This is a genomic window from Streptomyces sp. NPDC046985, assembly GCF_040644415.1.
Lineage (GTDB): Bacteria > Actinomycetota > Actinomycetes > Streptomycetales > Streptomycetaceae > Streptomyces.
On sequence record NZ_JBEYWK010000010.1, the window covers coordinates 57419 to 115089 of the forward strand.

A 57671-nucleotide genomic window follows, 5' to 3' on the forward strand; every position below is an offset into this window, starting at 1 on the left:
TTCCCAGGTCAACGCGGCGAGTCGGACGCCGGTCCGGTAGTCGCCCGCTGCGGCGGGGGCGGCCCCAGGGCACTGGGGCGACGGGCGTGAGTGAGGCGTCGCACACGGATCGGACCGCGCGGGGGCGCTCGCGCCGGCGTCCGTGAGGGGGAGCGGCGCGCTTGGGGAGTGGTGGCGCCCTTCGGGAGGGCGGCCCCTCGGAGAAGCGCGGCGCCCTTGGGAAGGGGCGGTCCCTTGGGGCCGAGCGGGGTCCTCGGGGAAAGCGCGGCCCCCTTGGGAGGAGCGGCGCCCTCGGGGACGAGCGGCGCCCTCGGGAGGAGCGGCGCGCCCTCACCTCATCAGCGGCAGCAGTCCTTCGAGATCGGCCCGTTCGCCGCTCGCGCGGACCCGGGCGCCGTCCACCGCGTCCCGCCACGTCGTGCGCCCGGTGGCCAGCCGGAGCCAGGTCAGCGGGTCGGTCTCGACGACGTTGGGCGGGGTGCCGCGGGTGTGCCGGGGGCCCTGGACGCACTGCACGACGGCGTACGGCGGGACGCGCACCTCGGTGGACCCGCCGGGCGCCTCGGCGGCCAGCGCGTCGGCCAGCAGCCGGGTGGCCGCGGCGAGGGCCTGGCGGTCGACGGGGACGTCCAGGCCGGGCACGGCGGCGTTCAGGTCGTCGGTGTGGACGACGAGTTCGACGGTGCGGGTGACGAGGTAGTCCGCGAGCGGCAGGGCCCCGGCGCCGGTGGCGAGCAGCCGTGAGCCGGGATGCTCCGCCAGCAGGGCCCGCAGCCGCTCCTCGGCGGCGGCCAGGGCCGCGCCGGGGTCGGGGTGCTCGGCGGCGAGCCGGCGCGCGGCGTCGTCGACGGCCTCGGCGTGGCCGACGGTGCTGGACGGCCAGTCGAGCAGAACCGCGTCCTGCCGGGCCGGCGCCGGCGCCCGCACCGCCCGGTCGACCGCCGAGACGGCCGTCGCGACGTGCGCGACCAGGTCCCGTACGGTCCACGCGCCGAGCCGGGTCGGCGCCGCGAGCTGCTCGGGCGTCAGCTCGGCGACCGCCCGCCGCAGGTGGGCGGCCTGGTCGAGCACCGCGGCACGGATCTTCGCCGGGTCGTAGGTCCGGGTGCGCTTCTTGGCCGGGGGCATGGCGGTGAGCCTAACCGGAGGGCCCCGCACGCCAGACGCGTGCGGGGCCCTCGGTGATCTGGCGCCTTCGGTGTTCTAGGCGCCCTCAGTGCTCTGGGCTCTGGCGGGCGTCCGCTCAGGCGAGCAGCGCCTCGATCGTGCCCTCGTGGGCCTCGCGCAGCTCCGCCAGGCTCAGCGCGAACGCGCCCTGCACCTCGACCGCGTCGCCGTCCACGACGCCGATGCGGGCGGCGGGCAGCCCGCGCGCACCGCACATGTCGGTGAAGCGCAGCTCCTCCGAGCGCGGCACGGCGACGACCGCGCGGCCCGCCGACTCCGAGAGCAGGAAGGTGAACGCGTCCAGACCGTCCGGCACGACCAGGCGGGCGCCCTTGCCGCCCAGCAGGGCGGACTCCACGACGGCCTGGATCAGACCGCCGTCGGACAGGTCGTGCGCGGAGTCGACCATGCCGTCGCGGGAGGCGGAGATCAGCACCTCGGCGAGCAGCCGCTCGCGCTCCAGGTCGACCTTCGGCGGCAGTCCGCCCAGGTGGTCGTGGACCACCTGCGACCAGGCCGAGCCGCCGAACTCCTCGCGGGTGTCGCCCAGCAGGTACAGGAGCTGGCCCTCCTCCTGGAAGGCCGCCGGGGTGCGCCGGGCCACGTCGTCGATCACGCCGAGGACGGCGACCACCGGCGTCGGGTGGATGGCGTCCTGACCGGTCTGGTTGTAGAGCGAGACGTTGCCGCCGGTCACCGGGGTGCCCAATTGCTGACAGCCGTCGGCCAGACCGCGCACCGCCTCGGCGAACTGCCACATCACGGCCGGGTCCTCGGGCGAGCCGAAGTTCAGGCAGTCGGAGACCGCGAGCGGCTTCGCGCCCGTGGTGGCGACGTTGCGGTACGCCTCCGCCAGGGCGAGCTGCGCGCCCGTGTACGGGTCGAGCTTGGCGTAGCGGCCGTTGCCGTCCGTGGCGAGGGCGACGCCGAGGCCGCTCTCCTCGTCGACGCGGATCATGCCGGAGTCCTCGGGCATGGCCAGCACGGTGTTGCCCTGCACGAAATGGTCGTACTGCTGGGTGATCCACTTCTTGGACGCCTGGTTCGGGGACGCCACCAGCTTCAGGATCTGTGCCTTCAGCTCCTCGGCCGACTGCGGCCGGGGCAGCTTGCCCGCGTCGTCGGCCTGGAGGGCGTCCTGCCACTCGGGCCGGGCGTAGGGGCGCTCGTAGACCGGGCCCTCGTGCGCGACGGTGCGCGGGTCGACGTCGACGATCTTGCCGCCGTGCCAGTAGATCTCCAGGCGGTCGCCGTCGGTCACCTCGCCGATGACGGTGGCGATGACGTCCCACTTGGCGCAGATCTCCAGGAAGCGGTCGACCTTCCCCGGCTCGACGACCGCGCACATGCGCTCCTGCGACTCGCTCATGAGGATCTCCTCGGGCGAGAGCGTGGAGTCGCGCAGCGGGACGTCGTCGAGGGTGACGCGCATGCCGCCGGAGCCGTTGGATGCCAGCTCGCTCGTGGCGCAGGACAGACCGGCGGCGCCGAGATCCTGGATGCCGACGACGAGCTTCTCGGCGAACGCCTCCAGGGTGCACTCGATGAGCAGCTTCTCCTGGAAGGGGTCGCCGACCTGGACGGCCGGGCGCTTGGACGGCTTGGCGTCGTCGAAGGTCTCGGAGGCCAGGATGGAGGCCCCGCCGATGCCGTCGCCGCCGGTCCGGGCGCCGTACAGGACGACCTTGTTGCCCTCGCCCGACGCCTTGGCCAGGTGGATGTCCTCGTGCCGCATCACACCGACGCAGCCGGCGTTGACCAGCGGGTTGCCCTGGTAGCAGGGGTCGAAGACGACCTCGCCGCCGATGTTGGGCAGGCCCAGGCAGTTGCCGTAGCCGCCGATGCCCGCGACCACGCCCGGCAGCACGCGCTTGGTGTCGGGGTGGTCGGCGGCGCCGAAGCGCAGCGGGTCGACCACCGCGACCGGGCGGGCGCCCATCGCGATGATGTCGCGCACGATGCCGCCGACGCCGGTGGCCGCGCCCTGGTAGGGCTCGACGTAGGAGGGGTGGTTGTGCGACTCCACCTTGAAGGTGACGGCGTAGCCCTGGCCGACGTCCACGACGCCGGCGTTCTCGCCGATGCCGACGAGCAGGGCGTCGCTCTCGGGGGCCTTCTCGCCGAACTGGCGCAGGTGCACCTTGGAGGACTTGTACGAGCAGTGCTCGGACCACATCACCGAGTACATGGCCAGCTCGGCGCCGGTGGGGCGGCGGCCCAGGATCTCCACGACCCGCTCGTACTCGTCCTTCTTCAGTCCGAGTTCGGCCCAGGGCAGCTCGACGTCGGGGGTCGCGGCCGCGTGCTCGACCGTGTCCAGAGGCGTCCGGCTCATGCGTTGACCAGCTTCTTGAGGATCGAGGTGAAGAAGGGGAGGCCGTCGGTGCGGCCGGTGCCGACCAGCGGCTCGACGGCGTGCTCGGGGTGCGGCATCAGGCCGACCACGTTGCCGGCCGCGTTGGTGACGCCGGCGATGTCCCGCAGCGAGCCGTTCGGGTTGACGTCGAGGTAGCGGAAGGCGACCCGGCCCTCGGCCTCCAGCATGTCGAGCGTGCGCTCGTCGGCGACGTACCGCCCGTCCATGTTCTTCAGCGGGATGTGGATCTCCTGGCCGGCCGCGTAGTCGGCGGTCCAGGCGGTCTCCGCGTTCTCCACCCGCAGCTTCTGGTCGCGGCAGATGAAGTGGCGGTGGTCGTTGCCGAGCATGGCGCCCGGGAGCAGGTGCGCCTCGGTGAGGACCTGGAAGCCGTTGCAGATGCCGAGGACCGGGAGGCCGGCCTTCGCCTGCTCGACGACGGTCTCCATCAGCGGCGAGAAGCGGGAGATGGCGCCGGCCCGCAGGTAGTCCCCGTAGGAGAAGCCGCCGGGCAGCACGACGGCGTCGGTCTGCCGGAGGTCCTTGTCCTTGTGCCACAGGGCGACCGGCTCGGCGCCCGCGAGGCGGATCGCCCGCTGGGTGTCGCGGTCGTCGAGGCTTCCGGGGAATGTGACGACGCCAATACGAGCGGTCACTTCGCGGCCTCCGCCGCCTTCTCCACCGTGACGGTGAAGTCCTCGATCACGGTGTTGGCGAGGAAGGATTCGGCAAGATCGTGAATGCGGGCGAGGGCCGCCTCGTCGACGGGGCCGTCCACTTCCAGTTCGAATCGCTTTCCCTGACGTACGTCGGAGATCCCGTCGAAACCCAGGCGCGGCAGTGCGCGCTGCACCGCCTGGCCCTGGGGGTCGAGGATCTCCGGCTTGAGCATGACGTCGACTACGACGCGTGCCACTGGCACTCCCGGTGTGTGGTGCTGAGCAGGTTCCTTCAGCGTACCCGTACGAAATTTCTACGCGAGTAGACTGGGAGGAATCTACGTGACGGCCGTCACTGTGCGAGAGGACGCGGAGGTCACGGGAAAAGATCTGGAAAAGTCCGGCGCTCCGCACTGGACACGCCTTTATGCGACGGGACACGCGGAGAATTCCAGGCGGGGCTTCACTTGGCAATGCCTGGCACTGTACAAATGAATTGGCAACAGCCGATACTTTTCCGGATTACAGACGGACAGCCGGCGTCTGCGAACCTCTCCGCACGTCTTCCGGGTGACCGCTGGACGGTCTTCCGGAGCAGGTGGTCGCGGGACGCCGCACGAAGGGACCGATATTCGTGGCGCAGCGTGTCGTGGTCACTCTCTCTGACGACATCGACGGCTCGGAAGCGGCGGAGACGATCGCCTTCGGACTCGACGGCAAGTTCTACGAGATCGACCTGAACCGAGCCCATGCCAAGAAACTGCGCAAGGCGCTCGAACCGTACGTGGAGGCGGGCCGCAAGCGCTCGCGGTCGGGCAAGGCGTACCGCCAGACGGAGGTCGCCCCCGATCCCGCGGCCGTCCGGGCCTGGGCGCAGGCCAACAAGATGGACGTGCCGGCCCGCGGACGCATCCCCAAGAAGGTCTACGAGGCGTTCAGCGCGTCCCGGTGAGGCGCGCGGGGGCGGCGGGGGCCGGGCGCGGTCCGGCGGGAAGCGGACGCGGTCCGGCGGGAGCCGGGCGGCGGTCGCCGGGAGCGAGGCCCCGGCGGGCGGACGACGACCCGCGCGGGCGCGCCTCGGGTCCCGCAGTACTCCGGCAGCCTCGGCATCCTCGCCGACGACCCGCGCGGGCGCGCCTCGGGAGGCCGAACGGCGCGGCCCCCGAGGGCGGCCCAGGGTCCGTCAGCGGGCCCTGGACGTACCCGACTTGCGTTACCCCCCCGCTGATCAGCTAATGTCTGGAGCACGCCGAGGGGCCAAGCCGGAAAGCCGAAGCCCACGGAGTCCATGCGGGTGTAGTTCAGTAGTAGAACATCCCCCTTCCAGGGGGAAGACGCAGTGTGCGATCCCTGTCACCCGCTCCGCGCCGCCTGTCCCGACCACTGCTGTGGATCAGGTAGGCTGGTGCTCGCGCCGATCGGTGGAAGCCGGTCGGAGGCAATGCGGACGTAGCTCAGTTGGTAGAGCGCAACCTTGCCAAGGTTGAGGTCGCGAGTTCGAGCCTCGTCGTCCGCTCAGAAAGAAGACCCCGGTCCCTTGGGCCGGGGTCTTCGTCGTTGTGCGGTCGCGCCGTCTGACATTTGTCATGGCGACCGATGACATCGCGTACTGCCGCCGGCGTCCGGCCGCCGCGACGCTGGCCTTATGAACACAGACGAACACGAGCGCGTGATCGAGGTCACCGACCTCCGGCGCGTCTACGGGGGCGGGTTCGAGGCCGTAGGCGGCATCACGTTTCACGTGAAACGTGGCGAGATCTTCGCGCTGCTGGGCGCCAACGGCACCGGTAAGACCTCGACGGTCGAACTCCTTGAGGGTCTGGCCGCCCCGGACGGGGGTCGGGTGCGGGTCCTGGGCCACGACCCGTACAGAGAGCGCGCCGCCGTGCGGCCCCATACGGGGGTGATGTTGCAGGAGGGCGGCTTCCCGTCCGAGCTGACCGCCGCCGAGACCACGCGGATGTGGGCGGGGTGTGTGAGCGGAGCACGTCCGCCCCGCGAGGCGCTGGCGCTGGTCGGCCTCGAACAGCGCGCGGACGTGCGGGTGAAGCAGCTTTCGGGCGGGGAACGGCGCCGGCTGGATCTGGCGCTCGCCTTGCTCGGCGACCCCGAGGTGCTGTTCCTGGACGAGCCGACGACCGGGCTTGATGCCGAAGGCCGCCGGGCGACCTGGAAGTTGGTCCGGGCACTGCGGGACGCCGGGACGACCGTGCTGCTCACCACGCACTACCTGGAGGAGGCCGAGAGCCTTGCCGACCGGCTGGCGATCCTGCACGCCGGACGCATCGCGGCCGCCGGGACCCCGGCGGAGGTGACGGCCGCGCAGCCGTCCCAGATCTCCTTCACGCTGCCCGAGGGCTGCCCCCTCGGCGACCTGCCGTCGCTCTCCGCACTGCGCGCGTGCGACCACGACGTCGACGGGCGCCTCGTCCGGCTGCGTACACAGCAGTTGCAGCACACCGCCACGGAACTGCTGCTGTGGGCACGGCGGAGCGGAGTCGAACTGCTCGGCCTGGACGCCCGGTCCGCCTCGCTGGAGGAGGCGTTCCTCGGCGTCGTCGGAGCGGCCGGGAGGGCCGAAGGGGGCGGGATGGCCCACGGGGCTGGGATGGCCAGGGAGGCCGGGATGTCCGAAGGGGGCGGGATGGCCAGGGAGGCCGGGATGACCCAAGGAGCTGGGATGGCCAGGGAGGCCGGGATGTCCGAAGGGGGCGGGACGGCCCAGCAGTTCAGGGTGGCCCAGGAGCCCGGAGCGGTCCGCGAAGCCGGAACGGCCCGAGGCAAGGAGGCCGTCGCATGAGCGCCGCGCACACCGTTCCTCCGGCCCGGACGAGCGGGCCGCCGACCACTCCGGCGAGCCGGATGGCCGCGCTCGCCCGGGCGGAGCTGACCCTGTTCGTGCGGAGCAGGAGCACGCTGGTCTCCGCCCTGTTCGTGCCGCTTGCCCTGCCTTTGAGCGTGCGGTCGACCGTCGAGCAGATGCACCTGAAGGACACCGGACTCACCGTCGGCCTGGTCATCCTTCCCGCCGCCCTCGGGTTCGCCCTGCTGTTCGCCGTCTACTCCCCGCTCGTCGGCGTGTTCGTCGCCCGCCGCGAGCAACTCGTCCTCAAACGGCTGCGCACCGGTGAGGCGCGCGACGCCGAGATCCTCACCGGGGCGGCACTGCCCGCCCTGGTCACGGGACTGGCGCAGTCGGCGATCCTCGCGGTCGGCTGCATGGCCCTGCTGCACCTGCCCGCCCCGCACGCGCCGCTGCTCGCCTTCCTCGGCCTGCTGCTGGGGCTGGTGCTGTGCGCGGCCCTGGCGGCGATCACCGCGCGCTTCACCCGGACCGCCGAGAGCGCCCAGTTCAGCTCGCTCCCGCTGGCGCTGGTCTCCGTGCTGGGCTCGGGGATCACGGTGCCGCTGGAGCTGCTGCCGCACAGGCTGGCCCACTGGTGCGAACTGCTGCCGCTCACTCCGGTGATCACACTGGTGCGCGGCGGCTGGTCCGGCGAGCTGAGCACCGCCGAGGCCTTTCGCGCGCTGGCCGTCGCCCTGGTCTGGACGGCCGGGGCGGTGTTCGCTGGGGCCCGGTGGTTCCGGTGGGAGCCGAGGCGCTGACGCCGCCTGCGGCGGGCAGAGTCGGAGGGTGAGGGCGTCGGGGCCGGGGAGAGCCAGAGCGCTGAGGGCGTCGGGGTCGGGCAGAGCCGGAACCGGGCAGCGTCGGAAGTAGAGGGACCTGGGAGGTCGGGGCCGGGATTCGGCAGGGGTCGGAACCCGGCAGGGGCCGCGATCCGGCACGAATCGGAAGCGGACAGACCGGGAACGGCCGGGACGGGATCGGACAGGCCCGGATGGGCCACAATCGGCCGGAACCGGGAACGCCAGGGGCCGGGAACGCCGGGGGCCGGAAACGCCGGGGGCCGGAACGGACAGAACCGGAAAACGGCCAGAACCGGGAAACGGCCTGGCCGGGAGCGGATGGAACGGACAGGGGAGGGTCAGCACGGTGTTCCGCCGGATTCGAGGGTGGCAGCGGCGCGAGTGGCGCGAGCGCAGCAAGGCCCAGCGGGTCGAGCTACAGAGTGTGATCACCTTGTGCGCCACGGTCTGGGTGTTCTCGCTGACCTGGCTGGCGCTGCCCCTGATCGACGGGGTGCGCCGCCAGCCGCTGCCCCTGCTCGTGGGCGGGCTGCTGCTCGCCGTGGGCGTGGCGCAGTGCGTGGTCGCCAACCGGCTCGCCCGGCCCGCGCTCGACCACTACCTGGGCCGCGGCCCGCTGCCCGCACGAGCGCTGCGCATGTCCTACGCTCTGCTGGCCGCCGCACTCGTCCTGCCCCTGGTGCTGACCGCCGTCCGAGGGGTCTCCCTGCCGACGGCGCAACTGGCGATCGGCGCCGGACTGCTGCCGTTCGGCCTGCTGTACGGACTGGTGGTGCCGGTGTCCGTGTTCCTGCGCCGCTCCGCCTTGCTGACGGCGGCGCTGCTGGCGGCGACCGGACTCGCCAGCGGCAGCGGCCTGGGCTTGTTCTCGACGGGACTGCTGGCCCTCTGCGCCGCCGGACTGTCCCTGCTGGCCGCGCGCTGCGGCGCTTGGACCCTGGCCGTGCTGTGGGAGGCCGAGCGGGCGCGCGGGATGGAGGCCCGGCTCGCGGTCGCCGAGGAACGGCTGCGGTTCGGGCGCGATCTGCACGACGTGATGGGCCGCAACCTCGCGGTGATCGCGCTGAAGGCCGAACTGGCGGTCCAGCTCGGGCGGCGCGGGCAGCCCCAGGCGGTGGAGCAGATGATCGAGGTGCAGCGGCTGGCGCAGGAGTCGCAGCGCGAAGTGCGCGCGGTGGTCCGCGGCTACCGGGAGGCCGACCTCAGCGCCGAACTCGCGGGAGCGCAGGGGGTGCTGAAGGCCGCGGGCATCGACTGCGCGATCACCGGCGACGCGGACGGCCTGCCCGCCCCGGTGCAGTCGGCGCTCGGCTGGGTGGTCCGCGAGGCCGCGACGAACGTCCTGCGGCACGGCGACGCCCGCCGGTGCGCGGTGTCCCTGCGGGTGGCCGACGGCCGGGCCGTCCTGACCGTCGAGAACGACGGGGCGCCCGCGTCCGCCGCCGACCGCCCCGGCTCCGGACTCGCCGGCCTGCGCGAACGCCTCTCCCAGCTCGACGGCACGCTCAGCGCCGGACCCGACGGCCCCGGCCGCTTCCGGCTGACCGCGCGCGTGCCGCTGCCTCCCGGCGCGTCCGGGGCGGTGAGCGAGGACGACGCGCCTCGCGCGGACGGGTCGGCCGGGACAGCGGACGGCCTGCCACGGGAGAACGGGGCGCCGTCCTCCCGCGAGCGACAGTCGCAAGCCGACGCCGGGGGCACGCGCGGCAGGGGAAAGGCGGCGCTGTGACGGGGAGACGTGCGGCAGCAGAGGGCTGGCCCGTAACGACCGGCGGCGATGCAGAGGCGACGCCGTGACGACCTGCGGCACCGGAAATGCGGCGCCGTGACGACCAGCGGCACCGGAAATGCGGCGCCGTGACGACCAGCGGCACCCGAAAGAGAGCGCCGTGACGAGGACAGGCCATGACGACGACCAAGGGCATCGAGAAGGGGGCGCCATGACGACGACCGAGCCGGTACGGCTGCTGCTGGCCGACGACGAGCACCTCATCCGCGGCGCCCTCGCGGCGCTGCTGGCGCTGGAGGACGACCTGCTGGTCGTCGCGGAGGCGGCGAGCGGGCCGGAGGCTCTCGCCATGGCACGGGCGCACGCGCCCGACGTCGCGGTGCTGGATCTCCAGATGCCGGGCGCGGACGGTGTGGAGGTCGCCACATCGCTGCGGGCGGAACTGCCCGGCTGCCGGGTGCTGATCGTGACGGGTCACGGGCGGCCCGGACATCTCAAGCGAGCGCTGGCGGCCGGGGTGCGCGGCTTCGTCGCGAAGACCGTCAGCGCCCGGCGACTGGCCGAGATCATCCGCACCGTGCATGCCGGAAACCGCTACGTCGACCCCGAGTTGGCCGCCGACGCGATCTCCGCCGGAGACTCCCCGCTGACCGTGCGCGAGGCCGAGGTGCTGGAGCTGGCCGCCGACGGCGCGCCGGTGACGGAGATCGCCCAGCGGGCCGCGCTCTCCCCGGGAACCGTCCGGAACTACCTGTCGTCGGCCGCCACGAAACTCGGCGCGGAGAATCGCCATGCGGCAGTGCGGCTCGCACGCGAGCGAGGTTGGGTATAGTTGCTCTCGCGCCACAGCGCAGTGCGGACGTAGCTCAGTTGGTAGAGCGCAACCTTGCCAAGGTTGAGGTCGCGAGTTCGAGCCTCGTCGTCCGCTCCGTTCGAAAGCCCCGGTCCCGCGGACCGGGGCTTTCTTCGTGCGCTCGGCCGGCTCAGCTCCAGCTCATGCCCGTCAGCCGCTCGTACGCCTCCACGTACTTCGCGCGGGTCGCCTCCACCACCTGGCCGGGCAGCGGCGGCGGGGGCTGCTCGCTCGCACGGTCCCAGCCGGACTCGGCGGAGGTCAGCCAGTTGCGGACGAACTGCTTGTCGAACGACGGCTGCGCGCGGCCCGGCTGCCACTCGTCGGACGGCCAGAAGCGGGAGGAGTCCGGGGTGAGCACCTCGTCGCCGAGCACCAGTTCCTCCCCGTCGAAGCCGAACTCGAACTTGGTGTCGGCCAGGATGATCCCCCGCTCCCGCGCGATGTCCCGGGCCCGGGAGTACACCGCGATGGTGGTCTGGCGCAGTTGGGCCGCGGTCTCCGCGCCGACCTGGCGGGCGACCTCCTCGTAGGAGACGTTCTCGTCGTGCTCGCCGACCTCGGCCTTGGCGGCCGGGGTGAAGATCGGTCCGGGCAGCTCGGAGCCGTCGATCAGGCCCTCGGGCAGGGTGAGGCCGCACACCGTGCGGGTCTCGTCGTACTCGGCCAGGCCCGAGCCGGTCAGGTAGCCGCGGGCCACGCACTCGACGGGGACCATGCGCAGCGACTTGCAGACCAGGGTGCGGCCCGCCCAGTCGTCGGGGGCGCCCTCGGGGACGTCGGCGCTGATCACATGGTGCGGGATCAGGTCGGCGAGCCGGTCGAACCACCACAGGGAGAGCTGCGTGAGGACGCGGCCCTTGTCGGGGATCTCGGTGGGCAGCACCCAGTCGTAGGCGGACAAGCGGTCGCTGGCGACCATCACGAGGTCGCCCGCCTCGTTGCGGTACAGCTCGCGCACCTTGCCGGTGTGCAGATGCACCAGGCCCGGGACCTGAATCGGTTCGGGCTTTTCGACGAATCCGGACACGGTTCCTCCCCGTGGTTCTGTCCAATGGGTCGATTCTCCCGTATCGGACGGGCGACGGGGACGGCGGGTGCAGGGACGGGGGACGGAGGGACTGGCGCGTCCCGATAGGCGAGAGGGGGCGGGTGGTGGGCGAGAGGAGGCGAGCGGTGGTTGAGAAGGAGGTAAGGCCGGCGCCGGCGGTCAGACGCGCTTGCTTATGTGGTCCAGCAGGTTCGCGGTGGCTCGCTGGATGCGGGGGTCCATGTGCCCGGGGCGGTCCAGGGCCGGGGACCAGGCGAAGGTGCCCGAGGCGAACACCAGCGCCCCGGACGGCGCCCGGTACAGGGACGTCTCCTGATGGCGCGGGACGCCCTCGGCGTCGTCGTACGGGGAGTGCGCCAGCAGGATGCGGCCCTCGTGGTCGGGCAGCGGGGTGCGCGGGAAGTACCGGTCGGCCTCGCCCGCGACCAGGCCCTCGATCTCCTCGCCCTCCCGCGCCCCGGTCGCCTCCCACAGCCAGTGCGAGGCGTTGCGCACGATCAGCGGGTGCGGCTCGGGGACGCGGCCGGCGTACTGGATCCCGACCACCTGCTGCTCGGGGCGGTCGGCCTCCCGCCACAGCGCCGGGCGCCCCGGCCCCTTGCGTTTGCGGCAGGTCAGCAGGCGGTCCGGCACCCCGGACGGCGAGGGGCCCAGCTCGACCTGCCAGTACATGGTGTTGGCGGAGAGGAACACCAGCGACGTGCCGTGGTCGCGGGCACGCTCCACGGCGCGGCGCATCGGGACCGACCAGTACTCGTCGTGCCCGGGGAAGACCAGGCCGCGGTAGCGGGTGGGATCGACCCGTCCGGCGTGCAGGTCGCGGGCGTCGGCGTAGGCGACGTCGTAGCCGTAGCGCTCGGCCCAGCGGATGAAGTCGTAGGCGTGGCCGACGTGCAGGGGCAGGCCCGCGCCCGCGTAGGGGCGGTCGAAGGAGACCGTGGTCGCCGCGTCGGCCTCGCCGAGCAGCCGCCCCTCCTCGTCCCAGGCGTGGTAGAGACTCGCGCCGGTGCGGCCGTCCTCCGGGTAGAGGTTGTAGGCCTGCCAGGTGACGTCGGGCAGCAGCAGGAGCAGGTCCGCCGGCCGGTCGTCGCGCACGGTGAACGGGATGTGGGAGCGGTAGCCGTCCGCCGTGGTCAGCACCGCGACATACGCGCCGACGCTCCAGTACGAGGGGACCTGGAGCCGCCAGGACATCCACCAGTGGTGGCAGGAGACGGTGCGGTCCGCGGTGAGCGGCCGGGGCTGGACCATGCCGGACAGCCGGGGGCTGGTGGTGATCTTCGCGGCGCCGTCGCCGTCGTAGTGGCCGATGCGGTAGACGTCGACGCTGAACTGCTGGGGCGGATCGACGGTGATGTGGAAGTCGATCGCCTCGCCGGGCGCGACGGCGCCGCGGGAGGCGAAGCCCTTGATCTGGCGGCGCACGTCGTCGGCCGCGCGGGGGCCGCCCCCGCTGGACCGGGGCGCGGGCACCCGGGTCGCCGTCGCGGTCCCCCGCGCCGTGCCCCCGGCGCCGGACGTCGTCCCGGCGGCGGACTCCGGGGGCGGGTCGACGTACCAGGGCACTACGTGTCCGGTGTCGTCGAAGTACGTCTCGCCGCCGCGCAGCCACGGCACGGGGCCCAGGCCGAAGGGGTCCGTCACGGCGTGCGCGAGTGCTCCCGACTCCCAGCGGCGGATCCGCTCCGGTGCCATGGCCGCTCCCCTCCCTCGTCCCCCCGTGGTCCGGCGTGTGCCTCGGTCTCGCGTGAGGCACTTGGCGCCCGTGGTGCCTTTGGCGCCTGTGGTCTCCCTGGCGCCCGAGATCCCGTGCGGCCCGTGTTGCTCGCCGGGTTCTCCCCCGTGGTCGGGCGGACGGTCCGTACGGTCTCGCGGCGGGTCGGGCCTGTCGTATGTCGCGCGCGTTTGCCAGAAGCGCTGTCGGTTCCAGCACACCACATGACTCGCGCATGTTGTCACTGCTCGTTGCGAAATGACCGAAAGTGGAAGTGGGGAGTCCGGTAGGTCTCGGGCGGGCCGGGCGTCTGCCGAGGTCAGACCAGGCGTATGGGCTTTTCGGGGCGTATGCCCGCGTCCACCAACCACGTGCGCAGCGGGACGGCGTCGCCGTCCTCGACCAGGGCCCGGACCCTGGGACCGAGGTCGGCGGCTCTCTCGCCGTCGAGCAGGAGGGAGGGACCGTCGAGCCAGTCCAGGCCCGGCGCGGCGCCGGCGGTGTCCACCGCCGCACAGCAGACCATCGCGGTGACGTGGTCGGCCAGGAGGTCTCGTCCGGTGCGTGGCGGCTGGAGGGGGAAGAGGGGCAGCGGGCCCTCATCCCAGGGCAGGGCGTCGGGTATGCGGCCGTCGGCCACCGTCGCCGTGCGGGTCGGCGGCGCGGCGGCCTGCTCCCGGGCCAGCTCCGCGCTCAGCCCCGCGGCGAGCGCGGCACTGCGCTCGTTGCCCAGGTCTGCGTCGTCCTCGGGGGCGGAGGCTGTGGCGGTGGTGGGGGCGTCGGGGGCGGTGGCGTCGGTGGGGAGGGCGGCTGCTGCCTTGGTCCCGGTGGCGGGGGCGTCGGTGGCGGAGGCGTCGGTGGCGGCTGCGTGGACGGCGGCCGTATCGGTGCCGGTCGGGGCGGCGGTGGCGGTGGCGGTTACATCGGTGTCGGCCGCGTCGGTGACGGAATCGGTGGCTCTGTGGCAGGTGTCCGCGGGGTCGGCAGTCGTGGGGTCGGCGGTCGTGGGCCCGGGGTCCGGGGTGGCGATGGTCGCGGGTTCAGCGGAGCCGTGGTGTGGGTCGGCGGTCGCGTGCCCGGGGTTCTCGCTCCTGCCCGGCTCTGCGCGGCGGCCTTCTTCGCCGCGGTGCTTGTCGGCGGTCCTGATCCCGGCAGAGGCGCCGTCACCGTGGTCACCGTCGTCACCGACAGCGGCGCCCGCGGTGGCCCCCCTGGGCGCCGACGGGATCGCGAGGTGGTCCAGGACGCGGGCCAGGGTGGGACCGTGCGGGTCGGGCGTCCGGGCGCCCGGGGAGCGGCGGACGCCGAGGGTGTCCAGGACGCGGTGGAGGCGGGCGGCCTCGGCACGCCACTTACGGTCGACGACCTCCTCCGGGTACTCCTGCCAGCCCACCGGGGACCAGTCGGGACCGCGCCCGGCGGGGCCGCCGTGGAACAGCCGCGCGGCCAGCAGCGAGGCGGCTTCGTCGACCGCGCCGGGCTCCTCAAGGAGGTCGCAGGCGGGGCGTTCGCCAAGCCGGGAGGCGAACCCCTCCGCCAGACGGTCACGGCGGGACAGCTCGGTCAGGGCGGCGACCACGCCCGCGTCCAGCCGCGAGGGCCAGCGGCCCATGCGCCACGCGGGCAGCGCCACCCGGGTCAGCAAGCGGTCCCAGCCCGCGTACGCGAGCCCCACCTGCTCCTGGGCGACGATTCGCAGGCCGTAGTCCACCGCCTGGGCGCGATCGGCCGCCGCGGCCGCCACGCCTCGCTCCATCTCGGCCGCGTCCTCCCGGCAGCCGCGCAGCAGCAGCCGCGCCACCCAGCCGACGCCCGCGCACACCGCGTGCGACAGCGGACAGCGGCCCGGCGTCGCCGCGACGGCCACCGCCGCGTCGAGCCCGCGGACGAAACGGCGGGCCGCGGCTATGTCCGGGTGCGCCGAGGGACCCGTCCCGGCGACCACCGGGGCGAGGACGGCGCGCAGCTCCCCGACGCGCATCCACCACAGGAACGGGGAGCCGATGACGAGGACCGGCGCCGTCGGCGCGCGGCGCGTGCGGGACGCGGACACGCCGCGCACCCCTTCCGCCTCCGCGCCCTCCCCGCGCCGGTCCGGCGCCGGCGGGCCGTGGGCCCGATGGGTGCGGTCCTCCAGCCAGCTATCGCAGTCCGGGGTGAGCGCTATGGCGGACGGGGCAGGGACGTCGAGGCGGTCGGCGAGGTCGCGCACCAGCCGGTACAGGTCCGGGGCGGACTTCTCGGAGACGGGGACCGTCGGGCTCATCGCGGGACGGGACCGGGCGACGACCGCTCCGACGAGCGCCGCGCACAGCAAGACGACGACTGCCGCGGCGCCCACCGCCCAGCGGGCCGCGTCCCAGCCGCTGCCCACCAGTTGCCCGCTGGAGGCGCCGGCGAGCAGCACCACGGCGACGGCGGCGGGCAGCAGGGCGACGGCCAGCGCCCGGCTGCGCACGCGCAGCACGGCGAGGGCTCGGGAGCGCGCGGACTGCGCGCCGATCTGCACACCGGTTCCGGTCACGGCCGGACGTCACCCCCTCACGACTGTCCTGACTGCCCTGGGTTGCTCACTCCCCCACTGTGGCACCCGCCACTGACATCGCAATGCCGGTGGGCCAAGTGCCGGACCGCATGCGCCGCACCCTAGTTGCGGCCCGGTCCCCCGTCAGCCGGATGGAGCATCGCTCACTCGATGGAATGGCTTTGGTCAGAGGTGCGTGACAGAAAGCGAGGATCAGGCCCCGGATCGCCTACACGGGCACACGCCCGCAGCGGGCCGGCCACGCGGCCCGGTCACCCGCCGGCGGCGGCCTTCGCGGCGATGTCCGTCCGGTGCTGGGAACCGTCGAGACGGATGCGTCCGACGGCGGCGTAGGCGCGCTCACGGGCCTCGGTCAGGTCCGTGCCGCTCGCGGTGACCGACAGCACCCGTCCGCCCGCGCTCACGACGGCGTCGCCGTCGCGCCGGGTGCCCGCGTGCAGCACGTACGCGTGCGGCGCGTCCTCGGCGGCCACCTCGTCCAGGCCGCCGATCGGGTCACCGGTACGCGGGGCGCCGGGGTAGTCGTGCGAGGCGACGACCACCGTGACGGCCGCGTCGTCGCTCCAGCGCAGCGGCTCCACGTGGGCGAGGGCCCCGGTGGCAGCCGCCGTCAGCACACCCGCGAGAGGCGTCTGGAGGCGGGCCAGGACCACCTGGGTCTCCGGGTCGCCGAAACGGGCGTTGAACTCGATCACCCGGATGCCGCGACCGGTGAGCGCGAGACCGGCGTAGAGCAGACCGGAGAACGGAGTGCCCCGACGGCGCATCTCGTCGACCGTGGGCTGGAGAACGGTCCGCAGCACCTCGTCCACCAGGTCGGGCTCGGCCCACGGCAGCGGCGAGTACGCGCCCATGCCGCCGGTGTTCGGGCCCTCGTCGCCGTCCAGCGCGCGCTTGAAGTCCTGGGCGGGCTGGAGCGGCACGACCGTCTCGCCGTCGGTGACGGCGAAGAGGGAGACCTCGGGGCCGTCGAGGTACTCCTCGACGACCACGCGCTCGCAGGCCGCCGCGTGCGCGCGGGCGGCCTCGACGTCGCCGGTGACGACGACGCCCTTGCCCGCGGCGAGGCCGTCGTCCTTGACGACGTACGGGGCGCCGAAGGCGGCGAGCGCCTCGGCGACCTCCTCCGGGGTCGTGCACACGTAGGAACGGGCCGTGGGGACTCCGGCGGCCGCCATCACGTCCTTCGCGAACGCCTTGGAGCCCTCCAGCCGCGCCGCCTCGCCGGAGGGGCCGAAGACCGGGATGCCCGCCTCGCGCACGGCGTCGGCGACTCCGGCGACCAGCGGCGCCTCCGGGCCGACCACCACGAGGTCCGCGCCCAGCTTGGCGGCCAGCGCGGAGACGGCCGCGCCGTCGAGCGCGTCGACCTGGTGCAGCTCGGCGACCTCGGCGATGCCGGCGTTGCCGGGCGCGCAGTGCAGCGCGGTGACGTCGGGGTCGAGGGACAGGGAACGGCACAGGGCGTGCTCGCGGGCGCCGCCGCCGATGACGAGGACCTTCACGGGGTCAGCCTAACGGCAGAAGGGAGCCGCGGTTTGTGCGGGTTGCCCAGGGGGCGGGACGCGGGGGCTCGTAGGTTCCTCTGAGGAAGGGTTGTGCGGTGGGGAGTGTGCTGGGGGCTTGTGTCGGGGAGGCCGAGCGGAGGCGGCTGCTTTAGGCGGCGGCCCTGCGGCGACCCTGCGGGAACGGCCTCATTCGGGGCGGCCGCATGTGAGTGGCCTCCCCTTAGAGGGGGCGACGTTTCCGCTAGAGGGGGTGACGTTTCCGCCGTGGACGTCTCCGGGACGACGGCTCCTCCGGGGCGACGACTGCACCGCGGCGGGGCGGACCGTAAGCCCCAGCGGAGCCGACGCTGACATGGCGCCGTCGGCGCCACAGGCGGGCGCGGCGGGCACGGTGGGCGCGGTGGGCGCCGGGCCTGGGACCGGCACGACGGCTGCGGCGAGCCTCGAACCGACGCAGAACCCGATCACGCAGCCGCCTCCTCGCCCCCCTCTTACGCGTCTCACTCGTCTACTCGGTCGTGTACTCCTCCACCACTGTGGCGCCCAGCTCCCGCACGATGAGTTCGTGGCCGGAGAGGGCTGACTCGACGAGGTCCGGGTCGTCGTCCTCGGGAATGTCGTCCTCGGGCGCGACGGGCGGCGGCTCGGGGGCGCTGAGGCGAGGCGGTGCGAAGGACGTCCCGGACGGAGCGGCCGGTCCGCCCGCGGCGGCCGACGCAGAAGGTCTTCCGCTCGACGACGAACCGGGCGCCGGCGGAGGCGCGACGGGCGGCTGAGCGGTCGTCGCGGGGCGAGGGGCAGCGGGTGCGCCACCGTATCCGCTGCTGCCGCCGCCGTACGCATTGCCGCCGCCACCGCTGTTTGCGCCGTACCCGCCGGAGGCGGAAGGCGCTGAGCCGCCGTCCGTCGAGGTGACGATCGCCTCGATCTTCCACTGCACATGGAACCGCTCGGCCAGCGCTTGGCGCAGCACTTCCTCGCTGCCGTTGTTCAGGAAGCTCTCGCGGGGGCCCGCGCCGGCGAAGCCGAGTTGCAAGGTGGTCCCGTCGAAGCCAACGACCTGGGCGTACTGGTCGAGCGTGATCCAGGTGACCTTGCGGCGGCTCTTGACCGCGTCGAGGATGTCCGGCCAGAGCTGCCGCGGATCGAGCCCTGCGGCGACCTGCCCGGACGCGGCGGGCGCCGGACTCGGCGCGGGACGGGGAGCAGCACCGGCACCGGAGGCGGGACTGGAGCTGGGACGGGGGCTGGACGTCTCGGGCGCGGCGGCAGAACGGCCCGCTCCCGGCGCGGCGGCGGTCGGCCATCCACCGGGACGCCGCCCACCGCCCGCGGGCGCCGCCGTGGGCCACGCGCCAGATCCGGAACCGGACCCGGACGCGGGGGACGCGGCGGCGGAAGGCGCGGCGGGGGCCGAAGCGCTGGACGCGGCCGCTTCTTCCTGGCGCCGGTCACCGGGGGCGGGGGCGCCTGCGGGACCGGACGGCGCCCCGCTGACCGCGCCGGGCTCGCCACCCGGCCCCGTAGGCGAGCCGCCCGAAACCGCGGGCGCCGCGTGAGCGGCAGGGGCCACGGGAGCCGCAGGGGCCCCACCGCTGAATCCCGCGCCTCCGTCACCGGCCCCACCGACGCCACCGGCCCCCCGCACGGCCGCACGGGCCGCCGCGGCGCCGCCGCCCGGCGGCGCCGCCGGAGGGGACCCTCCACCCGCAGCCACACCACCACTAAAGCCACCGGGACCGGTACCGGTACCGGCTGCCCCGTGCGCCTCGGGCCCAGGCACGTATCCCATGGAGGGCGCTCCCGCCCCAGCGGACGCGCCCGCGCCCGCGGACAAGCTCACGCCGCGCTCGATGCGGTCGAGGCGGGCCATCACGGCCCGCTCGTCGCCGTAGGCGGCGGGCAGCAGCACGCGGGCGCAGATCAGCTCGAGCTGGAGCCGGGGCGAGGTGGCGCCGCGCATCTCGGTCAGGCCCTCGTTGACGAGGTCGGCGGCGCGGCTCAGCTCGGCGGCGCCGAAGGAGCGGGCCTGGTCCTGCATGCGCTCGACGACGTCGGCCGGGGCGTCCAGGAGCCCCTTCTCGGCCGCGTCGGGAACGGCGGCCAGAATCACCAGATCGCGCAGCCGCTCCAGCAGGTCGACCACGAACCGGCGGGGGTCGTTGCCGCCCTCGATCACCCGGTCGACGACCTCGAAGGCGCCGGCGCCGTCCCCGGAGGCGAACGCCTCGACGACGGAGTCGAGCAGCGAGCCGTCGGTGTACCCGAGGAGCGAGGTGGCCATGGCATAGGTCACGCCCTCCTCCCCGGCCCCGGCGAGGAGCTGGTCCATGACGGACATGGAGTCGCGCACGGATCCGGCGCCGGCGCGCACGACGAGCGGGAGGACGCCCTCGTGGACGGGGATCGCCTCCTTGCCGCACACCTCGCCGAGGTACTCCCTGAGCGTGCTGGGCGGCACCAGCCGGAAGGGGTAGTGATGGGTGCGCGACCGGATGGTCCCGATGACCTTCTCGGGCTCGGTGGTCGCGAAGATGAACTTCAGGTGCTCCGGCGGCTCCTCGACCACCTTGAGCAGGGCGTTGAAGCCGGCCGACGTGACCATGTGTGCCTCGTCGATGATGTAGATCTTGTACCGGCTGCGGGCGGGCCCGAAGAACGCCTTCTCGCGCAGGTCACGGGCGTCGTCCACGCCACCGTGCGATGCGGCGTCGATCTCGATGACGTCGATCGATCCCGGTCCGTTCCGCGCGAGGTCGCGGCACGAGTCGCACTCGCCGCAGGGGGTCGGCGTAGGGCCTTCCTCGCAGTTCAGGCAGCGGGCGAGGATGCGCGCGCTGGTCGTCTTGCCACAGCCGCGCGGACCGCTGAACAGGTACGCGTGAGTGACCCGGTTGTTGCGCAGCGCCTGCTGCAACGGGTCGGTGACATGCTCCTGCCCGATGACCTCGGCAAAGGACTCGGGACGGTAGCGGCGGTACAGCGCGAGAGACGACACGCATACGAGGTTATAGGCGGCCACCGACAACCGGACCGGCCTGCGGAGTGTGACTCCCGGTACGTGCGCCCGGCCACGAAAACGCCCCCCACGCACCCGCCAGAGCCAACCTACCCTTGCTGCCTTCCGGCCCTGGGGGAGTTCAGTCAGATAGCGCCGCGTGAGGGGCTGCGCCCAGCGTACCTGATCCCGGCCTGCGGGAACGAGTTCGCAAGCACTCCCATCGGTCATGTAGTGTCTCCAGCGGAGGATTCGCCTAGAGGCCTAGGGCGCACGCTTGGAAAGCGTGTTGGGGGCAACCCCTCACGAGTTCGAATCTCGTATCCTCCGCCAGTGCCTCACCGGGCACGATGTCGAAGGGCCCCACTGCTTGCAGCGGGGCCCTTCGACGTTGAGGGTTGCAGTTTGGGTTGCAGTTGCCGCGATCAGGCGGCGACGGCTCGCTGCGCACACGAGAAGCCGGTCTGGTTCCTCAGCGCCCCCCTGAGCTCTTCTGGCAAGGTGCCCCGCATGGGGGTCTCTGAGAAGACGCGCAAGATCGTGTGGGCTGAAGCTGGCGGGAGATGTGCAATCTGCCGTGGCGAGGTGATCACCCCAGGGACGGACTGTGACGATCCGTCCGTGTTCGGCGAAGAGGCACACATCGTGGCTCGTTCCAAGGGCGGCCCGCGGTCTGGGAACCTCGACGCCGACTCCAGGCACAACCACATGAATCTGCTCCTGCTGTGCAGCAGGCACCACAAGCAGATCGATGATCAACTACACCACTTCACGGTTGAGCGGCTCAGAGAGATCAAGGAGCGGCACGCTGCTTGGGTCCATCACTCGCTGGACGAGCGGGCCGCTGGTGGCCCGAGGCTCGTCCCCGATCCGGCTTTCCCACAGCCTCGGGTGCTGGTACTGATCACTCGCGGCAACCCACTGTGGAACATGATCAAGACGAGCGTGGCGTTCGAGTACGCCCTACCGGATGGCCTTCCCGACGATGACGAGTCGCTCATCGTGGAGTTCCTGGACACCCTCCGCGACTACCTCGATATCGCGCCGGAGCTCCACAGCGTGCGAGAGAACCGGGATGCGGAGAAGTCGCTGGCGCACTACATCCACGACCTCGCAGGGAAAGACTTCCTCGTAGGCGCCCATGTGCGCCACATGCTTTACGTCGATGGTCGAGGCGACCCCTTGGCATGGCCCATGCTCCGGGTCGAGGTTCAGCCTGCATCGCATGCCGTCGTCGCGGACCGGGCTGGCCGACCATGTGTCGACGGGCCGAGCGAAGATCCAGTAGGTGATGGCTAGAGTGGCGGGACCCGTAGGGAGCCCAGCCCAAGTCGGCCCGAACGCAGACGCATTCGGGCCGACAGCCCCGCTGGTGGAATGTGCGGCACTCAGACGACGGGCGGCACCTCAGGCAGGGGCTAGAGCAGCCCACCGATCTTGTCCGCGGTGTCCGGCCAAGGCCGCCAGGCCCTCGCCGCCTCGCAGCGTCGTCCCGGCGCAACCGCCCACAACCGACGCGGGCCTTGACGCGGACGGTCCCCAGACGACAGCGGAGCGAGCTGGAGCGAAGTCCGCATCGCCCGAGGGCGATGCGGACTTCGCGCTCGCGTCCGCCCCGGCGGGGGCGGACGCCGGCCCGGCCCACGGGGCCGGGACCGAGGCGGTGGTGAAGGCCGAGCGCGGCCTCCACCCGGACGAGCAGCCCTCCACCGAACCGAGCGACGCCACCGCCGACAGCACCGTCCGCTTCGCGCCGACCGTGAGCGCCGACGCCTTCGTGCACCACGGCCTCGCCGCCGACGACGTACCGGCCCCGCCTCCCGACGAGTCCCTCCCCGGCGCTGAGCGCCACCGGCACCTGAGCGAGGTGCTTTACCGGCCCCGTTCCGGAACCAAGCGCACCCTGCAACTGACCTGCTCGGCCGAGCCTGCGGAACGCGACTTCATTGACCTCGCCGCCCGCAGGGCGAAGCGCTCCCGCTCGGCCTACCTCATGGACAGCGCCCTCACCTTCGCCCACGCCTACCTCTCCGACCAGCGCCCCGAAGGCGTCGCCCCGCTCCCCTCCCCGCAGGCCACTCAGGACCTGATGGTCCTCTTCGGCAGGCTCATCAGGGAGTTCGGCCGCATCGGCAACAACCTCAACCAGCTCGTCCGCGGCGTCCACCAAGGAGAGTTGCCCGACCGCGCCGAGGAGACCCTTGCCGAACTGCACCAGGTCGCCCGGCGCGCACGACTCCTACTCGACCAGGTCCTCGCCGGAGGTGGCCGCCATGGTGCCTGACGTCTCCACTGGCGACCGCAGCCGCGGCCTGCTGTCCTACCTCTTCGGCCCCGGCCGCCGTAACGAGCACACGGACCCGCATATCGTCGCCGCGTTCGCGATGCCCGGCTTCACCGACCCCGGCCGCGCCCCTCTCAACCAACACCACGACGCCCTCACCGAACTTGCCGACTACCTCGACCAGCCGGTGAAGCTTCGCGAACAGCGGCTGGGCAAGAAGGTGCCGCAGCACGTGTGGCACTGCCCCGTCCGCACCGCACCGGGCGACCGCTACCTCACCGACGAAGAGTGGGCCGAGGTCGCCCGCCGCGTCGTCCACGCCACTGGCATAGCCGAACACGGTGACGACGCGGCCTGCAGGTGGATCGCCGTACGGCACGCCGAGGACCACATTCACATCATGGCGACCAGTGTCCGAGAGGACGGCCGCCGCCCCCGGAACAAGGGCGACGGCCGACGGGCCCAGGCCGAATGCCGCAGGATCGAGGCCGAACTCGGTCTGCGTCGGCTGAAGTCCGGTGACTCGACCGCGCCCAAGACGCCGACCGGTCCGGAAGTCGCCAAGGCCGAGCGACAGGGCCGCAAGAACACAGCACGGGTCTGGCTTCGCGAACACGCCTACGCCGCTGCCGCGGCAGTCCGCGACGAGGACGAATTCTTCGCCGTGCTGACATCTCTCGGGATCAAGGTCCGACCCCGTCTCGGTCCCGTTACCGGAGAAGTCACCGGCTACAGCCTCGCCGCCGCCGACGACACCGATGCCAAGGGCGAGCCCATCTTCTACAGCGGCTCCGCACTCGCCCCGGACCTGTCGCTGAACCGGCTCCGCGAGCGCTTCGCTCCGGCCGAAGGCGAGGCTGCTGGGCGGGCCACAGCGTTGCACGCGAGCCGTGCAGAGCCAGGCGACTCCTGGCGGCACGCCGATGGGGAGCTGCGCACCGCCTACATGCTCGTCACCAGGGCCAACGGCGGAAAAGCAGGAGGTGAGGCAGACGCCCAAGTGCAGGCGCAGACTGCGGCATTCGGCGAGCTGCTGCACAACACCGCAGTCTCGGCACCGCGCCAGCTCCGGACAGAACTGCAAGCAGCAGCCATAGCCTTCAACCGCGCCAACCGCTCCGCCATCCGAGCCGAGCACCGGGCCGCCGACGCCCTGCGTCAGGCCGGAAAGACGCTGCTGACGGCACCGAGCGGCAAGGACGGCGACTTCATCGCTGCCGCGCTCGTCTCCGCCGTCCTCCTACTCATCGCCCTCACCGAGTGGCACGCCCAGCGCGGCCACGAGCAGCAGGCCGCAGCCGCCCAGCAATCCCTCGTCCACCTCCGGGCTGCCCAACAGCAGGCCGCCAGGCCGGCCCTCGCCCAGCTCGCCGCACGCGCCCCCAGTCCCCAAACACAGGACCGGCTCGCCGCAGCCGTCCAAGCCACGATCCCCGAGCACGCACACCGCATCCTCGCCGACCCGGCTTGGCCCGCGCTGGCCACCGCCCTCGCCCAGGCCGAGTCGGCCGGCACCGCGCCCCGCCAAGCCTTGGCCGACCTGTCCGGGCAACGGGAACTCGACACCGCGGACCGACCGGCCGAAGTCCTGGTCTGGCGCCTGCGGAACGCCACCGCCGAGCGAGTCAGCCAGCGGGCTCGGAGCGCGGCCACCCGCAGCGCTCGCAGCAAGCACCTGACGACAAAGACGGGCGCAGCTTCCGTTCCGGCCGCGCAGCCGCAGCCGCAGCCGCAGCCGCAGCCGGTGGATGTGAAACGCCCGCGTCCAGGTCGCTGACGTGCACCTTCCCATGTTGGAAGCTGCCGTAGCGCATCAGAGAGGAACGCGACGGCAGCATGCGGGGGGGCTGGCCACCCTCTTGCGACTAGCGATGATCACGAGCTGAACCGGTACGCAACGCCGTACGCAGGAGAGGCCGGGCTTCTCAGGCGTGCAACCTCTTCACCATCACCGCGTACACCGGGGAGTCGGCGAAGGGCTGCTGCTCGCCCGCCTTCTCGTAGCCCCACGTCGCGTACAGGTCCTGCACCTTCGGGTGCGTCACGTCGACCAAGAGCACCGCGAGATCTTCGCCGCGTTCCTTCAGCAGAGCTTCGTGGAGCCGATCCGAGATCCCCTGCTTCCGCCATCGCGGGCGCACCATGACCTCGGAGACGGCGTAAGTCGCGCTGTACCCGTTGTTCGGCTCGAACTCGGTGGAACGCCACCACTCACGACCCGACTGGAGCGGGGCGCCGTACGCGAAGCCAGTCGGCTCGTCGCCGTCGAAGGCGACGACGCAGGTGAAGCCGTCCATCCCCGACCAGTGATCGACGAACCACGGGAACCGCTGGTTGAACTCGTCGTCCATCGCGTCGGCGTAAGCGTCGGCGTGCACATCGATCAGCATCTGCTTGAAGCCGTCGGGGAGGCTTCCCTGTCCGTAGTGCCGCAGGTCGATCACCCTGGTCACGCTCGACTCCATTCATCTCGCATTCGGTCTGCCCAGTCGCGGGCGTACGTCGTCGACGGCGCCAGCCGGAACAGGTCTCGGTGGAAGTCCCCGATCAGGGTGCGCATGCGCCCCGGCAGTGGAGCGCCCTCCATGATCGTGAAGACGGTGGCCGCGGTCGTCGTGGCCTGCTCGGGCTCCCTCTGGCGGAGTTGTGCCAGCGAGAGCTGGCAGGTGGCCAGCGCGCGGTTGCGTTGGAACTCCGCCGGGATCTTGGCCAGGGCTCGGTGCGCCATCGCCTCGGCTTCGGCGGGCTCACCGTTGCGGTTGAGAATGATCGCCGCGAGGTGGTCGAGTTCGGCCGGGCCGTAGAACGCGGTCCATCGGGGACGTTCGTCCTCGGCCGCCTTGCTGAAGGTCTCCTGTGCAGTCCCCAGAGCCCGTCGAGCGCCCCGCAGGTCCCCCAGCGACGAGTGGGCGAGTGCGAGGCGGACGCGGCCCATGGAACTGAAGAACGGGTCCCTGCGGGCGGCCGGGGAGGCGTTGGCCGCCTGCGCCGCCGCGAGCTGTTCCGGCCAGTTCTTCCGCTGGTAGGCGAGCATGGCCATGTTGACCCACACGCGCATGCCCGTGGGCGGGTCCTGGGAGAGACCGGCGAACGTGGACGACTCGTGCAGGTACGTCTGGGCCGTATCCAGGTCGCGGAGGTCGATGCACGACCAGGCGGCAATGGTGGTGAACTCGGCCGCGAGTGCGTACAGGGCGCGGCGGACACGTTCACTGGCGTTCCGCTGCTGTAGCTCCAGCACCTTCGCGCGGGCTTCGAGGGCTGCGGTCGCCAGGGAGGCGTGCCCGCCCTGGCGGTCGTCGGCCTCGACAAGCCGGTTCATGCCGGCCGAGGCACGGGCCACGTCCGCCATACCTACCGACCGGCGCTGCCTGACGACCGGAATGGCTGCGGCTGCCGTTCCGGTTGTGGAAACGATGAAGTCGCGACGCCGCACGGGGCCCTCCGGGGGATGTTGCATGGAGCTGGGTGCGCTGAACCCTAAGTCCGCCACAGGGCAGCCGAACACACGCTCAAGTGCCGCGCAAGTGCGACTGATTGGGCGTCGGCTTGATCCGTTGAGCAGGTTGCGGACCGTCCGGGAGGAGATTTCACCGGGTCGGCCAGTGACCTCGTGGAGCGCATCGTTGAGCCGAGCAGCCAACTCCTCCTGGGTGATGCCGAGTTGATCCATTCGGCGCCGAAGGACGAGGTTCGCTCCCATGCACCGAACGTAGCGCCACGGTCACTCCGAAGCCCAGACCCCGGGTAATAGGAACGCAAAGTCTTCCGGTTGGTAGGCACGCACGAATCCGGGACTCTTCCTGTTGCTCGCCCTCGATCGCTCGTTGACTGGTCATAGGTCGCCGGATCGGGTTCCGCACGGCGGCCTGGAGGAAAGCCCGGCCCTGCCTCGCTCGTCCGGACCGGGAACCCCACGCCGGAGGGAAAGACCTCGTGACCATGACCGTCGCTCAACCGAATGCGACCGGCGCCCCGGGTTACACCTCGGAGCTGCCCTGCGTCCGCGAGTCCGTGCGCCACGCCCGCGCTTTCGTCTCCAACGTTCTGGCGGCCTGGGACATGGACGACGACATGGCCGACTGCGGAAAGACCATCGTCACCGAACTGCTGGCCAACGCCGTCGAGCACACCGAGACCCCCGTGTCGAAGATCATCATCGAGCGTCCCAGCAACGGCGTCGTCCGCATTGGAGTCTCCGACAGCTCGCGGGGCGCTCCCCACCTGGAGCCGGCTGACCCGAACGCCGAGAGCGGCAGAGGTCTGAGCCTGGTCGCGGCGTTGAGTTCGCAATGGGGCTACGACACACACCCGTGGGGCAAGGTCACCTGGGCTGTGATCGAGGCTTCGGCGGACAGAGCAGTGAGCACCGCACTGGGTCCGAAACCACTGGCCGAGGAGTGGACGCCGCCGCTCGACACGAACGGTTTACGGCTCGTGCTGGAGCGATTCCGGGCCTGGCGACCGCTCGACATCGAGGAGGTCTTCGACGATCTCGACGCGGCGATCGGCAATCATCTTCCGCCCGCCTCCACGACCGTCGCCCTGATCGACCGCCTCCGCGGGCACCTGAAGCAGCTCAGCGACATCACGGTGGCTGGCGACGGGTTTCCACCCACCGCTGAGATGACCCGACTCGTCCAGCAAGCACGCCTTCTGCGGGAGGAGTGCACGCCGGCAGCCCATCGGCAGGCTGTTGGACTCGCCCGGCGTCTCGCCTTTGTGACCGCCGACCTGATCGAGGAATTGCTTGAGGCCCGCTGGATCAAGGGGACCGAGTGAAGCGCGCGCCCACCCAGCCGCGCGCGGCTCGTTGGACTGGTCATCAGGCACCGGCCCTCCGCGAGCGCGGCCCCCCACCTCGCCGTCCCGATGGTGAGCCGACAAGAAGGGGGAACGTCCGCCCCTGGCCTCCCAGCCCATCCGGCACACGAAGCCGACCTGCATCCCCAAGACGTACGACCGAAGGAAGTCCATGACGAAGACGACCGTCGAGCCCGAAGAGGCGACCCGCCTGCGGAACAAGGTGGTGAACGCGCTGTGCTCGGACGGCAACATCTCCTCCCCGGAGATCGAAGCCGTGATGCGCAAGGTGCCCCGCCACGCGTTCACCCCCGGCACCACGCTCGACAAGGCGTACGACACGTACGCCGCGGTGATCACCAAGACCGACGAGCACGCGGTGCAGCTCAGCTCCGTCTCGGCGCCGCAGATCCAGGCGATGATGCTGGAACAGGCCCGAGTGAAGCCTGGGATGCGGGTGTTGGAGATCGGTTCGGGCGGGCTGAACGCGGCCTACCTCGCCGAACTCGTGGGTGAGCACGGCGAGGTCGTCACCGTGGACATCGACCCCGTGGTCACCGACCGGGCGCACCGGCTCCTGGACGAGCACGGCTACGGCAGGGTGCGCGTCGTCACCGTCGATGCTGCCGAGCCCATTCCGGACCTCGGCGAGGTCGACGTCGTGATGGTGACCGCCGGGGCGTGGGACATCGCCCCGGCGTGGACCGCGCAGCTCAAGCAGGGCGGCCGACTCGTGGTGCCGCTGCGGATGCGCGGCCTGACCCGGTCGGTCGCCTTCGTCCAGATCGCGGGCGAGCACGGCCGCTACCTGGAAAGCGAGTCGGCGCGGATCTGCGGCTTCGTCCCGATGCAGGGCTCCACCGCCCACCGCGAAGAACTCCTCCTCGTCAACGGCACTCCGGAGATCGGGCTGAAGTTCGATGACGGTCTGCCGGCCGACCCGCACCTGCTGGACAACGCGGTCACGTTCCCGCGCCACGAGCTGTGGACCGGCGTCGTGATCGGCCTCTCGGAACTGATCGACACCCTCCAGATGGCGATGGCGATCAGCCTGCCCGGCTTCTGCACGATGGCCGTCGACGAGGACCTGGACACGGGGTTGGTCGCCCCCGTGAACAAGCGGTTCGCGCTCGCCGCCGTCGAGGACGACACCTTCGCTTACCTCGTCACCCGCCGCACCGAGGACAACAAGCGCATCGAGTACGGCGTGCACGCCCTCGGCCCGAACGCGAAGCAGTTCGCCGACAAGATCGGGGACGTGCTGCGTGACTGGGAGGCCAACCGGCGTGGCGGCCCCAGCCCGGTCATCCGGGTCTACCCGGCCCACACCCCCGACGACCAGATCCCGGCCGACCGGGTCATCGACAAGGTGCACAGCCGGGTCTCGCTCTCCTGGCCCTCGGCGTAACGCCGGGAGCCAGGCCGTCCCGCACCATCCGAACAGGAGGAAGGGCATCACCATGACGAGCGCCACCCTGGCCCCGGCCCCCGCCCCACTGGCGGGCCTGGACGACGACTTCGCGCCCCTGGACGTGAAGGTCGTCATCGCCGAGCACCCCCACGGCAAGCTCATGTGCTCCACGGGCGACGGCTGCGGCACCACCTGCGCGACCGGCGCCTCCGCCTGCGGTTCCTTCACGGAGGACCCGGCCTGATCCCCGGTTCCGTCCTGGAGGACCCGGCCTGATCCAGGCCAATCCCCGCTGGTGGGTCGGGTGAAGCGCTTCGCCCGGCCCACCGGCCCCCTGTCCCCTTTCTCCGCGCAGCCTGACGGAAGGGCCTCATGGCTTCCCGAGCGATCGTCGACTACCAGTGGCAGGGCGCTGCGCTGTTGCGCGCCACCACCAGCCCCGGACCGGCAGACGTCCCCCGCACCCTCGACCTGGACGACGTGGCCGTCACTCGCGGATGGCTGAACCGGATCTGGCAGCGCGAGGACTTCCGCAGCGCGCTGCGGCTGGCCACCCCCGTTCTGTCCGACGCGATCGAGGCAGTCGTTCAGGGCCGGCAGACCGAGTCCCGCCGCGTCCGCCGCACCGCGGTCTCGACCGTGTCCTACCTGTTGCGCTGGCAGCACCGTCCGACTCCGCTGGGCCTGTTCGCCGGCGTCGCCCCGGTGACGGTCGGGCCCCGGGCGACCGCGCGGTGGGGCGAGAAGCACCGGGCGTTGATCCGGCCGGACTCCGAATGGGTCACAGACGTGGTCCTCCGGCTCCAGCGCACCCCCGCGCTGCTGAAGCGGCTCCCGCTCGTCGCCAACAACGCCGCCCGCACGCGCGGCGATCGGCTCGTAACGCCGGGCCCGCCTTCGGACGGCCACGCCGTCCTGCTGGCCCCGGTCGAGATATCCGTCCGCAACGCCCGGCCGGTAGCCGCCGCGATGGACGCGGCCCGCGCGCCCATCCCCTACGCCGACCTGAACGACCACCTGCGCGACAGCTTCCCGCAGGCCACCCCGGAGCAGATCGACGCGCTGCTCACCAGCCTGGTCGAGCAGCAGTTCCTCATCACCAGCCTGTGGGCGCCCATGACCACGGTGGACGCCTTCCAGCACCTGTGCGACGAGCTGGAACAGCTCCAAGCAGAGAGCGTCCAGGAGATACGGAACCTGGTCCACGAGCTGTACGAGCTGCGCGCCGAGGTTTCCGCCCACCAGCCGAAACTTTCCGACACGAGCGTGGGCGCCCTCGTCACACGGATGCACGCCGTCACCCCCATCACACCGACACCGCTGCTCATCGACACCGTCCTCGACTGCGAGACCCAGCTCCCGCAGGCCGTGATCGCGGAAGCGCAGGCAGCCGTCTCGGCTCTGTACCGGACCACCCCGCAGCCTTACGGCTACCAGCACTGGCGCGACTACCACCGCCGGTTCCGGGCCCGGTACGGCGTCGGCGCCTTGGTGCCGGTGATGGACCTGATCTCCGACAGCGGCCTCGGGCTGCCCGCCGGCTACATCGGCTCCGAACGCGACGCCGCCCCGAAGGTGCGCACGGACCGCGACGAACTGCTGCTCGGTTTGATGCAGCAAGTCCTCCTCGACGGCCGCGAGGAACTGCGGCTGACGGACGAGATGGTCAACGCCCTGGAGAAGGCTGCGGGAACGGACGAGCGGCTGTTCGTGCCGCGGGTGGAGGCCGCTTTCGAGGTCCACTCTCCCAGCACCCGAGCGCTGTCCAACGGTGCCTTCAACCTCCTGTTCACCGCGGTACCGCGCCCCGGCAGCAGCATGGCGGGCAGGTTCGCCCACGTCCTGCCACCCGAGCAGCAAGGCGCCCTCGCCGCCACCTACCGCGGGGCGCCGGACCGCCTCACGGCGCAGCTCGTCTTCCCGCCGCGCCGGCACCGCAACGAGAACGTCACCCGCACACCCCGGCTCCTGCCGCACATCATCGAGCTGTCCGGCCACCGGGAGACCGACGAGACGACGATCCGGCTCGACGACATCGCCGTCACCGCCGACCCGCGCAGTTTCCACCTGGTACAGCTCTCCACCGGCCGGCGCGTCGACGTACGGGTCCTACACGCCCTGGAGGCCGGGACCCAGACCCCACCGCTGGCCCGCTTCCTCGCGGAGGTGGCCACCGGGCGGTACGCCGCCTACAAGCCGTTCGACTTCGGCGCCGGTTCCCGGCTCCCGTTCCTTCCGCGCGTCCGTTACCGCCGCACCATTCTCACGCAGGCCCGCTGGCTGCTGAGGGCCGACGATCTGCCCGGCCACAGAGCCCCTGGGCAGGAGTGGGAGGACTCGTTCACTGCATGGCGGGAGCGGCTGCGGGTCCCGTTGCAGGTCGCCGTGATCGAGTACGACCAGCGCCTCCCTCTCGACCTGTCCCACCCGGTCCGCCTCCGGGTCCTGCGGGCGCACCTCGACAGCGCCGGGCGCGTGGAGCTGCGCGAGGTCCCGGACGCGGACGCCCACGGCTGGATCGGTCGGGCGCACGAGATCTGGCTCTCCCTGGGCCGGGCCGAGCCGGACACTCCATACGTCCCCTGGCCGCGCCCCGCCACGACGACGGCAGCCGGGCGGCACTTCCCGTGGGCCGGCGGCGTTCTTCACGCGCAGCTCCACGCCCATCCTCGCCGCTACGACGAGATCCTCAGCCACCATCTCCCCCGGCTGCTCTCCGCGTTCAGGAAGGAACCGCCCATCTGGTGGTTCACCCGGCACCGGGAGATGGCCCGGCCGGACGCCGACCAGCATCTCGACCTCACGCTGCACCTGCCGCCAGACGCACACGCCACCGGCGCACAGCACGTCCGCGCCTGGGCGGACAACCTGCACAGGACCGGACTGGCGTCCGCTCTCGTCCTTGCTCCCTACCAGCCGCAGACCGGACGCTACGGCAGAGCGGCGGCCATGACCGCCGCGCACCGGGTGTTCGCGGCGGACTCCGCCGCCGCCCTCGCGCAGATCCAACTCACCGAGCGCACCGACGCCTTCGCCCCGCAGGCCCTCGCCGCCGCCAGCGCCCTGCACCTCGTCACCCCCTTGGCGCCGGACACTTCGGCGGCCGAAGAGTGGCTGGTGCGCAACCTCCCCCAGAACAAAGGGCGGTTGAGCAGGGCCCTGAGCAGCCAGGTACTCGAACTCGCCTCGTCGAACGGTGCCTCCGCGCTCGCGGCTCTGCCCGGCGGCCCGCAGGTCACCGAAGCGTGGCGGGCCCGCGCCGCCGCCATGGGCACCTACCGGACGGCCTTGGCCGCCGAGCGCGATCCACTCGACGTCGCCCGGTCGCTGTTGCACCAGCACCACGTCCGGTCTCTCGGCGTCGACCCACGCACCGAGGAGACCACCATCCGTCTTGTGCGGACAGCGGCCCTTCAGCACCGGATGGCGGCCCGATGACCAAGTCGGCCGCCACCGCCGCGGCGGTCTTGGAGCAGTACACCGCCAACCTGGAGGAACCGTCTCCGCCACCCCCGGAGGAGCCCTGGGCGGTGCAGTCACTCGCCGATGGCGCCGCCGGAATCAGCCTGCTGCACATCGAGACGGCCAGCCGATTCGGCAGCTCCTGGCGCTCCGCCCACCGGTGGATCACGAGCGCGGCCTCCGGGCCCATCAGCGCGGCCGACCAGACGGGTCTGTTCCTCGGCGCCCCGGCCATCGGCTTCGTCCTCGCTACCGTTCCTCCCGCCTACCAGCACTTGTACGCCTCGGCGCGCGCGACCCTGCACCAGCACATCACCGACCTCGCCCACCGCCGCGTGGACGCCGCGCTCGCCCGCATCGACCGTGGCGACCTGCCGACGTTCGGGGAGTACGACCTCTTCTACGGCCTCACGGGGATTGGCGCCTACCTCCTGCGCACCGACCCCGAGGGCCCAGCCCTGGAACGGATCTTGCGTTACCTCGTCGCCCTGACCCGGCCGATCACCCCTGCCGATCACGGGCTGCCCGGCTGGTGGGTGGGCCACGACCCGGCCCGCGGCCAGTCCCCACATTTCCCCGGCGGGCACGGCAACTTCGGCGCAGCCCACGGCATCACCGGCCCACTCCTCCTCCTGGCCCAGGCCCTGCGCCGCGGCGTCACCGTCGACGGCCACCAGGACGCCGTGCGCAGCATCTGCGCCCACCTCGACGCCTGGTGCCAGCACGGCGATTCCGGCCCGTGGTGGCCCGAGCACATCTCACGGCGCGACCTCGACCGCGGACGGCCCCACCACGACGCCCCCGCCCGTCCGAGCTGGTGCTACGGCACGACGGGCATCGCACGGGCCGGTCAACTCGCCGGGATCGCCCTGCGCTCACCCGCGCTCCAGACCTTCTACGAGGACGCCCTGTACCGGGCGTTGACCGACTCTGCGCAACTCGCCCAAGTCACCGACGACGGCCTCTGCCACGGATGGGCAGGCATCTACCAGACCGCCCACCGCGCCGCCGTGGACGCGCTCGACCCGCGCCTGAGCACCCTCCCGGACCGCCTCGATGACGCCCTCACAGCACCCGACCAGCCCGGCCCGCCATCGGCCCCCGGCCTGATCAACGGCACGGCCGGCACCGCGCTCGCCCTCACCACCTTCGTCTCGCAGCAGTCACCAAGCACTGGATGGGACGCATGTCTCTTGATCGACTAGTTCCGACAACCGAGCCGAACCAGGCGCAGCACGCAGTCCTCGCTGCGCTCACGGGCCTCCCGATTGCCAGCGCAGCGGAGCAATACCGGATGAACCCCGTGGTCCTCTCCGACGCAGTTGCGGTCTATGACCATGCCGGCCGGGAAGCCCTGACCCGTCACGCAGCCGCCACCGAGTGGTGGCAGACGTACCTCCACTTCACCGACTGGGCGAACGCAGATGCCACCTTCACCACGCGCGTCCTGCCCATCCTGCGCGAAGCGGAGGCCACCGGCGCGATCGACGGCTGGTGGTACACCAGAAAGCACCCCTGCTGGCGTCTGCGCCTACGGCTCCAGCCCGCGCACGACGCCAAGTCGGCCATCGAGGAAGGCTTCAACCGCCTCGTCTCCGAAGGCCACCTCCAGCGCTGGTGGCCTGGCATCTACGAACCGGAAACGCTGGCGTTCGGCGGGACGACCAGCATGACGGCCGCCCACGCCCTCTTCATCACCGACAGCCGAGAGATCCAGCAGCTCCACCAGCGCCGCGGCATCACCATCGGACCCAGGGAACTCTCAGTCCTCCTGTGCACAATCATGATGCGCGCCGCTCGACTGGAGTGGTACGAACAGGGCGACGTCTGGGACCGCGTCATCACAACGGAACATCGCTCGGCCATCAGCGACGTTCCGCCGGACCGTCTCAATGCCCGAGCCCGCGAGATCCACCCTCTCCTTCTCGCCGACTGCGATGCCCTGCTGCGCCCCGGGGGCCCACTGGAACCCGTCGCCGAATGGGCCGCCGCGTTCCGCAGCGCCGGCCAGGCACTCGCCCACGGCGTCCAGGACGGGTCGCTGGATCGCGGACTGCGACAGGTGCTCAGCTACCACGTGATCTTCCACTGGAACCGGCTCGGGCTGTCCATGCGAGGGCAGAGCATCCTTACCTGGGCAGCCAGGGCAGCGATTCTGCATGGGGACGAGCAAACGCCTAGTTGATCAACGCACCAAGTGGCGGAGTCTCGTGGGCGACTAAAGCGGACGCGCCAGGACAGGCCAAGGTCAGGCGTTGCTGGCCGAAACCCACCGGTCGAGGGCCCGCTTGGCGGCGCCGGAGTCGATCGACTCGGCCGCCCCCTCCATACCGGCGCGGATCCGCTCGGTGAGCGGGGCGTCTCCCGCAGTCTGCACCTCCGGCGTGGTGAGCGCCGCCCCGGCGTTCAGCAGCACCGCGTCACGGACGGGACCGCGCTCGCCGTTCAGCAGCCGCAGAGCGACGTCCGAGTTGTACGAGGCATCGGCGCCGCGCAGCGCCTCCACCGGGACGAGGTCGAAGCCCAACCTCGTGCGGGTTGAAGCGATGTTGCGCAGGGGCCGGTGGCGTTGCGCTCGCGTGCAGGGGTGACCCCACGGCTTCTCGTGGGCCCGCCGAAGGCACGGTCTGGATCCCCACGCCTGCGGGGGTGGTCCGGCGTTATCGAGCACAGACCATCTCGTATGGTGTGGTCCCCGCGTCTGCGGGGGTGGTCCCCGAGAAGTCCGAGTGCGAAAGCGCCGTTGATCCCCGCGCCTGCGGGGCTGGTCCCCGAGAAGTCCGAGTGCGAAAGCGCCGTTGGTCCCCGCGCGTGCGGGGGTGGTTCCAGCAAGGCCGCGTTCTAGCAGCCCGGCAGCCCGTGGTCCCCGCGCGTGCGGGGGTGGTACCGGCTACCACGGACAGGTCGTGTCCCTGGTCGGGTGGTTCCCGCGTGTGTGGGGGCAGCTCGCCGGCAGCAGGTCCGATTGGTCGAGGCTCAGCCCGAGGAGCTGCGGGGAAGGCCTACGCCCCTCATCTTCAACCGAGACGTCCCAGTGCGTCATCGCTCTCAGATACAAGGAAGTCTGACGCCGGTTACGGCGATGCGATAACGTCTCCCGCATCGCCCGGGAGCCACCCGTGGCGCCACATCTTCGTTAAACGAGACGGGACTTGTGCCGGTTCGTCCTAGGCCGACGTACCTATGTGCACAAGTCCCGTTCCCGTTACGGATCCACCCAAGAACCAGTAACAAGGAGATTGTAGATGCGCGCCTTAACTTCGTCCGGCTACAGCGACCGCCACTGGCTGGTCATCTCCGCGATGATCTCCGGCTCGCCGGATCGCCCTCTCGTCTGGGCTGGCCTGGTCCTACTCGGAACCGCTCTCTCGCTCTGGCTCAGGCGCTGACATAAGCCGGGGTGGCCGCCGGTCTTCGGTGGCCACCCACGGTCCGCATGTACAGCAAGTCGTAGGTGCGTCCCGGAAGGCAGGAACATGTCTGCACACTCCGAACACTCCGAAAAGGACAACTCCGCCCCGTCCTCATCCCGCCCGCTGTCCGATGGACTGTCCGAAGCGGCCCGGTCCGCATGGGCGAAGCACGAGCGCAAAACGGGGGATTGGCTGCCGCTCTGGCGGCATCTTGCCGACAGTGGGGCCGTAGCGGGGTTGTTGTGGGAGCGGTGGCTTCCGGAGTCGGTGAAGAAGGTGGTGCGCGAGGGGCTGCCGGGGGGCGAGGCCGAGGCCACGCGACTTGTCCGGTTCGCTGCGGCGTCGCACGACATCGGCAAGTGCACGCCCGCCTTTGCTTGTCAGGTCGAGGAGTTGGCCGGGCGGATGCGGGATCGCGGACTGGAAATGCCGACCGCGAGGGAGTACGGGCAGGCGCGGCGACTGGCACCGCACGGGCTGGCGGGGCAGTTGTTGATACAGGAGTGGCTGCGGGAGCGCCATGGGCTCACCTCCCGGGATTCGGGGCAGTTCGCCGTGGTGGCCGGCGGGCACCACGGGGTGCCGCCGGAAAGCGGGCAGATACATGATGTACGGCTGCGACCGCATTTGTTGCGGCACACGGGTGTGGCCGAAGAAGTCTGGCGGCGGACACAGTTCGAGCTGCTGGACTGGTGTGCCGACCTATGCGACGTCACCGAGGTGTTGGGGCAACTGAAGGGTGTCCGGCTGTCGCAGCCCGCGCAGGTGCTGCTGACGGCGGTGGTGATCCTCGCCGACTGGATCGCCAGCGCACCGGAATTGTTCCCCTATGCGCCCGAGTCATGGCTGGAGGGGGGCGAGTCCCGGCGGCTGCGGGCCGCTTGGGAGGGGCTGGAGCTGACGACTCCCTGGCGGCCCGCGGAACCTGCTGGCTCCGCCGCGGAGTTGTTCGCGACGCGCTTCCCCCGGCTCGCCGGAGCGGCACTTCGCGCGGTGCAGGCCGAAGCGGTGCGTCTGGCACGGGAGATGGCACCCGGCGGCCTGCTGATCGTCGAGGCGCCGATGGGTGAGGGGAAGACCGAGGCAGCGCTGGCGGCGGCGGAGGTGCTGGCCGCGCGTTCCGGTGCCGGAGGGCTACTGCTGGCATTGCCGACCCGGGCCACCTCGGACGCGATGTTCAAGCGGCTGCGTGCGTGGCTGGACGCGCTTCCGGCGGAGGGCGGTGCCGGAAACTGGTCCCTGGTGCTCGCCCACGCCAAGGCCGCCCTGCAGAGCGACTGGGCCGGGTTGCTGCGGGAGGGGAATCGCGCGATCTCGGCGGTCGACCCGGACGGCGACGCGTACGGGGGCGGGCGGGACCGGTGGCAGCCATCCGGGTTGCACGCGCACCAGTGGCTTCGCGGGCGCAAGAAGCAACTGCTGGCGTCGTTCGCCGTCGGGACCGTGGACCAAGTGCTGTTCGCCGGTTTGAAGAGCCGGCACCTCGCGCTGCGGCACCTCGCGGTCGCCGGCAAGGTCGTGGTGATCGACGAAGTCCACGCGTACGACGCCTACATGAACCGGTACCTCGACAGGACGCTGGAATGGCTGGCGGCCTACCGGGTGCCGGTTGTCCTGCTCTCCGCGACGCTGCCCGCCGCCCGCCGGCAGGAACTCGCCGCCGCCTACGCCGGGGTGGAGGCGGCGCGCGGAGTGGAGACAGCGGCGGACGCGTATCCGCTACTGACCGCCGTGTCTCCTGGGCGGGAGGCGATCACCGCGCGTCCTGCGGCTGCCTCCGGGCGGTACGCGGAGGTCGCGGTGGAGCGGCTGGACGACGACGTCAAGCTACTGGCCGACCGGCTGGAGGCCGAACTGGCCGACGGAGGCTGCGCGCTCGTCGTCCGCAACACAGTGGCCCGGGTGCTGGAAGCGGCGCGGGTTCTGCGCGAGCGCTTCGGCGACGAGCAGGTCACCGTGGCCCATTCGCGGTTCCTGGCGGCGGACCGGGCGGCGAACGACGTCCGGTTGATGGAACGGTACGGGCCCGGTGGTGACCGGCCCGCACGCCATGTGGTCGTCGCCAGCCAGGTGGTGGAGCAGTCGCTCGACGTCAGCTTCGACCTGCTGGTGACGGATCTGACACCCGTCGACCTCGTCCTGCAGCGGATGGGGCGGCTGCACCGGCATCCCGCGCCGGGCCGACCGGCCCGGCTGGCCACGCCGAAGTGCCTGATCACCGGCGTGGACTGGACGGCCTCGCCGCCGTCGCCGGTCAAGGGGTCACAGGCGGTGTACCGGGGCGACTGGACGTTGCTGAGGGCGTCGGCGGCACTCGCACCGCATCTGGACGGAGCACCGGTGCGGCTGCCCGACGACATCAGCACGCTGGTGCAACGCGCTTACGGCGACGGGACGATCGGCCCCAAGGAGTGGGCGGAGGCGACAGAACGGGCGCACGAGCGCCACGCCGCACTGCTCGACGCGAAGCAGCGCCGGGCGGACGGCTTCCTGCTAGGCCGGGTGGGACGTCCCGGTCGGCCGCTGTACGGGTGGCTGGAGGCGCACGCCGGTGACGCGGACGACAGTCTGAAGGGGCGCGCTCAGGTACGGGACTCCGACGAGACCCTCGAAGTGCTGGTCGTGCAGCGCTGGGACGACGGCCGGATCACCACGGTGCCCTGGCTGGACGACGGACGGGGCGGCCTGGACCTGCCCATCGACTTCCCGCCGACCAGGCGGGCGGCGGAGGCGGTCGCCGCGAGCGCGATCACGCTGCCCGGCAGGTTCAGTCACCCGGGGATCATCGACCGCACTATCGCCGAATTGGAGCGGTTCCTGGTCCCCGCCTGGCAGGTTAAGGAGTGCCCGTGGCTGGCGGGCCAGCTGATTCTTGCTTTGGACGAGCGTTGTCAGACCCGTCTGTCAGGCTTCGAGTTGACCTACAGCCCGCAGGATGGGCTCAGCTTTGCTGTGCCCGGCGAGCAGGGGCTCGGCGCTCCAGGGCAAGCAGCGATACAGGGCAAGGGGGATGAGCGGGATGATGCCGCGAAAGGGGATCGGGACGGGAATGTCCGAACGGAGGGGGACGCCCGCGGCATGGGGCGAGGTCAGGGGCAGGCGTGGGCCGGCGGTGACGGCGGTAGCCCCACAGCGGGGCGGAGGGACGCGGTGAGTCCCGCCCCGGCACGGCTGCCCGGGTTCAACCTGGTGCGGGACGCGTGGCTGCCCGTGCAACGGATCTCCGACGGCGCGGTGGAGGAGGTTTCGCTGCGGGAGTTCTTCGCGCGGGCGAGCGAGTTCCGCCGGATCGTGGGTGATGTGCCGACGCAGGAGATCGCCCTGCTGCGGCTCGCACTGGCCGTGCTGTACGACGCCCATCAGGGGCCGGTGGATCTCGACGCGTGGCTGGAGCTCTGGGAACCGGACACGGACGACGTCTTCTGCCAGGTCGCCTGCGACTATCTCGACGAGCAGGCAGACCGCTTCGAACTCCTTGACGAGAAGAAGCCGTTCTTCCAGACGGCCGGGCTACGGACGGCGAAGGACGAGGTGGCGCCGCTGGCCCGGATCGTGGCCGATGCGTCCTCCGGTGCGGCGCTGTTCTCCATGCGTCGGCCGGGAGTCGAGCGCATCTCGTTCGCGGAGGCCGCCCGCTGGCTGGTGCACGCGCACGCGTTCGACGTGTCGGGCATCAAACCCGCCATGCGGCAGGACGCCCGGGCCAAGGCGGGCAAGGTCTACCCGTTGGGCGTGGGTTCCCTCGGGATGCTCGGTGGCGTCTTCGCGGAGGGAGAGACGCTGCGGGAGACGCTGCTGCTCAACCTCGTACCGTTCGAGGAGGCGTACGGCGGCTCCGGATTCGAGCAGCGCATCCCGGTGGACCGCCCGGTCTGGCGCCAGGACGAGCCGTACGGGTCCGGTCCGCGCGGAGCGACGGCGGGCGGCCCGGAGCCCACCGGCCTGCGGGACCTCTACACCTGGCAGACCCGCCGCATCCGGCTGGTGACCGAGGGCGACGCGGTGACCGGGGTCGTACTGGGTTACGGCGACCCGCCGACGCAGGAGTCGCCCTGGGTGCTGGAGCCGATGACCGCCTGGCGGCGCAGCCAGGTACAGGAGAAGAAGCGCAAACGGGTGCCGTACTACACCGCGCTGCGGCACCAGCCGCGCAGGGCGGCCTGGCGCGGGCTGGAGTCACTGCTGCACGTGCGAGCCGGTGAGGAGCTGACCGGGAAACCGGGTGAGGCCGCCCAGCGGCTCCGGCCGCGGGTCACCAAGTGGCTGCGGCTGCTGGCCACGGAACTGGCCGACGAGGAAGACCTGCCGCTGTCGAAGTTGGTGCGGCTGAGGACGGTAGGAGTCGAGTACGGCACGCAGCAGTCGGTCGTCGACGAGATCGTGGACGACGCCGTAGTGCTGCCTGTGATCGCCCTCCACGCCGGGAACGAGGTCTACGGAGCGGCGGCGGTCGACGCCGTCAGCGACGCCGACCAGGCGGTGGGGGCACTCGCTCAGCTGGCCGCCAACCTCGTGCGCGCGGCCGGCGGGGAGCACACCGACGCCGCCATGGAGACCGTCCGGGACCGGGCCTTCGGCGCACTGGACGGCCCGTACCGCACGTGGCTGCGTGAACTGGCCGAGCAGCCCGACCTGCTGGAGGCCCAGCGGCAGTGGCGCGAGACCGTCCGACGGCAGGTGGGGAGCCTGGCCCGGCAGGAGGTCCGCTCTGCCGGCCGGCCTGCGGTCGAGGGACGGTTGGTCGACCTTCCCGGGCGCGGCGCCACCCTGCTGGACGCCGGGCGGGCGGATCTCTGGTTCCGCGGTCGGCTGGAGAAGGTCCTCGGCACCGCACCGCGTGCGGACGACGGGACGGCCGAGACCGCGCAGCCTCCGACCGGCAGGTACTGACACCCTTCCCCGGACCGCCGGGTCCGGGGCTTCCATTCCGTGGAGAACCGCCAATGGCATCAATGACCGATGATTCACCCCATGTACCCGGCCGCAACGGACACCTCCGGCCGCTGCCCGGGCTGGCCGTCGCCCGGTTCCTCCCAGCGCTCCAGGGCGGATACCGGCAGGACGTCTCCTGGGCGGTCTCCGACGTGGCGCGGCTGCGTCGCGAGGCCGGACGGCAGGCCCACGAGTCGCCCACGGCCTGGGGGCTGGGACATCTGGAGACGCTGGGCGCGCTCCGTCTGGAACGCACCGACGCCCTGAGGGATGCACGGCGCGCGGACGGCGCGGATCCGGCCCTTCTCTCCTCGCGCGGCTACCACGCTCGCGAAGCCCGTGAGCGGCAGGAGGACACCGCAGTCCACCTCGCGGTGACGCTCTGGGCGCTGCACCAGCAGTCGGTGCGGGACGATCCCATGCACCGTCCCGGGTGGGCCTTCGGCCGCTCGGTCCGGCGGTTGGCCCTTGGCGAGACAGGGGTCGTGCGCTCGACCGGCTCGAAGGGCGCGGGGAACGGGCAGGGGAACAGCGATGCGGAGGGCGTCGGCGGTGCGCGCCGGGACACGGAAACGAGGCCCGCTGACGCAAAGCCCGCAGACGCGCGTCCCGCGGAGGCCGGGGAGCTGAACGAGACCGTCCGCAAGCGGTACGTACGGGCCGGGACGTCCACGGACATCGCGGTCCTGGCGACACGACTACGCGAATTGGTGCTGCTGCTTCGCGGAGCCCGTATTCCGCTGGACTACGTGCGCCTCGCCGACCAGTTGTTCCGGTGGCAGAACCCGACCGCGCGTGACTCCGTCACCCGTGCCTGGGGCGTCGAACTGCACCGCCGGTACTGGGGTCCGGACGTCGAGGCCGCCGAGGAGACGGACGGGGCGTCGGGCGTCCGGGAGGCCGCCGCGGACGACGAGTCCGGGGTCGACGGCGGAGAGGAGTGGGGCTTGGACACCTGACCGGCCATGGCTGCGCCCCGCCATCACCCGGCGGCCACCGCCCATCCGCCGCCGCCCCTCCTCCCGGACGCCCTTCGGCTCCGGCCCGATCACCGATACGAGAGCGGAACTCCTGTGACACGCAGCATCGTTGACATCCACATCCTGCAGAACGTGCCGCCCAGCAACATGAATCGGGACGACACCGGAACCCCCAAATCCGCTTATTACGGCGGGGAACGCCGTGCCCGGGTCTCCAGCCAGGCGTGGAAGCGGGCCACCAGGAAGCAGTTCGAGCAGTTGCTTCCGCCCGAGGAACTCGGCGTGCGGACGAAGCGGGTGGTGGAGGCGCTGGCGGAGCGCATCACGGAGCGGGACGCGACCGTCGCCGACAACGCTGTGAAGCTGGCCGAGGAGGCACTGTCGGTCGCGACCGGCTCCACGCTGGAGGTGCCCAAGCGCAAGGCGAAGGACGACGACGGGAACGGCGGCGTGCTCCCCGAGTCGAAGTACCTGATGTTTCTCAGCCGGCGGCAGTTGGACGCGCTCGCCGCGATCGCCGTTAGCGAGAGCGCCGGAGGAGATCCCGCGATTCTGAAGGCGGAGCTGAAGAACAAGGAGAAGAAGGCGCGGGCCCGTGCTGCCATCGACACCCGGCACTCGGTGGACATCGCCCTCTTCGGCCGGATGGTGGCCGACGCCGCCGACCTCAACGTGGAGGCCGCCGCACAGGTGGCGCACGCGCTCAGCGTGCACCGGTCCGAGGTGGAGTCGGACTACTACACGGCTGTGGACGACTTGAGCGGCGACTCCGAGTCCGGGGCCGGGATGATCGGCACCGTCGACTTCAACTCCGCGACCCTCTACCGGTACGCGGCCGTGGACGTGGACGAGCTCCATCGCAATCTCGGTGTCGGTCTCGACCCGAAGCAGCCACCGAGCACCCCCGCCGCGAAGGCGCTCACGGCGTTCCTGGAGGCGTTCATCACCTCCCTGCCGTCCGGAAAGATCAACACCTTCGCCCACCACACCCTGCCGGCGGTAGTCGTCGTCAAGCTCCGCGACCGCTGGCCGCTGAGCTTCGTAGGTGCCTTCGAGACGCCGGTGCCGAAGAGCGCGAGTGGCGGCTTCCTCCGCGGGAGCTGTGATCAACTGGCAGAGCACATCACGGAGATGGAGAGGGCGTACGGGCTCGGCTCCGACCCCACCTGGGTATTCAGGGTGGGCGAGGAGACCAAGGGCCTGGCTGGCCTGGGCAGCGCGCTGACGCTGGAGACTCTGCTTAAGCAGGTCGGCACGGCGGTCGCCGAGCGGCTGGAGTCCGGCGCATGACCACCCTGCTGCTGCGGCTCGCCGGGCCGCTCCAGTCGTGGGGGGCCTCCTCCCGGTTCGTGCAGCGCACCACGGAGAACGCGCCGACGAAGAGCGGGGTGCTCGGTCTCCTGGCCGCCGCGGAGGGCCGCCCTCGCGACGCCGACCTCTCCGATCTGGCCGCGCTGCGTTTCGGTGTCCGCATCGACCGGCCCGGCTCCCGCATCCGCGACTTCCACAAGGCGGAGAACAGCGACACGGGGCGCGTACTGCCGCTGTCGCACCGGTACTACCTTGCCGACGCGATCTTCGTCACTGGAGTCGAGGGTGACGACACGTTTGTGAAGCGGCTCTACGCGGCTGTCGACGCGCCCCGGTTCCTTCCGTACCTGGGACGCCGCTCGTGCCCGCCGTCGCATCCGCTGCTCCTTCAAGGCAAGGACTCCCTCAGCAGCCTTCCGCTGGAGGAGGCGCTCCGGGAGGCTCCGTGGCAGGGAGGGCGGGGTTCACGCCGCGGGGTGCAGGAGGAACAGCCGCGGGCGGAACTGGACATGCTGCTGGACTGCCCGCCGCAGGACACTCCTGACTTCCAGCTCCGCGACACGCCTCTCAGCTACGACCCGCACCACCGCCGGTACGCGATGCGCGGTGTGCGGACCGGGCACGTACCGGCGTCGGCTCCTTTCCACGACCCGACAGCCCACTTGCGGCCGGCCCCGGCCGCGCGGCACGACTCGTCTGCTCCGCCCCTCGCCGGGGACGACTTCTAGGAACCGCCGATGTACCTGACCCGCTTCCGCATCAACACGGCCCGCTCCGGTGCCCATGCCCTGCTCGCCTCCCCCCAGCGCCTGCACGGTGCCGTCGATATGGCGTTCCCGGAGCCTCCGGCCCGGGACGGCGGCGGCCCCCGGGTGCTGTGGCGGCTGGACCAGGCTCCGGCCAACCGCGTCGACCTGCTCATCTCCAGTCCGGGCCGGCCCGACCTCACCCACCTGGCCGAGCAGGCGGGCTGGCCGAGCCTGGGCACACAGGGGTGGACCACGTTCGCCTATGGGGAGTTCCTGGACGGGCTCGCGGTGGGCGGCGAGTGGGCGTTCCGGCTCACCGCCAATCCGCTGCACCACATCCGGCGCGAGCAGGACCCGGTGGGCGCCCCGACCAAGCGGGCGGCCCACGTCACTGTAGGACACCAGGTCGGCTGGCTGATCAAGCACCAGGAACGGGCCGGGTTCGCGGTGCTGCCCAGGGAACAGGCCACCGTCGAGAACACTACGGAGGCCGTTGCAGGGGCGGACACGGAGACCGGGGCGCTTCCGGAGCAATGGCGCTATCAACTGATCGTCCACGACCGCACGCCGGTGCGGTTCCCGCGGCGCACGGAGCGTTCGGGGGGCCGGCGCGACGCCGGCTCCGGCTCCGGCTCCGGCTCCGACGTGCGCCTCACCCGGGCCACCTTCGACGGACGGCTGCGCGTCACCGACCTCGCCGCCTTCCGCCGCACGCTCACCCACGGGATGGGCAAGTCGAAGGCGTACGGGTGCGGCCTGATGACTCTGGCGCCGGTGCGATGAGGAGCCGTCCATGAGCACTGTCAGCAAACGCAGCCTCTCCTCTCCACGCGAACTCACCCGGGTCGGCGACCGCACCTCGTTCCTCTATCTGGAGCGCTGCACCGTCCACCGGGATGACAACGCCCTCACCGCCACCGACACCGACGGGGTCACCCACATCCCCTCGGCAACCATCGGCACGCTCCTGCTGGGCCCCGGCACACGCGTCACGCATCAGGCGATGGCACTGCTCGGGGAGAGCGGCGCCGCCGTGATATGGGTCGGAGAGCACGGCGTGCGCTTCTACGCCGGCGGCCGGGCTCTCACCCGCTCGTCCGGCCTGCTGGAGGCGCAGGCGACGGCGTGGGCGAACCGGCGTTCCCGGGTGGAGGTGGCCCGTGAGATGTATCGCCTGCGCTTCCCCGGCGAGGACACCACCGGATGCAGCCGAGACGACCTGCTGCGGATGGAAGGACGCCGGGTCAAGGAGTGCTACCGGCGGGAATCCGAGCGCACCGGCGTCCGCTGGGTACGGCGGGACTACCACCACGGCGACTTCAACGCCGGGGACGCCCCCAACCAGGGAGTGACAGCCGCCGCCCAGTGCCTGTACGGGGTGGCTCACGCGGTGGTGGCCGCCCTTGGTTGCTCCCCCGGACTGGGTTTCGTGCACTCGGGGCATGAGCGATCGTTCGTCCTCGACATCGCCGACCTCTACAAGACGGAGATCGGGATTCCGGCCGCCTTCGACGCGGCCTCGGCTGGGGACGAGGACGTGCCGACCCGCACCAGGCGGGCGCTGCGCGACCGCATCAACAAGGCCGGTCTGCTGGAGCGTTGCGCCAACGACATCAAGAAGCTCCTGCACTACGAGGACTCCGGGAAGGCCGGCAGGTCGTCGCACGACGGTCCGGACGCTGACCGGGTCGGCGTCCAGACCGACAGCGGCCAGTCCCTAGCCTCCGGGCGCAACTACGGGGACGAGCCGGTCTGGTGACCGTCATCGTCCTCACCAACTGCCCCGCCGGGCTACGGGGGTTCCTCACCCGCTGGCTCCTGGAGATCTCCCCTGGCGTCTTCATCGGCTCCCCATCCGCCCGGGTCCGGGACATCCTCTGGGAAGAGGTACGCACCTACTCCGGCCAGGGCCGCGCCCTCCTCGCCCACACCACCGACAACGAACAGGGCTTCACCTTCCGCACCCACGACCACGCCTGGCACCCCACCGACCACGAGGGCCTCACGCTGCTCCACCGCCCCGCCCAACCGGGCCCCGCCTCGGGCGGAGCGGGAGCACCAGGGACGCTGGGGAAGCCACCGAAGCAGGGTTGGAGCAAGGTGGCGAAACGACGACGGTTCGGGGGTTGAGGCGGAAAAAGATGGGCCTTATGCCCTATAGGCCGGAGTTTGGTAAAGCGAGTAAAAACCGCCGTCCGGCGGGATAGCACCGCAGGTCAGCTCCTGTGATCCCCGCGCCTGCGGGGGTGGTCCCTCGTCGAGCTGTCGTATCATCAGCCCCCCCCTGTGTGATCCCCGCGCCTGCGGGGGTGGTCCCAAGCATTCCTCCACCCCGACTCGAGAGTCCTCGTGGTCCCCGCGCGTGCGGGGGTGGAACTCGGCGAAGGGCGTCGAGATGGTCCTTGCCCCGGCCGAAGCGGAGGGGTAGATGGCAGCCGATGCGACGTGGCCTCTTACGGCTCTCGTCGCCCCCAAAGGAAGCGAAGGGTGCAGTTTGTGTTGCTTTCTGATCGTTCGAGTGGGTTCGTATGCGTGATCCACAATGCCTCTCTTGCAGGCCGGGGCAATGACGAATCCGTCCGGATTCCAGGACGAACAGGGGGAAAGCGTGTGCCCCCGTGAGTTCGTGTCTTCCGCCAGTGCCTCGCCGGCGCGACGTCGAAGGGCCCCGCCGTTTGTGGTGGGGCCCTTCGATGTGTGTGTGATCGGACCTCGGTGGCCTAGGTCCTCCCTGGTCTTATGCCAGGGAGAACTTTTGGGCGCCGGAGCCGTTGCAGTCCCAGATTTGCAGGCGGGTGCCGTTCGCGCTGGCGCCTGACGGTGAGTCGACGCATCGGCCCGTGGTCGGGTTGGAGAGCGAGCCGTCGGAGTTGGCGACCCAGTTCTGGTAGCCGCCGCCGTTGCAGTTGGCCAGTTGGAGCTGGGTGCCGTTCGCGTTGCCGCCGCCGGCGATGTCCAGGCACTTGCCCAGCGTGCGCAGGGTCTGGCCGCTCCAGGTCCACTTCTGGTCGAGGGAGGTGGCCTGCTGGCAGTCCCACAGTTGGACCGCGGTGCCGTCGCCGCCGTTGTCGTCGCCCGCTACGTCCACGCACTTGCCGCCCGGACCGTAGATCGGGGCGCCGATGGCGAACTTCTGGGCGCCGGAGCCGTTGCAGTCCCAGATCTGGAGCCGTGTGCCGTTCGCGCTGGCGCCCGACGGCGAGTCGATGCACCGGCCCGAGGTCGGGTTCCGCAGCGAGCCGTCGGTCTGCCGCACCCAGTTCTGGTAGCCGCCGCTGTTGCAGTTGGCCAGTTGGAGCTGGGTGCCGTTCGCGTTGCCGCCGCCGGCGATGTCCAGGCACTTGCCCAGGGTCTGGAGGGTCTGGCCGCTCCAGGTCCAGTGCTGGTCCTTGGCGCCCTGCTGGCAGTCCCAGAGCTGGACCGCGGTGCCGTCGCCGCCGTTGTCGTCACCGGCCACGTCCACGCACTTGCCGCCCGGACCGGTGATGGTCTGGCCGCTCACCGAACCGCCACCGCCACCGCCGCCACCGCCGCCGCCACCGGAGCCGGGACCCTTGTTGTACACGGCCACCGAGTCGACGACCAGCTTGCCGCCGGAGACCGTGGCCGCGTTCGGGCCGCCGCCGAAGGCGTCCGGGAAGCCGCCGCCCATGGCCAGGTCGTAGATGATGAAGAACGGGTGGTCGACCGCGTCTGACCAGGTCGTCGGGTCCACCTGGTTGGCGTTGACGGTGAAGAAGTTGTTGCCGTCGAGGTAGAACCGGATCTGCTCCGGCGACACCGAGCGGTCGATCTCCGCCGCGTAGTCGTGGAAGCCGGTCTGGCAGCCCGAGCAGGCGCGTTCACCCGAGCCGATGCCGGTCGACTCGTTGCACGGCCCCCCTGGGTTCACGCCGCAGTGGAGGGTGCTGAAGTCGGAACTGCGGCCGTTGATGTCCTCCATGATGTCGATCTCGCCCGACTTCGGCCAGGTCACACCGGAGCGCAGCGGCGCGCCGAGCATCCAGAACGCCGGCCAGTAGCCCGCACCGTTGGCGGTGTTGACGTTGGGCTGCTGAAGGACCGACTCGATGCGCACGACTCCGCCTGCCGGAGCGCCGAAGCCCGCCGACTGGGTCTCCACGCGCCCGGACGTCCACCCGCCCCGCGGGTCGGACCCGGAGTGCTGGGCCTGGAGCACCAGGTGCCCCTGGCCGTCGTAGTAGACGTTCGACGTGCTGTTGGTCATGGTCTCGATCTCACCGGTGCCGAAGCTGCTGCCCGGCCCGGTGTCGTACTTCCACAGGCTCTGATCGATGCCGGTGCCCGCGGCGCCGTTGAAGTCGTCGCTCCAGGTGAGGGTGAAGCCCGGCGGCGTCGGGGGCGCCGCCTCGGCGTCCATCGCCGCGACGGCGGTGGTCGCCACCGTGAGCGCGACGACGGGGACCAGGTTGAGCACTTTTCGCCACCTGCCGCGCCGCGGCTTTGCACTTCTCAGGCGCATGTGTCCGACCTCCGTGGGGAAAGGGGGCGTGCTTGCGTGCGTGTCCGCTACGACGTCTCCGGCGGGATGCCACCGGGTGCGTGACGCGGGGGCACGTCAGCCTGCCCCGTGGGACGGGCACCCCGGGAGTGTCATGTGCATAGCTTGTTTATCGGTCTGGACCTTTGTTCGGCAAGACCGCTGACGCGACCCGTTGCACGTGCTGCGCCCCGGCCGTCAGCCGAACGTGGACTTCCGTGCGCGTGCCGACGCGGGCACGGGCCTCCGGGCGGACCCGGCCGCGGACGGGGACGCCGGCCTCGGCTGCGGTGCGGTCCTCGGCCGTGCGGCGGACGGAGGGGACTTCGGCCGCGCGGCGCCCGCGGACGAGGATGCCGAAGACGCAGAGGACGCTGAGGACGCTGAGGACGCTGAGGACGCCGACCGGGAGGACGTGGACGGCCTAGGCGTCGATGCGTTCCTCGGCGACGCGCCGGGGTGCGGGGTCCGGTGCTGGCGGTGGCGGGGGACCGCGCGGCGGGGCGGCCGGGTGAGGGTGATCTGGCGGACGACCTGCTGGAAGCAGGCCAGCGAGGCCAGGCCAGGCAGCGCCGCCGACGCCATGTCCACCAGCGTCCTCGGCGCCTGCACCACGCACAGGAGCATCGCGATGCACGAGAACAGCATCACCACGCACCAGGAGTGGACGGCGCGGCGCCGGTGCAGCGCGGCCCTCAGCACCGACAGCGACGCCACCAGCCAGGGGCCGTACACCAGCAGCGGCCACCAGGACGCGATGCCGTCCTGCATACGGGCGAGCGCGACGATCCGCAGCGGGTCGTAAGCGACCAGGCCGCCGAAGAGGCTCACCGCGGAGGCGATCACCGCGGCCAGCGCGGCGATGAGCTGGCTCGCGGTGCGCATCCCGTGCAGAGAGGGAAGGGGGCTGCGCTCACGGCGCACTCGTACCTTTCGATGACGGCGGGCGACCACCCGCAGCGGCGGCAGTTCCGCCGTGATCTCTTGAAGACTCTCCATGGGGGTCTTCCCGACCCCGCCGCCCCCGCGCGGGTCCCCGTCGTAAACCTCGTCGGACTCGTCGGCCTCGGCGGACTCATCAGACTCGTCGAACCGGTCGGCCTCATCGGCCTCATCGGCCTCGTCGATCCCGTCGGCCTCGGCGATCTCGCCGGCCTCGGCGACGTAATCGACCTCGTCGACGTAGTCGACCTCATATGTGTACACGTCATCGTCATCGTCACTGCCGCCGGTCTCGGCGTAATTCCTGTTCCTGACGTTCGTCGTGCCCTGGTCGCCTGACCGTGACGCGTCCCTGGGCGTGGGCGGCCAGGAACGGTTCTGCTCGTGCAGGGCGTCCTGGAGCATGAAGGCCAGCTCCTCGGCCGGGTCCCACGTCGCGTCCGGGGGGACCAGCGGTCCCTCGAAGACCCCGGGCCGGTGCGGCGCCCGGTGGCGTCCGGTGCCCGGAGCGGGGACGGGCGTGGGCGCGGGCACGGGAGCGGAGGCCGCGAAGAGCTGGCTCTGACCGACCGCTGCCGCCGGACCGGGGTACGGAGGCGCCGGAGGTTCGGCGTAAGGATGGCCGGCGTACGGGCGACCGGCGTGCGGGGGCTCCGCGTACGGATGACCGGCGTCTGGCTGCTCGGCATGCCGTTGCCACTGATCCGGGTACGGCCGGGCCGCGTACGACTGGCTCGGGTAGCGCTGGTACGTGTACCGCTGGTCGGTGAAGGACTGTTCTTGGTAAGGCTGTTCTTGATAAGGCTGTTCGCGATACGACTGCTCGCGATACGGGTCGTCGGGTGGCGAGTATCCCGGGCCGCGACCGATACGTTCGTCATACATTCAGCGGGTCGCCTGTTCCGGTTGCGAGAGGCCGCGGCGGCCTGACGGGCCGACCCGGCGACGGACGAGGTCGGCTTCTGGCGCGCCGCTCACGGCGTCCCGGGAGGCCCGCGGCGGCGGCTCGGCCGACCGTCGTGCCCCTGCGGGGTGTGCGCTGGCCGAGGCGCCGTGAGCGGTGGCCTGCGCGCGCCTGGGGCCTTGCGTCGGTAGGGAGGTGCGGGGGCCGGGCGCCAGCGCCTGACCGGCCCCCGCTTCACCCCAACGGCGGTATGCGAACAGACCGGGATGCCCATCCCTGCTTGCCTTCGTCATATCCAACTAACGGCGCTCAAGTGCCCCGGATGCGCGGCAAATGGGTGAAGGACCCCCTGATCAAAACGTTTATGCGATCGGATGCTTCGGCCGCCCGGTCGCAAGAGACCCCCGTCAGGGCAGAATCCGGACCGTCCTCGACGCACTCACCTGGTCGAGTTCCGACACCCGTACGGTCGCTTTCGCCGTCCAGGCGCCGGCGAACGGGAGGACGAGGGAGTCGGTGCCCCAGTAGCCGCCCCTGTCGGTCAGGCGAGCGTCGATCGCGCCGATCTGCCGCGCGGGCAGGGAGAGGGACAGGCGGAGTTCGGGAACGGTGGACAGGCCGCCGTCGGGGCCGAACACCACGGCCTCGACCGCGTTCTGGCCGGTCCGGCCGGGTTCCAGGGTGATCTGCACCGTGCCGTGGCCGCCGGGCGCGCCGGTGTCGAACGGGATCGTCGTGACGGAGGCGCCCGGAGCGCCGGCCGCGGGCGCGGCGCCGGCCTCCTCGGCGGCCGCCCGGCCCGGCAGCGTCCCGCTCAGCACCGTGCTGACCACCAGCACCGCGACCCCCACGGCGACCTCGGCGAGCACCGAACGACGCAGCGCGCGCAGGGGGACGCCCGGGTCGGTGGGCGAAGTGGGCACCTTGGCCGGAGGCGCCGGAGAGGACGAAGAGGCCGGAGAGGACGAAGAGGGCACAGTGGATGAAGGGGGCTGTGCGGCGGATTCCTCCCCGTGCTCTCCCCCGCCCCCTCGCGGGCTCGCGGGCGACGGCGCGCCCACCGTCTGCGGGGCAGGCGCCGGGACCGCCGTCCGTGGCGCGCCGTGGCGCGCGGCGCGCTCGGCGGACTGCGCCGCCCACCGCGCCGCCCACCGCCGGGACACGGCAGCCCCGCACAACAGCAGCGCCACGGCGGCCAGTTTGACGAGCAGCAGCCTGCCGTAGGCGGTGCCGGTGAGCGCGTTCCACGAGCCGAGCCCGCGCCAGGACTGGTAGACCCCGGTGGCGGCCAGCACGGTGACGGCGAGGAAGGCGACACGGGAGAAGCGGGCCGCCGTCGCGGCGAGCCCGGAGTCGTCCGGGGCCGCGGCCTCCTCCGCTCCCCTCGCCGAACGGCGCCGCAACGTCGTCAGCAGCGCCGTCAGACCGCCCAGCCACACCGCCATAGCCAGCAGATGCAGCACCGTGGACGCCATCGCCCACGGGACCTGGATGCCCGCCGAGGCGTGCCCGGACGCCGCCCAGGTCAGCGCGAGGGCGACGGCGAGGGCGCCGCCCGTCGCCAGAGTCGCGGCGGACGGCCGCCCGGCCGTGCCCCCGCGCCGCACGAGTCGCCGCAGGAACAGGGCCGTCGGCGCGAGCAGGGCCAGCCGCAGGAGCAGGACCAGGCCGGTGCGGCTGGTCAGGGTGCGGGGCAGGGCGGAGGGGTCGAGGGCCGCGGCGGGCCCGGCGCCCGACTCGTAGGGAGCCCGGAGCGCCAGCAGGGCGGCCGTGGCGGCGAGCAGCGCCCACCAGCCGGCGGTCAGCGGCCCGCGCAGCGGGGCGACGTCCGGCGGGCGGCACAGCAGCGCGAAGGCGGCGGTGCCGAGGAGCAGGGCGGCCGCGCCGTACGCGGCGTAACGGGCGAGGTCGTAGAGGCCGCCGGTGGCCGGCGTCTCGGTCGGACCGGCGTCGATCGCGGCCGGGGCGGCGGACGGCTTGCCCACCGAGAAGGTGAAGGCGCCGGAGACCGGATGACTGTCCGCCGACACCACCCGCCACGACACGGTGAACGTGCCCCGGCCCAGTCCGGCCGGGAAGGCGATCTGAGCGGTGTCCGAGCGGTCCCGGGCGTGCCGGGGCTCGGCCGTGTGCACCCGATGGCCGTCCGGCCGGAACAGCCGGAAGGAGTCGTCGAGCAGGCCGACGGACTCGCTGAACGTCAGCGTGAGCGTGCGGGGCGCCGTCCGGAGGACGGTCTGGTCGGCGGGGTCGCTGGAGCGCAGGACGGCGTGGGCGGAGGCGGGGGCCGCGCCGCCGAGCAGGGCGAGGAAGAGGAGGACGCCCAGTAGCGCGAGCCGGGCGAGCCAGGCGGGACGGCCGGGCTGGGCGAGCCAGGCGGGACGGGTGAGCTGGGAGGGCCGGGCGGGACGGCCAGGCTGGCTGGGCTGGGCGGGACGGCCGGGCTGGGCGAGCCCGACGAGACGGGTGAGCCGGGAGGACCCGGAGCGCCGGGTGAGCCGGGAGGACCGGGTGAACCAGGTGAGCCCGGTCGGCTGGCCGGGCGGGGCGAGTCGCGGGCGTCGCCGTTCGCCGTCCGCTCCCCCCGCCCCGCCCCGGCCCCGCCCGCGCACGGCGGCGCGCTCCCCCTGTTCGCGGTCCAGTCCGCGCACGGCGATACGCGCCCCCCGCGCCCGAACTCGTGCCCCCGCCCGAACCCGTACCCGTACCCACAGCACGTCCCGCTCGTCGCGCGCGTCGCGCGGACGCCCGTCGTGCCGCTCGCCTCCTGCGCAACGTCGTCGTCGGGTCACGTCACCTCACCGCCTCGGGACTCGCCGGACTCCCGAAGGGTACGGACGGCGGCGGCGCCCCGCTCAACCGGCCGCCGGAGCTGCCTCCGCGCCCGGCACGGTGTCCGACGCGGCGCCCGGCAGCGCGCCCACGGTACCCGCGGCGTCCGGGAAGACCTTCTCCCGGGTGAGGAAGGCCAGTTGGGCGTGCTTCTCGGGCAGGTACACGTCGGGCAGGTCGATCTCCGGCAGCACGACGGCGGGTCCGCGGGCGAATCCCTGCTGGAGGAACCGGGCGATCGCCTTCTCGTTGCCCACGTCCGGGTCCACCACGATCCGCCCGCGGTCCAGGACCAGCAGGACGTACGTCAGCACGGCGCGCAGCAGCGCCTCGGTCCAGCCGGGGCGGCCGCCGTCCGGTCCGGCGGGCGCGAGCAGCAGGTGGACGCCGATGTCGCCGGGACGCACCGGATAGCACTCGCTCACCCGGTCGGCCGCCGGCTCGTAGGTCTGGAGCAGGGCCGCCGGGGCGCCGTCCTTCACCACGAGGAAGGCGTGGTGGGTGTCGAGGGCGTCCATGTGGGCGTAGACCTCGGTGACCTGCTCCTTCGTCAGGCCGGTCATGCCCCAGAAGGCGGCCCGTTCCTCGCTCACCCAGGCGTGGACCGTGTCGGCGTCCGCGTGCGGGTCCAGCGGGAGGATGCGGAGGGCGCCGAAGCCGTCGACGACCTGCTCGTGGACGGCGGCGCGCGGCGGCGCGGCCGGGGTCGCGGTGGGGCGCCGGGGGGCGTGCGGCTCGGGCATCAGAGGCCGGTCTCCTTGGTGAGGCGGGTCCAGTCGGTGACGACCGGGGCGAGCGCGCCGGCCGTCCACAGGGGGAGCTGGTCATGGTGGTGGGGCGCGTCCGCGACGCCGTCGGCGCCGAGCGGCACCACCCACAGGCTGTTCTCGCGGTCGGCGAGGTCCCAGACGTAGCGCGCCACCGGGCCGCGGGCGGCGAGGTCGGTCAGTCCCGGCACGGCCGAGGTGCACAGCACACAGTCGTGGTCCCCGGCCAACGCGGTCTCTCCGTACGGCGATCCGGCGTCCTCCAGCGCCCGCCAGGCGGCGAGCCGATGCCGTTCGCCCCAGGTGGCGGCGGACGGTCCGGCGGGGCGGGCGACCACATCCTCCACGGCCGCGCGGACGAGCGCGGGACGGTCGACGCCGTACAGCTCCTCGGCCCTCAGCAGGTTCTCCAGGGCGTAGCCGACGCGCGGGACGAGGGCGAGCCAGGGCAGGAACACCTCGGGGTAGGCGGGCGGGTCGGTCAGCGCGGCGAACGCCGGATGCGCGGCGAGGGCGCGTACGACGGCCGTGCGCACCTGCGCGAACGCCGCCGCGTCCGCGCTGTCCGCGTCCATGTGCCGGTCCCAGCGCAGCAGGCGGTCCCGGAGGCGGGCCGCCGCGGGGCTCAGGCCGTCGAGCGCGGCCAGCCGGTCCAGGAGCGGTGCGGCCGAGGCGAGCCGGGTGTCCGTGTGGATCGCGGGCAGGTCGGCCGCGGACCACGTGGGACGCTCGGCGAGCAGGGCGCGGATGCGGTCGGCGCGGTGCGGCGGGGCGAACTCGACGCCGAGGGGGGCGGCGACGCCCCGCTGGTTGGCCATCACCGCGACCTGGTCGGCCAGTCCGGCGCGGGGCGGTGCGTGCCAGCCCCGCCACTCGTGGCCCGGTTCCCAGGCGGGGACCAGGCGCAGGCCGTTGTCCTGGGAGCGCTGGGGGACCCGGCCCGCGACCCGGTGCAGCGTTCCGCCGTCGGTGTCGGCGGCCAGGACTACGTTGACCGGCTCGACCCAGGCGCCGAAGGCCCGGTCGACGTCCGCGACCCGGCGGGCGCGCAGCAGCGGCAGCAGCGCACCGAACCCGAGGTCGCCGGTCACCCGGGGCGGATAGCGGAGGGTGAGGGCTAGGGGGATGTGGGGGGCTTCGGAGGCGTGGGGGGCGTCGGAGGCGTGGGGGGTGTCGGGGGGCGCTGGATCGTCTGCGGGAGCGGTCCCGGGTTCGCCCTCTGGGGCGTCCCCCGGAACGCCCGCAGATCCGGTCCCGGATCCGTCCGCCGATAGGGTCACAGGTCCGCCCGCCGACCCGCCCGCCGATACGGTCACGGATCCCCCCGCCGATCCAGTCGTCGGCCCACCCGCCGGTCCGCGCGACTGCCCTGCGCCGTACCGCTCATACGGCTCAGACGGCTCAGACAGCTCAGACGGCTCGTAAGGCTCATAGGGCTCATACGGCTCGTAGGGACCGCCGAGCACGCCGAGGCCGTCCAGTCCCTCGGGGCCGCCCGCGATCACCGGGCCGCGTTCGGTCTCGATGATCTCCACCTCGACCGGTTCCTCGCCCGCGACCTCGACGGTCTCGGTGTGGCGGGCCGCCCGGCGCCAGGCGCCGTCGGGGCCGAGCGCCTCGACCCCCGCGCCCGTGCGGCGCAACCGCTCGCGGTAGAGGTCCTGGTAGTCGGCCATGGCGTTGGTGATGGCCCAGGCGACGCCGCCGGTGTGGCCGAAGTGGGCGATGCCGGGGACGCCGGGGACGGCGAGGCCGACGACGTCGAACTCCGGGCAGGCCAGGCGTATTTGCTGGTAGACGCCGGGATCCTCGATGAACCGGTGCGGGTCGCCGGCGATCAGCGCCTGCCCGGTGACCGTGCGCGCGCCGCTCACCAGCCAGCCGTTGCTGCCGGAGGTGCCGGGGCCGTCGGCGGCGAACAGCCCGACGGCCGCGGGCCCGAGAAGGCGGGCGACCTGCTCGCGCCAGAGCTTGGCCGGGAACCCGGCGAACAGGATGTGCGCGCCGAGCCACACGCCCAGCGGATGCCACGGCTCCCAACGTCCAGGCGCCAGACCGGTCTTCGCGAACTCGGGGGCGCGGCGCGCTCCCTTCGCGAGCCCGTCGTTGACGCCGTCGGCGTACGCCCGCACCCAGTCGGCGGTCTCGGGGTCGCGCCGTTCGAGGGCGGCGAAGCAGCGCCGTGCGGTGTCGTCGAGGCGGGCGCGCCGGGCGAAGAGGTCCCAGGCGAGGGCGGGCGCGCCGAGGAAGGACGCGGACGTGCCCTGGGCCCGGTGCCGCTCGACCTCCACCTGCCAGGCGCGGTCCAGCGCGGTGACCCGGCCCTGGGCGCGGGCGAGCGCGACGGCGTCGCCGGCCCGCAGATGCGGTACGCCCCAGGCGTCGCGGTAGACCTCGGCGTCCACGGGCGCTCCCGCCGCGTCCGCCCGCGCGTCGCGCTCCGACTCCATCGCTGATCCCGCTCCTCTCGTTGAAGTTAGGCTAACCTAACTTCCTGTCGGACAGACGCGTACCGCTGCGGCCGGACAGGCGTGCGAACAGGCAGGCGAGCCGGTCGGCCGTCCCGGTCACGGCCGTACGGACCCGCCGCGCCCGCCCGGCTGCGCTACGGCGCCCGACGGGCGATCATCAGGGCATGAACGTCACCCTGCATCTCGCCCAGGACCCCGACGCCGACGGCCTCCTCGGCCGCAGTCCGCTCGCCGCGCTCGTCGGGATGCTGCTGGACCAGCAGATTCCGATGGAGTGGGCGTTCAAGGGGCCTTCGACGATCGTCCGGCGGATGGGCACCGAGGACCTGGACGCTCACGAGATCGTGGCGTTCGAGCCGGAGACCTTCGCCCGGCTGCTGTCGGACAAGCCGGCCGTGCACCGCTACCCCGGGTCCATGGCCAAGCGCATCCAGGAGCTGTGCCGGTACCTGGTCGAGCACTACGACGGCGACCCCGAGGCTCTCTGGCGGGACGCCGGCAGCGGGCGCGAGCTGCTGCGCCGGCTGGAGGAGCTGCCCGGGTTCGGCAAGCAGAAGGCGCAGATCTTCCTCGCCCTGCTCGGCAAGCAGCTCGGCGTGCGTCCCGAGGGGTGGCGGGAGGCCGCGGGCGCCTACGGCGAGGAGAAGTCCTTCCGGTCCGTCGCCGACATCACCGGGCCGGAGTCGCTGGCCAAGGTGCGGGCGCACAAGCAGGAGATCAAGGCCGCCGCCAAGGCCGCCAAGAGCGGTGGGACCGCGTCGCCCTCTGCGACTGCTTCGACTGCCACGACTGCTACGACCGCCCCGGCCTCTGCGGCGGCCGAGTCCGGGGAACCGGACCAGCGCTCCGGGCGGTGAGCGAGAGGGCGACCGGCGACGGGCGATGACTTTCCCGCAGTTCATCGGACATATCCGCGTCCGGGCATTCCCATGTCCGTACCTGCCCGTCTCCGGACGTCCCCGTCTCCCGTCAGGCCGGTGCCGCGTCACCCGAGTGGCCCACAAGAATGGTGGGCGGCCCGTGCCCGTTCCCAGCATGGACCATGAACGAGCCACCGAGCGGCGGCCCCGGAGGGCCGGCGTACGACGACCCCCACCTCCACGCCGCGCGGGAAGCGCGGGACGCGCAGGGCGCAGCCGCGCCCCAGGCGTCGGCGCCCCGTTCCGCACCGCCGGACGAACGGCCGCCGAGCGAACGCCCGCCGAGCGGCCCGGCGCCGGACGGACCCCCGCGGGAAGGGCTCCCGCTGGAGGGACCCCTGCACTTCCTCTCCCGTGCCGCCTGGCAGGCCGTGCTGGTCACCGGCGTCGCCGCCCTCGTCCTGGGCGTCCTGGTGCTGATCTGGCCGGGTCCCTCGCTGCTGGCCGCCGGCGTCCTGTTCGGCGTCTACCTCGTGGTCAGCGGAGTGTTCCAACTGGTCTCCGCCTTCGGCACGCACGTGTCGGCGTCGCTGCGCGTGCTGGCCTTCGCCAGCGGCGCCCTGTCGATCCTGCTGGGCCTGCTCTGCTTCCGGGGCGCCATGCAGTCGATTCTGCTGCTCGCGCTGTGGATCGGCATCGGATGGCTGATCCGCGGGATCACGATGACGATCGCCGCCGTCCACGACCGCGCCGCGCCCGCGCGGGGCTGGCAGATCTTCCTCGGCGTCGTCACCTTCGTCGCCGGGATCGTGCTGATCGAC

38 protein-coding genes, 4 tRNA genes, 1 other RNA gene and 3 pseudogenes (1 of these 46 cut by a window edge) are annotated in these 57671 nt (G+C 72.2%); 28 read left to right on the top strand and 18 right to left on the bottom strand.

What is annotated here, in order from left to right; all coding sequences use genetic code 11:
• Positions 1-330: 330 nt before the first annotated feature.
• The 4 genes from ABZ861_RS15130 to purS form a co-directional block, all read right to left on the bottom strand.
• Positions 331-1128 (bottom strand): sterol carrier family protein, encoded by a 798-nt coding sequence (locus ABZ861_RS15130; RefSeq protein WP_361629481.1) that lies wholly within the window; start codon positions 1126-1128, stop codon positions 331-333.
• A 115-nt stretch (positions 1129-1243) separates the two neighbouring features.
• A complete protein-coding gene (gene purL, locus ABZ861_RS15135) occupies positions 1244-3502 on the bottom strand; it encodes a phosphoribosylformylglycinamidine synthase subunit PurL (protein WP_361629484.1) in 2259 nt (752 codons plus the stop codon).
• Positions 3499-4179, bottom strand: a complete 681-nt coding sequence (gene purQ, locus ABZ861_RS15140) for a phosphoribosylformylglycinamidine synthase subunit PurQ (protein WP_361629487.1) — start codon at positions 4177-4179, stop codon at positions 3499-3501. Before purQ ends, purL begins: the two co-directional genes overlap by 4 nt.
• Positions 4176-4439, bottom strand: a complete 264-nt coding sequence (gene purS, locus ABZ861_RS15145; protein ID WP_361629490.1) for a phosphoribosylformylglycinamidine synthase subunit PurS — start codon at positions 4437-4439, stop codon at positions 4176-4178. Before purS ends, purQ begins: the two co-directional genes overlap by 4 nt.
• Positions 4440-4816: 377 nt before the next feature.
• On the opposite strand from purS, the gene ABZ861_RS15150 reads away from it, so the two are divergent.
• From ABZ861_RS15150 to ABZ861_RS15185, 8 genes and pseudogenes are all read left to right on the top strand, one after another.
• Entirely contained in the window at positions 4817-5134 is a 318-nt protein-coding gene (locus tag ABZ861_RS15150) for an Lsr2 family protein (protein ID WP_361629493.1), read from the top strand.
• Positions 5135-5472: 338 nt separating this feature from the next.
• Positions 5473-5544: transfer RNA gene (locus ABZ861_RS15155), tRNA-Gly, on the top strand.
• An 81-nt stretch (positions 5545-5625) separates the two neighbouring features.
• A tRNA-Gly gene (locus ABZ861_RS15160) sits at positions 5626-5698 on the top strand.
• Between the two features lie 129 nt (positions 5699-5827).
• A pseudogene (locus tag ABZ861_RS15165) lies at positions 5828-6739 on the top strand (ABC transporter ATP-binding protein); the annotation flags it as partial.
• A 239-nt stretch (positions 6740-6978) separates the two neighbouring features.
• Positions 6979-7788: an ABC transporter permease gene (locus ABZ861_RS15170; RefSeq protein ID WP_361629496.1), complete on the top strand. Its 810-nt coding sequence runs from the start codon at positions 6979-6981 to the stop codon at positions 7786-7788.
• Positions 7789-8176: 388 nt separating this feature from the next.
• Positions 8177-9559, top strand: coding sequence for a histidine kinase (locus tag ABZ861_RS15175; RefSeq protein ID WP_361629499.1), 1383 nt, complete (start codon positions 8177-8179; stop codon positions 9557-9559).
• Positions 9560-9770: 211 nt separating this feature from the next.
• The gene (locus tag ABZ861_RS15180) at positions 9771-10391 is read left to right on the top strand and encodes a response regulator transcription factor (protein ID WP_361629502.1); all 621 of its coding nucleotides are present in this window, start codon (positions 9771-9773) and stop codon (positions 10389-10391) included.
• A 23-nt stretch (positions 10392-10414) separates the two neighbouring features.
• A tRNA-Gly gene (locus ABZ861_RS15185) sits at positions 10415-10487 on the top strand.
• A 55-nt stretch (positions 10488-10542) separates the two neighbouring features.
• Here ABZ861_RS15185 and ABZ861_RS15190 read toward each other — a convergent pair.
• The 6 genes from ABZ861_RS15190 to ffs all read right to left on the bottom strand — a co-directional run bounded on the left by ABZ861_RS15190 (position 10543) and on the right by ffs (position 20400).
• Entirely contained in the window at positions 10543-11442 is a 900-nt protein-coding gene (locus tag ABZ861_RS15190; RefSeq protein WP_361629505.1) for a phosphoribosylaminoimidazolesuccinocarboxamide synthase, read from the bottom strand.
• A gap of 180 nt (positions 11443-11622) precedes the next feature.
• Positions 11623-13158, bottom strand: a complete 1536-nt coding sequence (locus ABZ861_RS15195; protein ID WP_361629508.1) for a N,N-dimethylformamidase beta subunit family domain-containing protein — start codon at positions 13156-13158, stop codon at positions 11623-11625.
• A gap of 338 nt (positions 13159-13496) precedes the next feature.
• Positions 13497-15701 carry a hypothetical protein gene (locus tag ABZ861_RS15200; RefSeq protein WP_361629511.1) on the bottom strand — a complete coding sequence of 735 codons (2205 nt, stop codon included), beginning with the start codon at positions 15699-15701 and terminating at the stop codon, positions 13497-13499.
• A 272-nt stretch (positions 15702-15973) separates the two neighbouring features.
• A complete protein-coding gene (purD, locus tag ABZ861_RS15205; RefSeq protein ID WP_361629514.1) occupies positions 15974-17227 on the bottom strand; it encodes a phosphoribosylamine--glycine ligase in 1254 nt (417 codons plus the stop codon).
• Positions 17228-17738: 511 nt separating this feature from the next.
• The gene (locus tag ABZ861_RS15210) at positions 17739-20228 is read right to left on the bottom strand and encodes a DNA polymerase III subunit gamma and tau (protein ID WP_361629517.1); all 2490 of its coding nucleotides are present in this window, start codon (positions 20226-20228) and stop codon (positions 17739-17741) included.
• A 77-nt stretch (positions 20229-20305) separates the two neighbouring features.
• Positions 20306-20400, bottom strand: an RNA gene (gene ffs / locus ABZ861_RS15215) — signal recognition particle sRNA small type.
• Positions 20401-20473: 73 nt separating this feature from the next.
• On the opposite strand from ffs, the gene ABZ861_RS15220 reads away from it, so the two are divergent.
• The 4 genes from ABZ861_RS15220 (at position 20474) to ABZ861_RS15235 (ending at position 24289) form a co-directional block, all read left to right on the top strand.
• A tRNA-Ser gene (locus ABZ861_RS15220) sits at positions 20474-20561 on the top strand.
• 177 nt (positions 20562-20738) lie between these two features.
• Positions 20739-21527 (top strand): HNH endonuclease signature motif containing protein, encoded by a 789-nt coding sequence (locus ABZ861_RS15225; RefSeq protein ID WP_361629520.1) that lies wholly within the window; start codon positions 20739-20741, stop codon positions 21525-21527.
• A 364-nt stretch (positions 21528-21891) separates the two neighbouring features.
• Entirely contained in the window at positions 21892-22512 is a 621-nt protein-coding gene (gene mobC, locus ABZ861_RS15230; RefSeq protein ID WP_361629523.1) for a plasmid mobilization relaxosome protein MobC, read from the top strand.
• Positions 22502-24289 (top strand): mobilization protein, encoded by a 1788-nt coding sequence (locus ABZ861_RS15235; RefSeq protein ID WP_361629526.1) that lies wholly within the window; start codon positions 22502-22504, stop codon positions 24287-24289. Before mobC ends, ABZ861_RS15235 begins: the two co-directional genes overlap by 11 nt.
• Before the next feature lie 148 nt (positions 24290-24437).
• On the opposite strand, the gene ABZ861_RS15240 is transcribed toward ABZ861_RS15235, so the two are convergent.
• Entirely contained in the window at positions 24438-24965 is a 528-nt protein-coding gene (locus tag ABZ861_RS15240) for a GNAT family N-acetyltransferase (RefSeq protein WP_361629529.1), read from the bottom strand.
• Positions 24962-25864: an XRE family transcriptional regulator gene (locus ABZ861_RS15245; RefSeq protein WP_361629532.1), complete on the bottom strand. Its 903-nt coding sequence runs from the start codon at positions 25862-25864 to the stop codon at positions 24962-24964. The genes ABZ861_RS15240 and ABZ861_RS15245 overlap by 4 nt, the downstream gene beginning before the upstream one ends.
• A 590-nt stretch (positions 25865-26454) precedes the next feature.
• On the opposite strand from ABZ861_RS15245, the gene ABZ861_RS15250 reads away from it, so the two are divergent.
• The 6 genes from ABZ861_RS15250 (at position 26455) to ABZ861_RS15275 (ending at position 34373) form a co-directional block, all read left to right on the top strand.
• Complete coding sequence (locus ABZ861_RS15250; RefSeq protein WP_361629928.1) at positions 26455-27294, top strand: DUF6415 family natural product biosynthesis protein; 840 nt, start codon at positions 26455-26457, stop codon at positions 27292-27294.
• 193 nt (positions 27295-27487) lie between these two features.
• On the top strand, positions 27488-28723 hold the full coding sequence (fxlM, locus tag ABZ861_RS15255) for a methyltransferase, FxLD system (protein ID WP_361629535.1): 1236 nt from the start codon (positions 27488-27490) through the stop codon (positions 28721-28723).
• 52 nt (positions 28724-28775) lie between these two features.
• Positions 28776-28970, top strand: a complete 195-nt coding sequence (fxlA, locus tag ABZ861_RS15260) for an FxLD family lanthipeptide (RefSeq protein WP_361629538.1) — start codon at positions 28776-28778, stop codon at positions 28968-28970.
• A 128-nt stretch (positions 28971-29098) separates the two neighbouring features.
• Positions 29099-32164, top strand: a complete 3066-nt coding sequence (locus tag ABZ861_RS15265) for a lantibiotic dehydratase (protein WP_361629541.1) — start codon at positions 29099-29101, stop codon at positions 32162-32164.
• Positions 32161-33393 (top strand): lanthionine synthetase C family protein, encoded by a 1233-nt coding sequence (locus ABZ861_RS15270; protein ID WP_361629544.1) that lies wholly within the window; start codon positions 32161-32163, stop codon positions 33391-33393. The genes ABZ861_RS15265 and ABZ861_RS15270 overlap by 4 nt, the downstream gene beginning before the upstream one ends.
• A complete protein-coding gene (locus ABZ861_RS15275) occupies positions 33366-34373 on the top strand; it encodes a thiopeptide-type bacteriocin biosynthesis protein (RefSeq protein WP_361629547.1) in 1008 nt (335 codons plus the stop codon). The genes ABZ861_RS15270 and ABZ861_RS15275 overlap by 28 nt, the downstream gene beginning before the upstream one ends.
• Before the next feature lie 63 nt (positions 34374-34436).
• Here the strand turns inward: ABZ861_RS15275 and ABZ861_RS15280 are convergent.
• Positions 34437-34715, bottom strand: a pseudogene (locus tag ABZ861_RS15280) (anthranilate phosphoribosyltransferase); the annotation flags it as partial.
• Between the two features lie 718 nt (positions 34716-35433).
• On the opposite strand from ABZ861_RS15280, the gene ABZ861_RS15285 reads away from it, so the two are divergent.
• From ABZ861_RS15285 to cas2e, 8 genes are all read left to right on the top strand, one after another.
• Positions 35434-35577, top strand: a complete 144-nt coding sequence (locus ABZ861_RS15285; protein ID WP_361629550.1) for a hypothetical protein — start codon at positions 35434-35436, stop codon at positions 35575-35577.
• A gap of 87 nt (positions 35578-35664) precedes the next feature.
• The gene (gene cas3 / locus ABZ861_RS15290) at positions 35665-40491 is read left to right on the top strand and encodes a CRISPR-associated helicase Cas3' (protein ID WP_361629553.1); all 4827 of its coding nucleotides are present in this window, start codon (positions 35665-35667) and stop codon (positions 40489-40491) included.
• A gap of 62 nt (positions 40492-40553) precedes the next feature.
• On the top strand, positions 40554-41492 hold the full coding sequence (gene casB / locus ABZ861_RS15295; RefSeq protein WP_361629556.1) for a type I-E CRISPR-associated protein Cse2/CasB: 939 nt from the start codon (positions 40554-40556) through the stop codon (positions 41490-41492).
• Between the two features lie 114 nt (positions 41493-41606).
• Positions 41607-42803 (top strand): type I-E CRISPR-associated protein Cas7/Cse4/CasC, encoded by a 1197-nt coding sequence (cas7e, locus tag ABZ861_RS15300; RefSeq protein WP_361629559.1) that lies wholly within the window; start codon positions 41607-41609, stop codon positions 42801-42803.
• A complete protein-coding gene (gene cas5e / locus ABZ861_RS15305) occupies positions 42800-43552 on the top strand; it encodes a type I-E CRISPR-associated protein Cas5/CasD (RefSeq protein WP_361629562.1) in 753 nt (250 codons plus the stop codon). The genes cas7e and cas5e overlap by 4 nt, the downstream gene beginning before the upstream one ends.
• Before the next feature lie 9 nt (positions 43553-43561).
• Complete coding sequence (cas6e, locus tag ABZ861_RS15310) at positions 43562-44356, top strand: type I-E CRISPR-associated protein Cas6/Cse3/CasE (RefSeq protein WP_361629565.1); 795 nt, start codon at positions 43562-43564, stop codon at positions 44354-44356.
• Between the two features lie 10 nt (positions 44357-44366).
• A complete protein-coding gene (gene cas1e / locus ABZ861_RS15315) occupies positions 44367-45332 on the top strand; it encodes a type I-E CRISPR-associated endonuclease Cas1e (protein WP_361629568.1) in 966 nt (321 codons plus the stop codon).
• Positions 45329-45703, top strand: coding sequence for a type I-E CRISPR-associated endoribonuclease Cas2e (cas2e, locus tag ABZ861_RS15320; protein WP_361629571.1), 375 nt, complete (start codon positions 45329-45331; stop codon positions 45701-45703). Before cas1e ends, cas2e begins: the two co-directional genes overlap by 4 nt.
• A 607-nt stretch (positions 45704-46310) precedes the next feature.
• Here the strand turns inward: cas2e and ABZ861_RS15325 are convergent.
• From ABZ861_RS15325 to ABZ861_RS15345, 5 genes and pseudogenes are all read right to left on the bottom strand, one after another.
• Positions 46311-48011 carry a ricin-type beta-trefoil lectin domain protein gene (locus ABZ861_RS15325; RefSeq protein WP_361629574.1) on the bottom strand — a complete coding sequence of 567 codons (1701 nt, stop codon included), beginning with the start codon at positions 48009-48011 and terminating at the stop codon, positions 46311-46313.
• 537 nt (positions 48012-48548) lie between these two features.
• Positions 48549-49079, bottom strand: a pseudogene (locus ABZ861_RS15330) (DUF2637 domain-containing protein); the annotation flags it as partial.
• A 1248-nt stretch (positions 49080-50327) separates the two neighbouring features.
• Positions 50328-52247: a copper resistance protein CopC gene (locus ABZ861_RS15335; RefSeq protein WP_361629931.1), complete on the bottom strand. Its 1920-nt coding sequence runs from the start codon at positions 52245-52247 to the stop codon at positions 50328-50330.
• Positions 52248-52775: 528 nt separating this feature from the next.
• Positions 52776-53495: a GNAT family N-acetyltransferase gene (locus ABZ861_RS15340; RefSeq protein WP_361629577.1), complete on the bottom strand. Its 720-nt coding sequence runs from the start codon at positions 53493-53495 to the stop codon at positions 52776-52778.
• Positions 53495-55924: a penicillin acylase family protein gene (locus tag ABZ861_RS15345; RefSeq protein ID WP_361629934.1), complete on the bottom strand. Its 2430-nt coding sequence runs from the start codon at positions 55922-55924 to the stop codon at positions 53495-53497. Before ABZ861_RS15345 ends, ABZ861_RS15340 begins: the two co-directional genes overlap by 1 nt.
• Positions 55925-56154: 230 nt before the next feature.
• Here ABZ861_RS15345 and ABZ861_RS15350 point away from each other — a divergent pair, with 230 nt between their 5' ends.
• Both ABZ861_RS15350 and ABZ861_RS15355 read left to right on the top strand, forming a co-directional pair.
• Positions 56155-56847, top strand: a complete 693-nt coding sequence (locus ABZ861_RS15350) for an HhH-GPD-type base excision DNA repair protein (protein WP_361629580.1) — start codon at positions 56155-56157, stop codon at positions 56845-56847.
• Between the two features lie 185 nt (positions 56848-57032).
• Positions 57033-57671, top strand: partial view of a DUF308 domain-containing protein gene (locus tag ABZ861_RS15355; RefSeq protein ID WP_361629583.1) — the 5' portion only. 129 nt of this gene lie beyond the right edge of the window; only the first 639 of its 768 coding nucleotides appear in the window; it begins with the start codon at positions 57033-57035; its stop codon lies off the right edge, out of view.

Excerpts from the sequence above, each read along its gene's own strand:
- ABZ861_RS15130 (WP_361629481.1), bottom strand. The coding sequence starts at position 1,128 with ATGCCCCCGGCCAAGAAGCGCACCCGGACCTACGACCCGGCGAAGATC.
- purL (WP_361629484.1), bottom strand. The coding sequence starts at position 3,502 with ATGAGCCGGACGCCTCTGGACACGGTCGAGCACGCGGCCGCGACCCCC.
- ABZ861_RS15170 (WP_361629496.1), top strand. The coding sequence starts at position 6,979 with ATGAGCGCCGCGCACACCGTTCCTCCGGCCCGGACGAGCGGGCCGCCG.
- ABZ861_RS15180 (WP_361629502.1), top strand. The coding sequence starts at position 9,771 with ATGACGACGACCGAGCCGGTACGGCTGCTGCTGGCCGACGACGAGCAC.
- ABZ861_RS15195 (WP_361629508.1), bottom strand. The coding sequence starts at position 13,158 with ATGGCACCGGAGCGGATCCGCCGCTGGGAGTCGGGAGCACTCGCGCAC.
- ABZ861_RS15225 (WP_361629520.1), top strand. The coding sequence starts at position 20,739 with ATGGGGGTCTCTGAGAAGACGCGCAAGATCGTGTGGGCTGAAGCTGGC.
- ABZ861_RS15235 (WP_361629526.1), top strand. The coding sequence starts at position 22,502 with ATGGTGCCTGACGTCTCCACTGGCGACCGCAGCCGCGGCCTGCTGTCC.
- ABZ861_RS15245 (WP_361629532.1), bottom strand. The coding sequence starts at position 25,864 with ATGGCGGACGTGGCCCGTGCCTCGGCCGGCATGAACCGGCTTGTCGAG.
- ABZ861_RS15250 (WP_361629928.1), top strand. The coding sequence starts at position 26,455 with ATGACCGTCGCTCAACCGAATGCGACCGGCGCCCCGGGTTACACCTCG.
- fxlM (WP_361629535.1), top strand. The coding sequence starts at position 27,488 with ATGACGAAGACGACCGTCGAGCCCGAAGAGGCGACCCGCCTGCGGAAC.
- fxlA (WP_361629538.1), top strand. The coding sequence starts at position 28,776 with ATGACGAGCGCCACCCTGGCCCCGGCCCCCGCCCCACTGGCGGGCCTG.
- ABZ861_RS15265 (WP_361629541.1), top strand. The coding sequence starts at position 29,099 with ATGGCTTCCCGAGCGATCGTCGACTACCAGTGGCAGGGCGCTGCGCTG.
- ABZ861_RS15270 (WP_361629544.1), top strand. The coding sequence starts at position 32,161 with ATGACCAAGTCGGCCGCCACCGCCGCGGCGGTCTTGGAGCAGTACACC.
- ABZ861_RS15275 (WP_361629547.1), top strand. The coding sequence starts at position 33,366 with ATGGGACGCATGTCTCTTGATCGACTAGTTCCGACAACCGAGCCGAAC.
- ABZ861_RS15285 (WP_361629550.1), top strand. The coding sequence starts at position 35,434 with ATGCGCGCCTTAACTTCGTCCGGCTACAGCGACCGCCACTGGCTGGTC.
- cas3 (WP_361629553.1), top strand. The coding sequence starts at position 35,665 with ATGTCTGCACACTCCGAACACTCCGAAAAGGACAACTCCGCCCCGTCC.
- casB (WP_361629556.1), top strand. The coding sequence starts at position 40,554 with ATGACCGATGATTCACCCCATGTACCCGGCCGCAACGGACACCTCCGG.
- cas5e (WP_361629562.1), top strand. The coding sequence starts at position 42,800 with ATGACCACCCTGCTGCTGCGGCTCGCCGGGCCGCTCCAGTCGTGGGGG.
- cas6e (WP_361629565.1), top strand. The coding sequence starts at position 43,562 with ATGTACCTGACCCGCTTCCGCATCAACACGGCCCGCTCCGGTGCCCAT.
- cas1e (WP_361629568.1), top strand. The coding sequence starts at position 44,367 with ATGAGCACTGTCAGCAAACGCAGCCTCTCCTCTCCACGCGAACTCACC.
- ABZ861_RS15340 (WP_361629577.1), bottom strand. The coding sequence starts at position 53,495 with ATGCCCGAGCCGCACGCCCCCCGGCGCCCCACCGCGACCCCGGCCGCG.
- ABZ861_RS15350 (WP_361629580.1), top strand. The coding sequence starts at position 56,155 with ATGAACGTCACCCTGCATCTCGCCCAGGACCCCGACGCCGACGGCCTC.